The 56,161-nt window shown below is 70.2% G+C and carries 49 protein-coding genes and 1 pseudogene (2 of these 50 running past the window's edge); 30 read left to right on the top strand and 20 right to left on the bottom strand.

The genetic code is table 11. The annotated features are described in order from the left end of the window. Both KGD87_RS25190 and KGD87_RS25185 read right to left on the bottom strand, forming a co-directional pair. Positions 1-775, bottom strand: the 5' portion of a protein-coding gene (locus KGD87_RS25190) for a PEGA domain-containing protein (RefSeq protein ID WP_284663177.1). Its footprint begins 716 nt before the window's first position; only the first 775 of its 1,491 coding nucleotides appear in the window; it begins with the start codon at positions 773-775; its stop codon lies off the left edge, out of view. Between the two features lie 66 nt (positions 776-841). Further along, complete coding sequence (locus KGD87_RS25185; protein ID WP_284663176.1) at positions 842-2,656, bottom strand: Ig-like domain-containing protein; 1,815 nt, start codon at positions 2,654-2,656, stop codon at positions 842-844. Positions 2,657-3,022: 366 nt separating this feature from the next. On the opposite strand from KGD87_RS25185, the gene KGD87_RS25180 reads away from it, so the two are divergent. The 8 genes from KGD87_RS25180 to KGD87_RS25145 all read left to right on the top strand — a co-directional run bounded on the left by KGD87_RS25180 (position 3,023) and on the right by KGD87_RS25145 (position 11,962). After that, positions 3,023-4,027 carry an SDR family NAD(P)-dependent oxidoreductase gene (locus tag KGD87_RS25180; RefSeq protein WP_284663175.1) on the top strand — a complete coding sequence of 335 codons (1,005 nt, stop codon included), beginning with the start codon at positions 3,023-3,025 and terminating at the stop codon, positions 4,025-4,027. Between the two features lie 83 nt (positions 4,028-4,110). Beyond that, a complete protein-coding gene (locus tag KGD87_RS25175) occupies positions 4,111-5,118 on the top strand; it encodes a diacylglycerol/lipid kinase family protein (protein WP_284663174.1) in 1,008 nt (335 codons plus the stop codon). Between the two features lie 71 nt (positions 5,119-5,189). Next, positions 5,190-5,879, top strand: a complete 690-nt coding sequence (locus KGD87_RS25170) for an NUDIX hydrolase (protein ID WP_284663173.1) — start codon at positions 5,190-5,192, stop codon at positions 5,877-5,879. Positions 5,880-6,001: 122 nt separating this feature from the next. Then, positions 6,002-6,805 (top strand): protein phosphatase 2C domain-containing protein, encoded by an 804-nt coding sequence (locus KGD87_RS25165; RefSeq protein WP_284663172.1) that lies wholly within the window; start codon positions 6,002-6,004, stop codon positions 6,803-6,805. Between the two features lie 4 nt (positions 6,806-6,809). Continuing rightward, a complete protein-coding gene (locus tag KGD87_RS25160; RefSeq protein ID WP_284663170.1) occupies positions 6,810-8,687 on the top strand; it encodes a hypothetical protein in 1,878 nt (625 codons plus the stop codon). 58 nt (positions 8,688-8,745) lie between these two features. Further along, positions 8,746-9,810: a cysteine hydrolase family protein gene (locus KGD87_RS25155; RefSeq protein WP_284663169.1), complete on the top strand. Its 1,065-nt coding sequence runs from the start codon at positions 8,746-8,748 to the stop codon at positions 9,808-9,810. A 107-nt stretch (positions 9,811-9,917) separates the two neighbouring features. Next, positions 9,918-10,715 carry a hypothetical protein gene (locus KGD87_RS25150; RefSeq protein ID WP_284663168.1) on the top strand — a complete coding sequence of 266 codons (798 nt, stop codon included), beginning with the start codon at positions 9,918-9,920 and terminating at the stop codon, positions 10,713-10,715. A 53-nt stretch (positions 10,716-10,768) separates the two neighbouring features. Then, on the top strand, positions 10,769-11,962 hold the full coding sequence (locus tag KGD87_RS25145) for a glycosyltransferase (protein WP_284663166.1): 1,194 nt from the start codon (positions 10,769-10,771) through the stop codon (positions 11,960-11,962). Here the strand turns inward: KGD87_RS25145 and KGD87_RS25140 are convergent. Beyond that, complete coding sequence (locus KGD87_RS25140) at positions 11,899-13,134, bottom strand: glycosyltransferase family 4 protein (RefSeq protein ID WP_284663164.1); 1,236 nt, start codon at positions 13,132-13,134, stop codon at positions 11,899-11,901. The genes KGD87_RS25145 and KGD87_RS25140 overlap by 64 nt on opposite strands. 92 nt (positions 13,135-13,226) lie before the next feature. Between KGD87_RS25140 and KGD87_RS25135 the strand changes: the two genes are divergently transcribed. From KGD87_RS25135 to KGD87_RS25120, 4 genes are read left to right on the top strand one after another with little or no spacing between them, the layout of a single operon-like run. Continuing rightward, positions 13,227-14,141 (top strand): hypothetical protein, encoded by a 915-nt coding sequence (locus tag KGD87_RS25135; RefSeq protein WP_284663163.1) that lies wholly within the window; start codon positions 13,227-13,229, stop codon positions 14,139-14,141. Next, complete coding sequence (locus tag KGD87_RS25130) at positions 14,138-14,827, top strand: hypothetical protein (protein ID WP_502887960.1); 690 nt, start codon at positions 14,138-14,140, stop codon at positions 14,825-14,827. Before KGD87_RS25135 ends, KGD87_RS25130 begins: the two co-directional genes overlap by 4 nt. Next, on the top strand, positions 14,824-15,183 hold the full coding sequence (locus KGD87_RS25125) for a hypothetical protein (RefSeq protein ID WP_284663159.1): 360 nt from the start codon (positions 14,824-14,826) through the stop codon (positions 15,181-15,183). Before KGD87_RS25130 ends, KGD87_RS25125 begins: the two co-directional genes overlap by 4 nt. Then, positions 15,183-16,247 (top strand): hypothetical protein, encoded by a 1,065-nt coding sequence (locus tag KGD87_RS25120; protein WP_284663157.1) that lies wholly within the window; start codon positions 15,183-15,185, stop codon positions 16,245-16,247. The genes KGD87_RS25125 and KGD87_RS25120 overlap by 1 nt, the downstream gene beginning before the upstream one ends. Here KGD87_RS25120 and KGD87_RS25115 read toward each other — a convergent pair. Beyond that, complete coding sequence (locus tag KGD87_RS25115) at positions 16,237-16,620, bottom strand: serine/threonine protein kinase (RefSeq protein ID WP_163783216.1); 384 nt, start codon at positions 16,618-16,620, stop codon at positions 16,237-16,239. The genes KGD87_RS25120 and KGD87_RS25115 overlap by 11 nt on opposite strands. Positions 16,621-16,894: 274 nt before the next feature. Here KGD87_RS25115 and KGD87_RS25110 point away from each other — a divergent pair, with 274 nt between their 5' ends. Then, on the top strand, positions 16,895-18,355 hold the full coding sequence (locus KGD87_RS25110) for a HAMP domain-containing sensor histidine kinase (RefSeq protein ID WP_284663152.1): 1,461 nt from the start codon (positions 16,895-16,897) through the stop codon (positions 18,353-18,355). 120 nt (positions 18,356-18,475) lie between these two features. Beyond that, a complete protein-coding gene (locus KGD87_RS25105) occupies positions 18,476-19,081 on the top strand; it encodes a tudor domain-containing protein (protein ID WP_284663151.1) in 606 nt (201 codons plus the stop codon). Between the two features lie 13 nt (positions 19,082-19,094). Here the strand turns inward: KGD87_RS25105 and KGD87_RS25100 are convergent, their stop codons facing one another. The 5 genes from KGD87_RS25100 to KGD87_RS25080 all read right to left on the bottom strand — a co-directional run bounded on the left by KGD87_RS25100 (position 19,095) and on the right by KGD87_RS25080 (position 22,508). Continuing rightward, a complete protein-coding gene (locus KGD87_RS25100; RefSeq protein WP_176424966.1) occupies positions 19,095-19,460 on the bottom strand; it encodes a response regulator in 366 nt (121 codons plus the stop codon). Continuing rightward, complete coding sequence (locus KGD87_RS25095; RefSeq protein ID WP_284663149.1) at positions 19,457-20,137, bottom strand: PEGA domain-containing protein; 681 nt, start codon at positions 20,135-20,137, stop codon at positions 19,457-19,459. Before KGD87_RS25095 ends, KGD87_RS25100 begins: the two co-directional genes overlap by 4 nt. Before the next feature lie 26 nt (positions 20,138-20,163). Next, positions 20,164-21,687, bottom strand: coding sequence for a GspE/PulE family protein (locus KGD87_RS25090; protein ID WP_284663148.1), 1,524 nt, complete (start codon positions 21,685-21,687; stop codon positions 20,164-20,166). A 132-nt stretch (positions 21,688-21,819) separates the two neighbouring features. Beyond that, positions 21,820-22,116, bottom strand: a complete 297-nt coding sequence (locus KGD87_RS25085; RefSeq protein WP_176421379.1) for a hypothetical protein — start codon at positions 22,114-22,116, stop codon at positions 21,820-21,822. A gap of 101 nt (positions 22,117-22,217) precedes the next feature. Then, the gene (locus tag KGD87_RS25080; RefSeq protein WP_368671062.1) at positions 22,218-22,508 is read right to left on the bottom strand and encodes a helix-turn-helix domain-containing protein; all 291 of its coding nucleotides are present in this window, start codon (positions 22,506-22,508) and stop codon (positions 22,218-22,220) included. 344 nt (positions 22,509-22,852) lie between these two features. Here KGD87_RS25080 and KGD87_RS25075 point away from each other — a divergent pair, with 344 nt between their 5' ends. Then, positions 22,853-24,199, top strand: coding sequence for a GDSL-type esterase/lipase family protein (locus tag KGD87_RS25075; protein WP_284663144.1), 1,347 nt, complete (start codon positions 22,853-22,855; stop codon positions 24,197-24,199). After that, positions 24,196-26,421 carry a serine hydrolase domain-containing protein gene (locus tag KGD87_RS25070; protein ID WP_284663142.1) on the top strand — a complete coding sequence of 742 codons (2,226 nt, stop codon included), beginning with the start codon at positions 24,196-24,198 and terminating at the stop codon, positions 26,419-26,421. Before KGD87_RS25075 ends, KGD87_RS25070 begins: the two co-directional genes overlap by 4 nt. A gap of 38 nt (positions 26,422-26,459) precedes the next feature. On the opposite strand, the gene KGD87_RS25065 is transcribed toward KGD87_RS25070, so the two are convergent. Next, positions 26,460-26,903, bottom strand: coding sequence for an energy transducer TonB (locus tag KGD87_RS25065; RefSeq protein ID WP_284663141.1), 444 nt, complete (start codon positions 26,901-26,903; stop codon positions 26,460-26,462). Positions 26,904-27,110: 207 nt separating this feature from the next. On the opposite strand from KGD87_RS25065, the gene KGD87_RS25060 reads away from it, so the two are divergent. After that, positions 27,111-27,881 (top strand): YIP1 family protein, encoded by a 771-nt coding sequence (locus KGD87_RS25060; protein ID WP_284663140.1) that lies wholly within the window; start codon positions 27,111-27,113, stop codon positions 27,879-27,881. Between the two features lie 16 nt (positions 27,882-27,897). On the opposite strand, the gene KGD87_RS25055 is transcribed toward KGD87_RS25060, so the two are convergent. Together KGD87_RS25055 and KGD87_RS25050 are read right to left on the bottom strand one after the other, a co-directional pair. Continuing rightward, on the bottom strand, positions 27,898-28,986 hold the full coding sequence (locus tag KGD87_RS25055; protein ID WP_284663137.1) for a hypothetical protein: 1,089 nt from the start codon (positions 28,984-28,986) through the stop codon (positions 27,898-27,900). A 163-nt stretch (positions 28,987-29,149) separates the two neighbouring features. Continuing rightward, a complete protein-coding gene (locus tag KGD87_RS25050; protein WP_284663136.1) occupies positions 29,150-29,530 on the bottom strand; it encodes a DUSAM domain-containing protein in 381 nt (126 codons plus the stop codon). Positions 29,531-29,919: 389 nt separating this feature from the next. Between KGD87_RS25050 and KGD87_RS25045 the strand changes: the two genes are divergently transcribed. The 3 genes from KGD87_RS25045 (at position 29,920) to KGD87_RS25035 (ending at position 34,188) form a co-directional block, all read left to right on the top strand. Further along, positions 29,920-30,840: a DUF2381 family protein gene (locus tag KGD87_RS25045; protein ID WP_284663134.1), complete on the top strand. Its 921-nt coding sequence runs from the start codon at positions 29,920-29,922 to the stop codon at positions 30,838-30,840. 8 nt (positions 30,841-30,848) lie between these two features. Then, on the top strand, positions 30,849-32,849 hold the full coding sequence (locus KGD87_RS25040) for a serine/threonine protein kinase (RefSeq protein WP_284663133.1): 2,001 nt from the start codon (positions 30,849-30,851) through the stop codon (positions 32,847-32,849). Positions 32,850-33,033: 184 nt separating this feature from the next. Further along, positions 33,034-34,188 (top strand): serine/threonine-protein kinase, encoded by a 1,155-nt coding sequence (locus KGD87_RS25035; RefSeq protein ID WP_284663132.1) that lies wholly within the window; start codon positions 33,034-33,036, stop codon positions 34,186-34,188. Positions 34,189-34,311: 123 nt separating this feature from the next. Here the strand turns inward: KGD87_RS25035 and KGD87_RS25030 are convergent, their stop codons facing one another. The 3 genes from KGD87_RS25030 to KGD87_RS25020 all read right to left on the bottom strand — a co-directional run bounded on the left by KGD87_RS25030 (position 34,312) and on the right by KGD87_RS25020 (position 37,221). Then, complete coding sequence (locus tag KGD87_RS25030; RefSeq protein ID WP_284663131.1) at positions 34,312-34,581, bottom strand: GlsB/YeaQ/YmgE family stress response membrane protein; 270 nt, start codon at positions 34,579-34,581, stop codon at positions 34,312-34,314. 118 nt (positions 34,582-34,699) lie between these two features. Continuing rightward, the gene (locus KGD87_RS25025; RefSeq protein ID WP_284663130.1) at positions 34,700-36,109 is read right to left on the bottom strand and encodes an ice-binding family protein; all 1,410 of its coding nucleotides are present in this window, start codon (positions 36,107-36,109) and stop codon (positions 34,700-34,702) included. Then, positions 36,106-37,221: an OmpA family protein gene (locus tag KGD87_RS25020; RefSeq protein ID WP_284663129.1), complete on the bottom strand. Its 1,116-nt coding sequence runs from the start codon at positions 37,219-37,221 to the stop codon at positions 36,106-36,108. Before KGD87_RS25020 ends, KGD87_RS25025 begins: the two co-directional genes overlap by 4 nt. Positions 37,222-37,414: 193 nt before the next feature. Between KGD87_RS25020 and KGD87_RS25015 the strand changes: the two genes are divergently transcribed. Beyond that, positions 37,415-39,109 (top strand): sigma-54-dependent Fis family transcriptional regulator, encoded by a 1,695-nt coding sequence (locus KGD87_RS25015; RefSeq protein ID WP_284663128.1) that lies wholly within the window; start codon positions 37,415-37,417, stop codon positions 39,107-39,109. 194 nt (positions 39,110-39,303) lie between these two features. On the opposite strand, the gene KGD87_RS25010 is transcribed toward KGD87_RS25015, so the two are convergent. After that, positions 39,304-40,650 carry a nicotinate phosphoribosyltransferase gene (locus KGD87_RS25010; RefSeq protein WP_284663126.1) on the bottom strand — a complete coding sequence of 449 codons (1,347 nt, stop codon included), beginning with the start codon at positions 40,648-40,650 and terminating at the stop codon, positions 39,304-39,306. A 254-nt stretch (positions 40,651-40,904) separates the two neighbouring features. On the opposite strand from KGD87_RS25010, the gene KGD87_RS25005 reads away from it, so the two are divergent. After that, a complete protein-coding gene (locus KGD87_RS25005) occupies positions 40,905-41,921 on the top strand; it encodes a 2-hydroxyacid dehydrogenase (protein WP_284663125.1) in 1,017 nt (338 codons plus the stop codon). Between the two features lie 36 nt (positions 41,922-41,957). After that, a complete protein-coding gene (locus KGD87_RS25000; protein ID WP_284663123.1) occupies positions 41,958-43,250 on the top strand; it encodes a universal stress protein in 1,293 nt (430 codons plus the stop codon). Positions 43,251-43,277: 27 nt separating this feature from the next. Here the strand turns inward: KGD87_RS25000 and KGD87_RS24995 are convergent, their stop codons facing one another. Continuing rightward, entirely contained in the window at positions 43,278-43,943 is a 666-nt protein-coding gene (locus tag KGD87_RS24995) for a metallophosphoesterase (RefSeq protein WP_284663122.1), read from the bottom strand. A 149-nt stretch (positions 43,944-44,092) separates the two neighbouring features. Here KGD87_RS24995 and alr point away from each other — a divergent pair, with 149 nt between their 5' ends. Continuing rightward, a complete protein-coding gene (gene alr / locus KGD87_RS24990) occupies positions 44,093-45,325 on the top strand; it encodes an alanine racemase (protein WP_284663120.1) in 1,233 nt (410 codons plus the stop codon). Here the strand turns inward: alr and KGD87_RS24985 are convergent. Continuing rightward, a complete protein-coding gene (locus tag KGD87_RS24985; protein ID WP_284663119.1) occupies positions 45,282-46,325 on the bottom strand; it encodes a lysophospholipid acyltransferase family protein in 1,044 nt (347 codons plus the stop codon). The genes alr and KGD87_RS24985 overlap by 44 nt on opposite strands. Positions 46,326-46,421: 96 nt before the next feature. Between KGD87_RS24985 and KGD87_RS24980 the strand changes: the two genes are divergently transcribed. Continuing rightward, complete coding sequence (locus KGD87_RS24980; RefSeq protein ID WP_284663118.1) at positions 46,422-49,175, top strand: M1 family metallopeptidase; 2,754 nt, start codon at positions 46,422-46,424, stop codon at positions 49,173-49,175. Between the two features lie 67 nt (positions 49,176-49,242). Here the strand turns inward: KGD87_RS24980 and KGD87_RS24975 are convergent, their stop codons facing one another. Next, positions 49,243-49,995: an enoyl-CoA hydratase gene (locus KGD87_RS24975; protein WP_284663117.1), complete on the bottom strand. Its 753-nt coding sequence runs from the start codon at positions 49,993-49,995 to the stop codon at positions 49,243-49,245. A gap of 337 nt (positions 49,996-50,332) precedes the next feature. Here KGD87_RS24975 and KGD87_RS24970 point away from each other — a divergent pair, with 337 nt between their 5' ends. The 3 genes and pseudogenes from KGD87_RS24970 to KGD87_RS24965 all read left to right on the top strand — a co-directional run bounded on the left by KGD87_RS24970 (position 50,333) and on the right by KGD87_RS24965 (position 54,030). Then, positions 50,333-50,800, top strand: coding sequence for a hypothetical protein (locus tag KGD87_RS24970; protein WP_284663116.1), 468 nt, complete (start codon positions 50,333-50,335; stop codon positions 50,798-50,800). Positions 50,801-51,175: 375 nt separating this feature from the next. Next, a pseudogene (locus tag KGD87_RS37085) lies at positions 51,176-51,855 on the top strand (IS30 family transposase); the annotation flags it as partial. 282 nt (positions 51,856-52,137) lie between these two features. Then, positions 52,138-54,030, top strand: a complete 1,893-nt coding sequence (locus tag KGD87_RS24965) for a M12 family metallopeptidase (RefSeq protein WP_284663115.1) — start codon at positions 52,138-52,140, stop codon at positions 54,028-54,030. Positions 54,031-54,295: 265 nt separating this feature from the next. Here the strand turns inward: KGD87_RS24965 and KGD87_RS24960 are convergent, their stop codons facing one another. Beyond that, positions 54,296-55,201, bottom strand: a complete 906-nt coding sequence (locus KGD87_RS24960; RefSeq protein ID WP_284663113.1) for a ribose-phosphate diphosphokinase — start codon at positions 55,199-55,201, stop codon at positions 54,296-54,298. 135 nt (positions 55,202-55,336) lie between these two features. On the opposite strand from KGD87_RS24960, the gene KGD87_RS24955 reads away from it, so the two are divergent. Next, the gene (locus KGD87_RS24955; RefSeq protein WP_284663111.1) at positions 55,337-56,020 is read left to right on the top strand and encodes a phosphoribosyltransferase; all 684 of its coding nucleotides are present in this window, start codon (positions 55,337-55,339) and stop codon (positions 56,018-56,020) included. A gap of 26 nt (positions 56,021-56,046) precedes the next feature. After that, positions 56,047-56,161, top strand: the start of a protein-coding gene (locus tag KGD87_RS24950) for a dienelactone hydrolase family protein (protein ID WP_284668691.1). It continues 578 nt past the right edge of the window; only the first 115 of its 693 coding nucleotides appear in the window; the start codon lies at positions 56,047-56,049; its stop codon lies beyond the right edge, outside the window.

Genomic DNA, 56,161 nt, shown 5'->3' with positions numbered 1-56,161 from the left:
GCTCGTCGTTGCCGTCCGAGGCGGCAAGGCAAGGGAACGGGCTCGCGGAGACAGAGCCCTCATAGGCCACGTCGATGAGTAACGGCGTCTCAGTGCCCTGGACCTGGATGTGTCGTGGGAAGCTCGTGGTGTCGCCCTTGACGAGGGTGAGGTGGTAGGTGCCCGGGACTGCATCGAGCGACAGCGGCGTCTGGCCCAGCTTGAGCCCGTCCAGGTGCACGTCCGCGGCGGGCAACGTGGACTTCACGGATAGCTTCACCTTGCGTGTCTGGGCGAGTTCCTTCCGGAGCTTGTCGAAGTTCTGTCGAACGGACGGGGCGAAGAAGTCCGGGTTGAGCTGGTACTCGGGCTGGAGTCGCAGCACGTTGCGGAACGCTGTGTCGCTCTCCTTTTGCTTGCCCATGGCGCGGTAGTTGAGCCCGTGGAGGAGCTGGGCTTCGACGTAGAGCTTCCAGCGGGCGTCTCCCACGGGGAGCCGGGTGATCTGCTGCAGGGCTTCGTCGACGGCCTGGAGCGTCCTGGCGTTGCGGCCTTCGTAGAACTGGTCCTGGGCGGCTTCGAGCTGCCGCTGGAGGTCCTCGTAGCTCTTGGTGGACTGAGGGAAGAGCCGGTCGCTGAATTGGCTGGCGCTGAGCGTGTCCTGCTCGGGGCGCGAGGCGAGGGCTCCCAGGAAGGCCTTGGCCTGCCCGCTCAACTCCGCGTCCTTACAGTCCCCACTGGCCACCACCGTGCGGCGAGGGGCTGCGTAGGCTTGAGTCGACAGGAGAACAGCCACGATTGCTGGTGTGATCCTCATCTTTGAGTCTCTTTGATGTAGATGGCGGAGAGAGGGAAATCGTGGCTAACGGTTGCGGCGATAGATGATAACGTTTCTGGCTCCGTGGGCTACGGCGTCCACCCATGCCACAACGATATTTCCACGGGAGTCTACAGCCATGCTTGGTTTTCCGGATGGGTACTTGCCTGTATTTCTCTCATAGTGTCTGCTCCAGACTTGGTCCCAACGTCCCTCCATGCAGCGGTCAAGATTTATCAGTACTTTCTCGGAGTTGGACTCGCTCGACAGGACGAAAAGCCCTTCCTGTGGAGTGAACTTGGTCTCATGAATGCCTCTGTCACTCGTTGCAAGTTGTTTTGGGGGCGAGCCCAGCGAAGTCCAGTGGGTTTGAGACCATTCGCTAGAATGGAAATTCGAACGCGATGTGCCAGTTTCGGTGCTGGTCCAGGAGACAATGGGACGGTTGGCTGTTGAGAGCGCTAGTTTGAGGGTGTGGGGATAGTGTGTGTTTGTGTTGGTTGTTGTGGGGTCGCCCAGTTGTTCCCAGGCGTTTCCTGCCCAACGCCATGCGAGAGTACGGTTCTGGCTCCCGCCTGTGACGAATGTCACGAACGGGGTGTCATTTGCATCCAGTACCAAGGCCGGTCCGCTAGCTCCGAACGGAGGATCGTCTTGAAGCGCGGTGCCAAGGCGGTGCCACTGTTCTCCAGTCCACTGGTGGATATGTACAGCTTCTCCCTCAATGTCCTCTGGATCCATCGAGACTGCGATGATTGGATGCCCTTGGGAGGTGAGCTGAAGCGCGATAGCACGGGCATGAGGGCGCTCGGGGAGAATGCCTTGTTCTCCGCCATAGCGGACCCAGGCTGTTCCGTTCCAGCTGGCCACGTGGATGTAGTTGTTGAACTCCGCGCCGAGGTCTTCTATCCATGCGACAATAGGGGTTCCATCTGGGAGGAGTTGAATGCTGGAGCTGCCGATTGTGAATTCGATTGAGCTTGTCTTCAGTCCAGAGCCAAGCTGCTCCCAGCGACTGCCTGTCCAACGATTTACGAATAGATTCAGGTGGAGTCGCTCGTCCACGTGTTCTAAGCGAATAGTCAATACCGTGGGATGCCCATTCGCATCCAGTTGGATGTATGGCGCAATGTCATCATGAGGCCCTGACGGGCCCGATGGGTGAGGCGGATACGGCACGAACTCAGGAACAACCCAGCTCCACGCCTCCCCCAGATTCACGGCGGGATTCCCAGCCAGGTCCGTCACCGTCCCCGAGAAGGCCAGCGCCACGGTGCTCGGCGCGGTGAACGCCGTCACGGGGACCACCGTCACCGTCTTCCCGTCCTCCGACAGTGACACCGTGTGCGCCACGGCCACGTCGCCCACCGTCAGGTGCAGGGACTCCGTCGTCACGGTGCTCTGCTTCACGGGCTCGGAGAACTCGGCGCGGATGGGGCTCTGCACCCAGACCTCCTGGGCGCCCTGCTCTGGCACGCGCGACACCACCTGTGGCGGCGTCCGGTCCACCACCACCTCGCGGCTCGCGCTCACATACGCGACGTCCCCCAGCGCCGCGCGTGCCTCCAGCCGGTATGTCCCCTCCGGCTCACCCGCCGTGTCCCAGGTGTACGTGTACGGCGGAGCCAGCTCCGTCAACACCTCGCCGTCCTTCAGCAGCTCCACGCGGTCCGGCGTGTGGCCTGCCACGGCAAGCCGGACCTCGACCACGCCGTTCGTGTAGGCCGTTCCAGCCGGCGCGGTGATTCGCACCTCGGCCTGGGCGGGCTCAACGGCCGGCACGTTGATGCACGCGGACGCGCACAGGAGGACGACGGCCGCCATCCAAGGCGGCGGAAGGATGCGTTCGGGGATGTTCATGGCTCGCGGGCCGAGTGCAGGTTGTGTTCCGTTTCCTGCCCGACAGTCGCTCGCACATACCAAGCCCGCTCCGCTTCCTCCAACCCACCCGTGCTCCGCGAAAAGCCGAGCCATCTCCACCCCTTACCTTTGTGCAGCCCCGCCTCCACCTCCCGTGCGGACGCGCACCTTCGCGCCCCGTGCCCCGTCCCAGCGATGGACCCCCATCCCCGGCGGCGGTCTGCGACGTGGACCCTGCACCCGCTCTGCCGCCTGTCCTCCAACCAGGTGTGCGATGACCCGGTGCGTCGCTGTGTGCAATCGCCATCTTCGCGAGGGGGACTCAGGCCATGCGCTGGGGCTCGGCCCGGCAAGGAGGACGCGGACATGAAGCGAGCCTGGAAGAACCAAGTCGTCGTCGTCACTGGCGCGTCCAGTGGCATCGGTCGCGCCACCGCCTTGGCCCTGGCGAAGAAGGGGGCCCACGTCGTCCTGGCCGCCCGGCGCGAGGAGCCGCTGGAGGACCTGGCTCGCGAGTGCCAGGCGCTCGGCGTCCGGGCCCACGTCGTGCCCACGGATGTGTCGGACGTGGCCGCCGTGCAGCACCTGGCGGACGAGGCGCGCAAGGCCTTCGGCCACTTCGATGCGTGGATCAACAACGCGGGCGTCTACCTCATGGGCCGCCTCGAAGAGACGCCGGATGACGCCTTCCGACAAGTGATGGAGACGAACTTCTTCGGCACCGTCAGCGGCGCCCGCGCCGCCGTGGCCCAGTTCCGTCAGCAGGGCTACGGCACACTGGTGAACGTCTCCTCCACCTTCGGCACCGTCGCCGCGCCGTATGTCAGCGCCTACGTGGCCTCGAAGCACGCCGTGCGCGGCTTCTCCGCGTCCATCCGCCAGGAGCTGCTCGGCACCGGCATCGACGTGTGCACCGTGCTCCCCTCGGCCATCGACACGCCGCTGTGGCAACACACCGCCAACTACACCGGCTGGCGCATCCGTCCCGTGGAGCCCGTCTACACGCCGGAGCGCGTCGCGCGGGTCATCCTCGGGGTCCTCCGCGGCCCCAAGCACGAGGTCTTCGTCGGCCCCGCGGCGCGGAGCTTCGCCGCCATGCACGGCCTGCTGCCCCGCGCCTTCGAGCGCACCATGAAAGGCGTCACGGAGGCCCAGCACTTCGAGAAGGTGCGCCAGGGCCACACCTCCGGCACCCTCTTCCGTCCGATGGCGGAGGGGACGGGGACCTCGGGGGGCTATCATGCCAAGGGCAAGCAGTGGCTGCGCCGGCTGCTGGTCGCCGGGGGCGTGGCCGCGGCGGCGTTCTCCCTTGGAAAGAAGCGGGAGGCACGGGGGCTGAAGGCCCGTTTCGCCCATGCACTGGGAGTATGAGGGTCCATTTTGCGTCACGACGCGTCACCGGTTGCCGCGCCGTGACCGGGCCATGACAAAGCGTGGAGAAAGTCCCGCTCGCCATGAACAACATCGCCGTCCTCGTCAACCTGCGTGCACGCCGGGGCTCCGAAGGCATGGGGGGGCTGGTCCAGCGCTTCCTGCCCCGGGCTCGCGTGGCCCTCACCCGTTCGCTCGACGAGGCCCGTGCCTGGATTTCGGACACCCTCCGGCCCAATCCGCCCGCCCTCCTCCTGGCGGGCGGTGGTGACGGGACGATTACCGGGCTGCTCAACGAGCTGCGCACCGCGGGGGTGGCCCTGCCGGCCATCGGTGTCCTCCCCATGGGCACCGGCAACGCCTGGGCGCGCGTCACCGGCGCGCCGCGGCCCGCGGAGGCATTGAAGCAGATTGCCGCCGTGGGCGAGCGCCTGCCGCCCCTGCGCCCCTTCGCCCTGGTCCGCGTGGAGGGCAAGGTGGCCCCCTTCGCCGGCACGGGCTGGGACGCGGAGATGATTCAGGACTTCAAGAACCAGCTCGCCGCCTCCGGCCCGCTGCGGGGCACCCAGGCCGGCCTGCGTGGCTACCTGGGCGCCATGTTCACCCGGACGGTGCCTCGCCATGTCTTCGGCGAGGGCAACCCCATGGTGTCCGTCTACAACCTGGGCGACCCCGCCCTCACGGTGGACGCGCGGGGCTCCGTGCTGCCCGTGCCGCATGGGGACAAGGGCGCGCTCCTGTACCGGGGGCCCGCGGGCGTCGCCGGAGCGGCCACCACGCCTGAGTGGGGCTTCGGCTTCAAGGCCTTCCCCTTCGCGGAGGCGGTGCCCCACCGGCTGTCGGTGCGCGTCTATGGCGCCGGCGTGCTCGAGGCCACCCGGAACATGTTCCGCCTCTGGCGCGGCGAGCATCCGCTGCCCCAGATGCACGACTGGTTCGTCCAGCGCCTGCGCATGGACTTCGACCGGGAAGTGCCCTTCCAGATGGGCGGCGACGTCATCGGCATGCGGCGCTCGCTGGAGTTCGACCTGGCCGAGGAGAGCGTCCAGCTCGTCGACTGGCGTCAGCTGTCGCGCATGGTCCGGACCTAGCCGCGCGGGCCCGGCCGCCACCGCCGTCCCTGACTTGACCCGGGTGTGTTCCGGACCCTATTCGGGGAGCCGTGAGCTACACCTATGAGTACCCGAGGCCGGCGCTGACGGTGGACTGTGTCGTCTTCGGTCTGGATGACGAGGACCTGAAGGTGCTGCTCATCCGCCGAGGGGTGGAGCCCTTCTCCGGGCGGTGGGCGCTGCCGGGGGGCTTCGTGCGGATGGAGGAGTCGCTCGACGACGCCGCGCGCCGGGAGCTGGGGGAGGAGGCGGGCGTCCGGCCGAACCACCTGGAGCAGCTCTACACGTTTGGCACTCCGGGGAGAGACCCACGCGGGCGCGTCGTCACGGTGGCGTACTTCGCGCTGGTGAAGCTCAGTGACCACGTGCCGCATGCGGCGACGGATGCGCGGGACGCGGCGTGGTTCTCCGTCTGGGATACGCCGAAGCTGGCCTTCGACCACGCGGACGTGCTCGGAACGGCGCTGCAGCGGCTCAAGGGCAAGGTCCGCTATCAGCCCATCGGCTTCGAGCTGCTGCCTCCCAAGTTCACGCTGACGCAGCTCCAGCGGCTGTACGAGGTCATCCTGGAGCGGGAGCTCGACAAGCGGAACTTCCGCAAGAAAATCCTCGCCATGGACCTGCTCGAGGAGCTGGACGAGGTGGAGCAGGACGTCTCCCACCGCGCCGCGCGCCTCTACCGGTTCGACCACAAGAAGTACAAGCAACTGGAGAAGGCGGGCTTCAACTTCGAGCTCTGACCCTTCGCGGGCTTGAGGGACGCCCGGGCACCTCGTTGCATTTACATCGTGTCGTTCGGACACTATGTTTGTGTCACTTAGACACGAACATCGGTTCAACCCGGGTTCGCGACGGGAGAGCCATGTCCACGCTGCCCTTCGATATCGCCGCTGCCTCGGTGCCAGGCCGGGAGCACGCCCGAGCGGGTCGCAACAACCAGGATGCGCTGTGCATCCGCGCCAGCGAGCATGGCCTGGTGGCCGTGGTGACGGACGGCTGTGGCAGCCAGCCCTGCAGTGAGCTGGGCGCACAGCTGGGCGCGCGCAGGTTGGCGCAGGCCGCGCTGGTGCGGCTCGCGGACGGTGGGCGCGTGGATGGGCCCACCTTCCTCCCAGGCCTTCGTGAGGACGTGTTGTGCCTGCTCAGTGAGCTCCGGGCGGACCTGGGGCGGGAGGTGATGGGGGACCTCCTCTTCACCGTGGTGGGCGCGGTGGTGACGCCCACGCTGACGCTCGTCTTCTCCGCGGGAGACGGCCTGTGGGCGCTCAATGGCGAGGTGCATCCGCTGGGGCCGTTTCCGGGGAACGCGCCGCCCTATCTCGCCTATGCGTTGACGCACGGTGAGGACGTCGCGCTGACCGCGCGGGCCCTGGTGCCCACGGAGGAGGTCCACGCGCTGCTGCTGGGCACCGACGGTGTGGCGGACCTGGAGCGGCTGGCCACCACGCGCATGCCGGCGGGGGACGAGCTCGTCGGCCCGCTGTCGCGGCTCTGGACGGAGGACCGGTACTTCGCCAACCCGGATGCCCTGCGCCGCCGGCTGGCCTTGCTCAACCGAGAAGCCGTGCGCGCGGACTTCGCCTCCCAGCAACTGGCGCGCACGCCGGGCTTGCTGCCGGACGACACCACGCTGGTGGTGCTGCGCCGCCGCATGGGGAGGGCGTGAGGCCATGGACGTCTGGCTCGAAGGCAAGAAGGTTCGGTTGAACCCCGCGCGAGCGCTGGGCAAGGGCGGCGAGGCGGACGTGTTCGACCTGGGGGATGGCCGCGCCCTCAAGGTGTTCAAGCCACCCGAGCACCCCGACTACACCGGCCTGCCCGCGGAGCAGGCCGCGGCGCGCGTCCGGCTGGACGAGCACCAGCGCAAGCTGCGCGTCTTCCCGACAGGACTGCCCGGCCGCGTGGTGGCGCCCCTGGCCCTGGCGACGGACAAGCAGGCGCGCGAAGTTCTCGGCTACGCCATGCGCAAGCTGGACGGCGTGGAGCCCTTGCGACGCTTTGGAGAGCCATCGTTCCGCAGGGCGGGCGCGGCGTCCGGGCGGGTGGTGGAGGTGCTGCTCGAGCTGCACCGGACGCTCGGCGCGGTGCATGCGTCGGGCGTGGTGGTGGGGGACTTCAACGACCTCAACGTCCTCGTGGCGGGGGCGTCGGAGGCGTACCTCATCGACGCGGACAGCTTCCAGTTCGGCGGGTTCCTCTGTCCGGTGTTCACGGAGCGCTTCCTCGACCCGCTGCGGCTCGGGAGCTCGGGCACGCAAGGGCTGACTCCCAACCGGCCCGCGTCCATTGAGAGTGATGGGTATGCCTATGCCGTCGCGGTGATGCAGTCGCTGCTGTGCGTGGGACCGCACGGCGGCGTCTACAAGCCCAGGAGCGCGGCGGCGCGGACGACCTCCGCGGGCCGGGTGCTCCAGCGCATCACCGTGTTCCATCCGGAAGTGCAGTACCCAAAGCCCGCGCTGCCGCTGGCGACCTTGCCGGACGACGTGCTGCACCACCTGCACCGCGTCTTCGTGGAGGACCTTCGCGGCGTGTTTCCGCAGCCGCTGCTGGAGGGGCTGCGCTTCACCTCCTGCGCGTCGTGCGGCGTGGAGCATGCGCGCGCGGCCTGTCCGACGTGTCAACCCCACGCCACCGCGGCCGCCACGCCAGTGACGTCGGTCCGAGGCCAGGTGACGGCGACGCGCTTGTTCTCCACGCGAGGCGTGCTGGTGCATGCGAGCAACGAGGCGGGCGTCCTCCGCTGGCTCTACCACGCGGAGGGCGCGTACCGGCGCGAGGACGGACGCGTCGTGTTGCGCGGGGCGCTGGACCCATCGCTGCGCTGGGCCTTGCAAGGGGACGTGACGCTGGTGGGCCGGGGCGGTGAGGTGGCGGTGCTGGCGCCCGGCCGGCCCCCGGACCGCATGGGCGTGGATGCGCCGGAGGGTCAGCCCGCCTTCGCCACCAACGCTCGGCATCGGTACTGGGCCGTGGGCGGCGGGCTGTGGCGGGACGGCGCGTATGGGCCGGAGCAGGTGGGCGCGGTGCTCGAAGGACAGACGCGGCTCTTCGTGGGGCCACGCTTCGGGTTGGGCTTCCATCGCGCGGGCGGCCTGCGCGGCGCCTTCGTCTTCGACGCGGAGCGCCTGGGCTTGAAGGATGGCCTGTCGCTGCCCTGGCCCACGGGAAAGCTCGTGGACGTGGACTGTGTCTTCGATGGGCCCTCCGCGTGGCTGTTCCTGGTGGAGGAAGCCGGTGGGCGCACGCTGCATCACTGCGTGGTGGTGGGCCACGACGGCGCTGTGCGTGCGAGCGCGGTGGCGGAGGCCGGTGACGGCTCGTGGCTGGGCAACGCGCCGCGTGGACGGTGCGCTGCGGGCGATGCGCTGTTCTGCGCCACCGATACGGGGCTCACCCGTGTGGAGCTTCGTCAGGGCCGCCTGGAGGCGGTGCGCGAGTTCCCGGATGCCGAGCCCTTCGTGGACGCGGGTTGCGCGCTCTTGCTCGTGCGGCAGGGGCTGGCGGTGGTGGGGCGGCAGGACATCACCGTGCTGCGAATGAACTGAAGGGACTTCTCACAACCGCGTGGAGCGGGTGCCTCCACGCCTCACAGGAGGTAGGACGATGAAGACGCAAGTGAAGGCGCTTCCGCTCCCGAGGTTCTACGACGCGGCCCATGCCGGGCAATTCGGATACAGCCCTGACGCGGGGAAGCTCCAGGTGGAGGCCCAGCGCTGGCGCGCGGCGAACGACGTCTCCATGGCGGCGACGGACGCGTTCAACCTGCACCTGCTGCTCATCGACGTGCAGAAGGACTTCTGCTTCCCGGAGGGCTCGCTCTACGTGGCGGGACGCAGCGGGCGCGGCGCGGTGGAGGACAGCCGCCGCATCGCGGAGTTTATCTACCGCAACCTCGGCGCGCTGACGAACGTGACGGCGACGCTCGACACCCACTTCGCGTACCAGATTTTCTTCCCGTCCTTCTGGGTGGACCAGGACGACCAGCCGCTGACGCCGTACCGCGAGGTGACGCGCGAGCAGCTCGAGCGGGGGCAGGCGCGGCCCAACCCCGCCATGGCGAAGTGGCTGTGCGGCGGCAACTACCCCTGGCTGCTCAAGCAGGTGAAGTACTACTGCGAGGAGTTGGAGCGGGCGGGCAAGTACACGCTGTACCTGTGGCCGCCGCACTGCCTGCTGGGAAGCGACGGACACGCGCTGGCGGGGGTGGTGCAGGAGGCGCGGCTGTTCCACTCCTTCGCGCGTGGCATGCAGTCGTGGGCGGAGGTGAAGGGGGGCAATCCGCTGACGGAGAACTACTCGGTGCTGCGCCCGGAGGTGCTGGGGCGGCATGACGGCCAGCCGCTGGCGCAGCGCAACACCCAGTTCCTCAAGACGCTGCTCACCGCGGACGCGGTGGTGATTGCAGGGCAGGCGGCGAGCCACTGCGTGAAGAGCTCCATCGATGACCTGCTCGGGGAGATTGTCGCGCAGGACGCGGCGCTGGCGCGCAAGGTGTACCTGCTGACGGACTGCATGTCGGCGGTGACGGTGCCAGACGGCAAGGGCGGCTTCGCTGCGGACTTCACCCCGCAGGCGGAGGCGTCGCTGAAGCGCTTCGCGGACGCGGGCATGCACCTGGTGAAGTCCACGGACCCGCTGGCGAGCTGGCCGGACCTGCGCATCGCCTGAGCCTCGCGGCGCGGGGCGTGACGACACACAACAATCGCTTCGCCTGTGCTCGCCAGCGCGGGACGGGCGGAGCCCTGCCCTCGGGAGAGGGAGAAGGAGCACGGGACATGAGCAGCAAGGCGAATGGCAGTGGCATCCGGCAGCTCTTCGATGACGCCCACGCGGAGGGTGTGCTGAGCCCGGCGGGGCTGCAGGCGCTGACGGTGGTGGACCTGGGCGCGCAGATTCAGGCGGGGCTCGGCGTCTGCGTGGAGGACGTCCAGTCCAGCGAGGTGGTGCTGGTGACGGTGATGCCGGATGACTCGGGGAGCATCGACTTCTCCGGGCATACGAAGACGGTGTGTGATGGGCACAACCTGGTGCTGGACGCGCTGCTGGCGAGCAAGCAGAAGGACGGCGTCCTCTTCCACACGCGCTACCTCAACGGGTTCGTGCTGAACCCGTACCGGCCGGTGGAGGACGTGGTGCGGATGCACGCCAAGAACTACCGGGCGGACCAGGGCACGCCGCTGTATGACCAGTCGGTGGTGCTGCTGGGCACGGTGCTGGCGAAGGCGCAGGAGTTCAGCGCCAACGGCGTGCCGGTGCGGACGGTGACGCTGTTGATTACGGATGGCTCGGACCAGCACTCGACGTCGGCGAAGGCCAAGGACGTGGCGGCGCTGGTGAATGACTTGAAGCGCGCGGAGAATCACATCGTCGCGGCGATGGGCATCAGCGACGGGAGCACGGACTTCCGGCGCGTGTTCCGGGAGATGGGCATCGACGACAAGTGGATTCTCACGCCGGGGCAGAGCGCCCAGGAGATTCGCGCGGCGTTCCAGGTGTTCAGCCAGTCCGCCGCGCGAGTGAGTCAGGGTGCCGCGAGCTTCAGCCGGACCGCGCTGGGCGGCTTTGGGCAGTGAGGAGGAACGGGGGGCGTCGCTGGGTGCCCAAACAGAGGTAGCGTTGCGCGGCCATGTCCGCCAGCCCGCGCATCCTCCTCATCGCTGAACGCTTCCCTCCCGACATCGGCGGCCTGGCCCGCAGTGGCGCGCGCACCGCGGGCGCGCTGGTGAAGCTGGGCGCCCGGGTGGACGTGCTGGCCTGGACGCGCACGGCGGCGCCAGGCGCGCTCCAGACGGTGGAGGACGCCGGGGACGTCTCACCCTTCGCGCGCGGCGTGACGCTCCACCGGCTGGGGCTGTTCGGCAGCACGGACCTGTCCATGCAGCACACGCTCGACGTGCTCGGCTACCTGCACGCGAAGCATCGCTATGACCTGGTGTGGGGGCACTACCTGTCTCCGCCCGGGTTCCTCGCCGTCGCCTTCGCCGAGTCCGTGGGCATCGCCTCCACCGTCAGCGCCCGGGGCAACGACGTGGACCAGCTCACGTTCCCCCCGGGCGACTTCGCGCGCCTGCTGTGGACGCTGCAACGGGCCCGCGTCCTCACCGCGGCCTCCGCGGACCTGGGCCGGAAGATGCGCATGCTGCTGGGGCGGGACGAAACCGTGGAGGTCATCCCCAACGCCGTCGACACCGGCATCTTCTCACCCGGCCCCGCGGACCCGGCGCTCCGGACGCGGCTGGGCATCGCGCCCGACGAGGCCGTCCTCGGCTTCTCCGGCGAGCTTCGGCACAAGAAGGGCCTGCCCTTCCTGCTCTCCGCGCTCACCTCGGTGCGCCGCGCCCGGCCCGCGTGCCTGCTCGTCATCGGCGAGGTGCGGCCGCGCGACGCCGAGCACCTGGTCGCCTTCCGCGCCGAGCACCCCGAGGACGCCGCGCGCATCCTCATCTCCGGGCCGCTGGACACACCGGAGGCCATCGCCGCGCACCTGCGCCTGTGTGACGTCTACCTCCAGCCGTCGCTGTGGGAGGGCATGCCCAACGCCTTGCTGGAGGCCATGGCCTGCGCCCGGCCCGTCATCGCCAGCGACGCCGGCGGCATCCCCGAGGCCGTGGATGACGGACGCAATGGCTTCATCGTCTCCAAGGCCCTGCTCAATCACCTGGGGCAGGCGTGCCTGGACGTGCTCTCCCTGCCGCTCGAAGAGCGCGCCGCGATAGGCGCCGCCGCCCGCCAGCGCATCGAGGAGCGCTTTCAGGCTCACGCGGAGGCGGAGGTGCTCCGTCGCGTGCTGGCTCGCGCCATCCCGAGCCGCTCTTCGTAAGCGCTCACCAGGGCCTCGCCCGCGCGGCTCCACGGGAAGTCGCGCGCCACTCGCGCCCGTGCCTTCGCGCTCATCGCGAGGCCCAGGGTGGGGTCCGCCCGCAGGGCCTTCACCGCCTCGGAGATCGCCTTCGCCGAGCCCGGCCGTATCAACATCACCTCGTCCGGCGCGGCCAGCGTGCTCACCACGGGGAGGTTGCTGGCCACCACGGGCGTCCCGGTGGCCATGGCCTCCAGCAGCTTCAGCGGGCAGCAGCCCTGCACGCAGTTGCGGTCGTTGAAGGGCAGGGGCACCAGCACCACGTCGCAGGCCTGGTGCAGCGCCGCCAGCTCCGCCTGGGGCAGGGGCTCCAACAGCTCCACGGCGCCCTCCAGCAGCAGGTCACCGCACCGGTCCATCAGCGCCCGCCGCGTGTGCCGGCGCAGCGGCCCCACCAGCGTCAACACCGTGGGCAGCTCCCGCCGCAGCAGGCGGCAGGCGTCGATGGCATGGTGCACGCCCTGCCAGGACGTCATCGTCCCGCTGTACAGCAGCCGCATGGGGCGCCCGGGCTCCAGTGGCCGCGGCGGCGCGTACCGGAACACCTCCAGGTCGGCGCCATTCGGAATCACCCGCACGCGCGAGGACTCCACGCCTCGTGCCGTCACCAGGTACTCCGCCGTCACCGCGCTCGGTGTCACCACCAGGTCCGCGCGCGAGAGACAGACGTCCTCCTGCGCCACCAGCTTGCGCAAGAGCTCCGCGTCATCCGCCACGTCCGGGTAGTGATACTTCAGCTCGATGGAGGGCAGGCCGTTCACCTCGAAGACGAGCGCGTCCGTCAGCGCTTCCTTCTGGCAGGCGACGGGGTAGCCCTCGAAGATGGAGCGCACGTGCACGACGGAGGCGCGCGGCCGTCCGCGCCACCAGGCCGCCAGGTGCGAGCGGAACGACAGCGCCTGGGCTACCAGGTCCTTCCCGCGTGACTCCAGCGGGTGGTACGTCACGCCCTCCGCCAGCGCGAGCGGCCCGGTGGGCGCGCTGGGGTTGTCCCGGAGCGCGACCAGGTCGACCTGGCCAAAGGCCGCGCCCAGTGCCTCCACGAAGGCCCGGATGTGCACCGCGGCGCCCTTGGGCGAAGGGAAGCGGTCGAACGACGCGTAGACGATGCCGGTGCCGGGAGGGGGAGACACACTCGCGTTGCTATCACAGGAGGGTTTGACCCCTACGGCACGGGCCCTTACGCTTCCCTTTCTTGCGTACCGCCGAGGGGGCGCGACTCACCGTGGCTTTCAACATCGACCGCTTCCGCGAGGAACGCGTCTACAGGTGCAGCGGCCCCGTCGGGGAGCTGAGGGAAGACCTGGAGCGGCTGCGCCTCCTGGACGTGGAGGTGGAGCAAGCGCGGCGGAGCTGGGGACAGTCGGCCCTGTTATGCCTGGCCGCCGCCGTCATCATCTTCATCTTTCGAACGACGCTGGAGGAGGGGCCCGAGGGCGCGCTCGCGCCGCAGCTCACGCTGTGGGCGGGACTCGCGCTGCTCGCGGGGACCGTGGGGTGCTTCGTCGTGTACCTGCGCTTCCGGCGCCTCGACCTGGAGAACCGGCGATACACGCTGGCCTCCCTGGTCCTCCATCGGTTGCGCCGTGACATCGGCCCTGACGCGCCCGTGAAGCTGGTGCTCGACTTCACGCCCGTGGACAGCTTGGCGAAGCTGCTCGGCAAGCACACCACGCCCAGCGGCTGGAACGCGGAGAACTTCGCCGACCCGTGGTTCACCCTCCAGACGCGGCTGCTGGACGGCACGCACCTGCGCATCGCCATGGTGCAGCGGCTCGAGAAGCGGTCGCGCACCCGGCGCAGCAGCAGCGGCAAGTACAAGACGAAGCACCGGAGACAGAGCTGGGCGCTGCTCCAGGCCCAGCTGCGCGTGAAGGCGGAGCGTCATCCGGACCTGGTGTTGCTGGAGCCGGAGGCCCGCCAGGCCATGCGCCTGCCGGACGGCGTCGCCGTCGACAAGCTCCAGTTGGGCGAGGACCGGATGTTCCTGCGCACCCTCGTGGAAAATGACTGGGACGCCGGCCCCGCCATCCCGTCGAACGCGGTGGATGCGCCGAAGACGGTGGTGATGATGTTGCTGAGCCTCTACCAGGTCCTCAACTACTCCAGACACCTGCGTCGGCAGGCGAAGGCTTCGTGATGATGGGTATGGGCCGGTTCCTTCTCTGTTGTTCCCTGGTCGCGCTCACGGGCGCCGCCGGGTGCTCCAAGTCCGGTGACGCCGAGGCGCCGCAAGCCGTTCGCGCTCAGGCGGCCCCCGTCGTCGCCGCGGACGTCAAGGGCCTCGAGAGCAAGCTCAAGTTCAAGGATGACGCCGGCCGCGAGCGCTTCTCCCTCAAGCCGAAGGATGACGGCGCCAAGCTGGTGGATGGCGAGGAGCGCGAGCTGGCGCGCTACAAGTGGAAGGGCGCGGCGCTGAAGGTCTCCGGCCCGGATGACGTGGCGCGGGGGTATGTCGTCGGCTCCGCGGGCGGGGCGCTCACCGTGCGGGATGGCGAGCAGCGGCAGGTGCTGTTCACGCTCGCGCGGCAGGGGGCGGGCTGGCGCCTCAACGACATGAAGGGCACGCTCCTGTACTCCGTGTGGCCGGAGGACGACGGCGCCCGCATCCAGGACGGCGCTGGCGCGGACGTGGCCCGCGTGAAGGTGCGTGAAGGCAAGGTGTCCCTGCGTGATTCGCAGGGGCGCACGTTGCTCGCCACCAGGTCGCTGCTGGCGGCGGAGGCCGCCGCGTGTCTCGCCTTCGAGGCGCTGGAGCTGCCGCTGCGCATGGCGCTGCTCTTCCACCTCCAGGCGCCGCCGTCCCCAGGGCCTGTCCAGCCATGAGTGGGTTGCTCTGCCAGGCGAACGTGGGCTTCCTGTTCTCCCATGGCTGTGGGAGCGCCGCGGCCATGACGTGCATGCGGTGCGCGATGCCCCTGTGTGAGCAGCACGTGATGCCGGTGGGCGCGGAGCTGCTCTGCGCGACGTGCGCGCGGCAACACGAGGACCCCGCCGGCGACGAGGACGGCGTGGACGAGGACCACCCGAGCTACTACTACGACGACTACGGGTACTACGGCGCCGCCGCCACGTCGGGGCGCGGCAGGGCCCACGACGCCAACGACTTCACCGAGGCTGACGGCGAGAGCCTCCGCCACGAGGACGACGCCTCCTTCGAGGAGGACATGGGCGGGAGCTGATGGCTGGCCGCTGGCTCGTCTATGCGCTGGGAGGCGGCATGGGGCACCTCACCCGTGCCTCCGCGCTGGCGCGCGCGGCCTCTCGCCGAGGGCACACCGTCGTCCTGCTCACCAACAGCCCGTTCGCGAGCGGGCTCCCGCTGGAGGACGTGCTGGGCACGGGTGTCGAGGTGTTCCGGCTCAACCCCGCGCTGGGGCGCGAGGCCGTGGGCGAAGTGGTGGCGCAGTGCCTGGAGGACGTGCGCCCGGACCTGTTCGTCGTGGACACCTTCCCCCGGGGGCTCGGGGGCGAGCTGGCGCCGCTGCTGCCATCCGTGCGCGCGCGCAAGGTGCTGATTCACCGCGACGTGAACCCCACGTACGTGAAGCAGTACGGCCTGGCGCGGGCGGTGGACGCGTTCGACCTGCTGCTCGTCCCCGGTGAGGCCGCGCCCTTCGCCAACCATCCTCGCGCCGTGAGGACCGCGCCCTGGCTGCTCCTGCGCGCCAGCGAGCTGCTGCCCCGTGACAAGGCCCGCGCGCGGCTGGGCGTGCCCGCGGAGGACACGCGCGCCCTGGTGGCGGTGATGGGCTGTGGCACTCCCGAGGAAGTGGGCGAGGCGGGGCACATCGCCGCTCGGCTGGAAGCGACGCTGGGCCCCGACGCCGTGGTCCGGTGGCTGGTGCCGCCCGGAGCGGCGATGGATGCCCCAGCGTCCGCGCCGCGCGCGAAGCAGGGGAGGCGGGCGGAGGCCTCCCTGGAGGAGGGCCTGGCCCTGCGCAGGTCCACGTGGCCCGCGCTGGCGGTGCTCCCTGGCGTGGACGTGCTCGTCGGCGCGGGCGGGTACAACACCGTGCAGGAGGCCCGCGCCACCGGAACGCCCTTCGTGGCGCTCGCGCGGCCCCGGCTCTACGACAGGCAGGCCCTGCGGCTGCGCCCCGAGGAGCGGGCGGGCTCCGTGGAGGCGCTGGTGGCGCGTGCCGCCGGACTCGCCCGTGCCTGCCCGGCTCGGAGCGAGCGGCCCTACGTCAGCGGGACGGACGACGCGGTGACGCTCATCGAGCGCACCGTCCTCAGTGCTTGAGGTCCTTGTGCCCCGGCGCCGGGTCGATGCCGTGCGCCATGATGAAGTGGTAGAGCGCCTGCGGGTCTTCCTTCGGCCCGCCCATGAGCTCGACCAGGAAGTGGCCCTGGGCACCCGTGTCCGGGTCGGGGGCGACATTCACCTCCGTCACCTCGCGGCCGGGGATGACCAGCTCGCCCACCAGCACCTTGCCCTTGAGGACCTGCACGATGTGCTGGCGCTCCTCTTCCAGGAGGGCCCAGTGGAAGTCGTCGTGGTCATACAGCATGGCGTCCACGGAGCCGCACCGCAGGATGCAGTGCGTGTGCTCCTGGAGCCAGCGCCAGAAGCCATCGAATTTCAGGGTGCGTACGGGCTGGGAGATGATGTCCATGGAGGCCTCTCGCTCGTCGGCCAGGGGGCTCGCCGACCGCGTCTCGCTCCTCCCTAGCACGGCTGGCGCCCTCCGGTGACGTCCGCTTTCGGGGAACTGGCGCGGCGTGCCCGCTTGCCATCCGGTCCGCGAATCCCGTGGGCCCTGGCCGTGTTGCTTCTCTCAGGAATGGGGGCGGCCTTCGTGCCTGAGAACCCCGTGAGGAGCGCAAGTGAAGGTCCCTTCGGGTCTGCCCGGTGTCCCAGCTGTTCCTCGTCCCGCCTGGGGTGGCGCCATGAGCCTGCGCTCCTGGCTCGCCGCCACCATGGGCGTGCTGACGTTGATGACGTTGGCGGTCGCCACCCTGCTCATCGTCTTGACGAGCGTGCTCGACCGCTCGGCCGCGACGTTGGGGGTCGCCGTGGAGGGCATCCGGGTGTCCGAGGAGTTGGAGGTGGGCCTGCTGGCGCACGACCGGATGGTCCGGGAAGGTCCCGCCCGGGTGCCGCGCGGCCCGGACGGGCTGCCGCGGTTCGAGCTGGAGGCCTCGCTGTACCGGCAGATGGGGGAGCTGCGGCGCATCGCCTCGACGGCGGCGGAGCGCGAGCGGCTCGACGAGGTCCGCGAGGACGTGGATGCCTACTTCTCCGCCCAGCGGGACCTGGTGCGCGCGGAGCGGGAGGCGGGCCCGGCGCTGGACGCCGCGTTGAATGGCCTGGAGCAGGTCATCGCCCTCAACGTGGAGCGCGCGCGCATGGCCCGCTCGGAGTCGGAGCGGTGGAACACCCTCGCGGACTTCGTGGGCGTGGTGCTCTGCGGCTCGCTGCTGCTCGGCGTGCTCGTCGTGAGCGTGCTGCTGCGGCGCGTGGCGCTCCAGCCGCTACGGGACATCAGCCAGGCCATGCGCCGCTTCGGCGCGGGCAGCAAGCGCACCCGGGCGCCGGAGGCCGGGCCCACCGAGCTGCGGGACATGGCTCGCACCTTCAACGAGATGGCCAACAGCCTGACCCATCAGCAGGAGCAGCAGCTCGCGTTCCTCGCGGGCGTGGCGCACGAGCTGCGCAATCCGCTGTCCGCCCTCAAGTTGTCCACGGCCCTGTCGGACCGCGGCCGCGCCCAGCTCACGCCCGAGCGCATGGACCGCACCCTGGCCCTGGTGGGGCGGCAGGTGGAGCGGCTGGACCGCATGGTGGGCGACCTGCTCGACGCCACCCGCATCGAAGCCGGCAGGCTGGAGCTGCGCCCGGAGCTGCGGGACGCGCGGGAGCTGGCCCGCGAGGTGGTGGAGCTCTACCGCTCCGGCGACACCGGCCATGGCCTCCGGCTCAGCCTGCCGGACGTGCCCGTGCCGGTTCGGGCAGACCCGGCCCGGCTGGAGCAGGTGCTCCACAACCTCATCAGCAACGCGCTGAAGTACTCGCCGGCGGGCAGCACCGTGGAGGTGGCCGTGCGGCGCGAGCAGGACACGGCTGTCCTGTGCGTGACGGACCAGGGCATCGGCATCTCCGAGGAGGAGCGGCGCCTGCTCTTCGCGCCCTTCCAGCGCGCCGGCAACGCCCGTCAGCGCGCCCCGGGCGTGGGCCTGGGCCTGTCGGTGGCCCGGCGCATCGTCGAGGGGCACGGGGGCAGCATCGACGTGGTGAGCCAGCCCGGCCAGGGCTCCGTCTTCTGTGTGCGGCTGGCCGTGGCCGCCGAGGCCGCCCGGCATTCCGAAGAGGGCGCGGGGCCGACGTCCTCCCAGGACACCCTGCACTGAGGGCCGCCCCCAGGTGGGCGTGAAGCGTCGCATGGCGCGCGTCCGCGTGGAGACGGCGGATGCGTTCACGCGAGGCCCGACGTACCTTCGGGGTCCAACCTTCAGGAGTCGCCTGACCTTATGAAGATTTCGCGCCGCGCCGCGCCGCTCGCCGCCCTCCTGGCCCTGGGAGGGCTGGGGGCGTGTGCCTCCCGCCAGCAGGCGCCGACCGCCGCCGCGAAGCCCGAAGCTCCGCGGGCCGCCGAGCCTGTCGTCCAGTCCACGGAAGGGGGCTTCTCCGTCGCGATTCCCGGGCCGGTGAGCGAGGAGCGCCGTTCTCAGGAGACGGATGTCGGCGCGGTGACACTCCACACCTTCATCGCCGTGCGGCCGGAGGTGGATACCGCCTACTACGTCTCCTACACGGACTTCCCCGAGGCCGCGGTGTCCCAGGCGGATCCGCGTGACGTGGTGGCCCGGGCCAGCCACGGGGCGCTGGAGGCGCTGGGCGCCACCGGGTTGTCCGCGCGTCCGCTGGTGCTGAGTGGCTTCCCGGGCTGGGAGGTGGAGGGCGTGTCCGGCCCGCGCCACCTGCGCGGGCGCTTCTTCCTGGTGGGGCCCCGGCTCTACCAGCAGCTGCTGCTGCACCCGGAGGGCAAGCCGCCCCAGGACGCGGACCGCTTCTTCGAGTCCTTCCAGTTGGACCCGCAGGTGGCCGCGATGTTGACGGGCGCGCGGCGCTCCTGAAGAGGGACGTCTGTCAGTGGCGGTGCTCGCCCACCGCGCTCAGCAGCACGTCCATGTCGAAGGGCTTCTTGAGGATGGCGCGGACCCCGGGGAGCTGGGCGCGGCCGCTCGCCGTGACGAGGATGATGGGCAGCTCCGCCAGGCGCTGCTCCTGCTGAAGCCGGCCGACGAACTCCTCGCCGTCCATGACGGGCATCATCAAGTCCAACAGGATGAGGCACGGCCGCAGCGCGTGGGGCCCGGACAGCAGCGCCAGGGCCTCCTGGCCGTTGGCAGCCTGGGCCACGGCGTAGCCTTCGAAGGACAGGATGTCCTGGACGGCTTCCCGGATGTCGGCGTCGTCGTCCACGACGAGCACGGTGTTGGACGCGGTGCTCACGGCTTCGAGCCGCTCTTCCCCTTGCGCAGCCTTCCGAAGAGCTGGGTCATGGTGTCTTGACGGCATGAGAGCGTGTGTTCCAGGGAGCTGAAGCCTCGGCGCGTGAGCTTCACCGTAACCGGCGCGTCTGTCACGCACTCCAGCGTCACCGACAGCGGCGTGGTGCCTTCCGTTCGACCGTTCACAGACACAGTCGCGCCCGCCGGAGCGGAGTCGACCATGAGCAGGCTGGCGCCTTCCATGAACGCGCGCTGCTCGCGGACCTCTCCCTCGGGGACCTCCGAGGGCGGGTCGAAGCTCGGGGCCAGCGTCGTCTCGGGGCGGGGGGTGGCCACCTCCTCCGGGGTGACGGGGGGCTCGCCGGCTTGCCGGAGCGCGGGGAGCACGAGGAGGCTCGCGGCCAGCAGGCCCGCGGCGGCGCCGCAGAGCTTGAGGACGGCGGCCAGCGGGCTGGGAGGCGGCGGAGGAGGCGGAGGCTGGAAGGTCCGCTTCCGGGGCGCCTCGACGACACCGAGCCCGGGCTGGGCCGTGGGCGGCTCGGCGGGCTCGGCTTCCGGGGACGTCTGCGCCTGGAGGTGGGCCAGCTCCTCGGTGCGTCCCATCAACGACTGGGACCAGGCCTCGTTGTCGGATGACGCATCCGTGACGGGGCCGCGGGGAAAGGGAGGGGTGTTCACGTGAGGTCGCTTCCTGGGGAGAGGGCTCAGCCGCCAACGACGCGGAACACTTCGCGCAGCGACGTGTCGCCCGTGCGTGCGCGTTCGACGCCCGCGGCCAGCAGGGGCACCATGCCCTCCTGGACCGCGAGCTCCTGGATGCGGGAGCTGGGCACCTTGGCGTTGATGGCGTCGCGGATGCCCTGGGAGACCACGAGCATCTCGTAGAGGGCGGTGCGGCCCAGGTAGCCGCTGCCCTCGCAGCGCTCACACCCCACGGGGCCGAAGAAGTTCCCGCGCCGGATTCCGGCGGCATCCAGCCGCACCGCCTCCTCGGGTGTCAGGGGCAGGGGGGCGCGGCAGTGGGGGCAGAGGCTGCGCACCAGGCGCTGCGAGAGGGTGGCCACTGTCGCCGAGGCGAGCAGGAAGGGCTCCACGCCCATGTCGATGAAGCGGTTGAACCCGCCCGCGGCGGAGTTGGCGTGGATGGTGCTGAGCAGCAGGTGGCCGCTGAGGCCCGCCTGGATGGCCGTGCGCGCCGTCTCCGAGTCGCGAATCTCACCCACCATGATGACGTTGGGGTCCTGCCGCAGCACCGCGCGCAGGCCCTGGGCGAAGGTGAAGCCCTGCGCGGCGTTGACCTGCGTCTGCGCGAAGAGGGGGACGTCGAACTCGATGGGGTCTTCGATGGTGGCGATGCGCGTGAGCTCGCCGCGCGACTGCTGGATGTGGCCCAGCGAGGCATACAGCGACGTCGTCTTGCCACTGCCGGTGGCGCCCGCCACCAGGATGAGGCCCTGCGGCAGCGCGAGCAGCTCCTGGTACTTCGCGAGCAACGCGTCGGGGAAGCCGAGCGCGGGCAGTTGGGGCAGCCGCACGCCAGTGCGGGCGATGCGCAGCGCCACCGCGGGGCCGTGGTTGGTGGGGAGGATGGACACGCGGATGTCCGCGGGCCCGTCGTCCGTGGTCCACGGGAAGTGCCCGTCCTGGGGCTTGTCCAGGTCGTACAGCGCCAGCTTCGCGAGCACCTTGACGCGGTTGATGAGCCGCGAGTGGTGCTCGCGCGGGAAGGAGAGCACCTCCTCCAGCACGCCGTGCAGGCGGAACGCGATGCGCGTGCCCGACTCCAGCGGATGGATGTGGATGTCGCTGGCGCCCAGGCGGATGGCGCCGTCCATCAACTGGCCCATGAAGGCGATGATGTCCGGGTCCGGCTTCGCGGCGATGCGGCGCAGCCGCTGCCCCAGCTCCTTGAGCAGGGTCCTGACGGCGGTGGCCGTGTCGTGGGTGAGCACCTCGAGCGGGGAGATGCTGGGGCCCTTGGGCAGGGGCTTCGGCCGGGGCGCGCGGTGCCGGGCGCGGCGCGCCACCACGCCGGAGGTGTAGCTCAGCCCGAACGCCAGGGCCACGCTGCCCGCGAGCAGCGGCGACAGCACGCCCTGGAGGTAGCCGCCGCCTTCCTGGAGGAGCAGGGCGGCGCCCAGCGACGCGTGCCGGTAGGCCCACAGGCCGACGCCGCCCACCACCACGAGGACCGCCAGGGTCCACAGCAGGCTCGCGATTCGATTCATCAGCGCGGTCATCAGGCGCCGCACGCTACCACCGGGGTCGGCGTGCTCTCAAAAGGACTCGGCGAGTGGGTGGCGGCCCCGGAGGCCAGGACGGGTGGGCGTGTCCTGACCCCCTGGGAACCCCTGTGCGGCTCAGCTCTCGGCTTCTTCCGAGGCCTTGTCGTCCTGCTGCTGGTCACATGCCGGAGCGGCGCCGTCGGACGCCTTCTTGTGGCCCGCGGAGGCCCGAGGGTCGCTCTTCGCGCAGTTGCCGACGCACGAGAGGCCCGCGGTCCCGCACCTGGAGCGCTCGTCGCCATCCATGCAGAGCGTGTTGCACGGCTTCGAGCAGTCGCAGACCTCGTAGCATTGCTGCGCCTGCGCGCCAGGGGCAAAGGTGAGCGCGAACAGGAAGGAGGCACCCGCGAGGAACTTCGTCAGCGTGTTCATGATTGCTCCTGTGAAAGACAGCCAGGTCACGGCCCTTCATGGGCCGCGAATCCAGGTGTACTTGCGCAGGGTGATGAGAGCGTGACGGGGCGGGAGCGGGCTCAGCGCTCCTCGAACATGGCCTGGATGACGCGCCAGGCCAGCTCGACCTCGCGGCCCGAGCGCACGGACAGGAAGTCGCAGATCTCCGCCACGGCGTTGGAGCGCTCGCGTTCGAAGCCCTGGAAGAGCGTCTTCAAGGAGACGTCGAGCCCCTTGGTGAGCTTGCCCAGGGTGTCCAGGGACGGAGAAAACGAACCGCGCTCAATCCGGCGGATGGCGTCCACGGACAGGTCGCTGCGTTCCGCGAGCGCTTCCTGCGTGAGCTCCCGGGACGTCCGGAGCTTGCGCACGTGGTCGCCAAACCGGCGGTGCAACCGCGTCCAGTTCGCGACCCTGTTGTTCCGTTTCTCCATAAGAGGGAGCGGATAATTTGGGGTATCTCGGGCGCATGTGAAGGGACGATGTTCGGGGCTGCTCCTCCAGCAGGCGGGGAGCCGCCGGCGGGGAATATGCGCACGCAGGAGCTTTCGTCTACGCTGCCTCCTACATGACGCATTCGGAAGTCGGGCGGAGCGGCCGGCGGACCTGGTTCCCGGTCCTGCTCGGTGGCCTGTTGACCGCCTGTGACATCGGGTCCTCGCCTCGCGCCGCCGCACCCCCTGCTTCCGCGCCAGAGGCACCGGTCGCACGCCCCGTGGAGCCGCCGCGGTCGCCCGCCGCGCCAGCGCTTCGCCGGCGGGTGCCTGTCCGCCCCGAGCGGACCGCCGAGGTCCAGGCCCTGGCCGAGAAGCTGGGCGCGCCGGGGGCGAGCATGGAAGACCCCTGCGTGGCACCCCTGGGGAATGGCTGCGCGCGCACGGCGCTGGCGCCCTTCTTCACCGCGCTGGATGCGCTGGCCTCGGGGTCCGAGACCCGCCCCGTGGTCATCGAGGCGTTCGGCAACTCGCTGATTGCCGGGGACCGCATCGTGGACGTCCTGCGCGACGACCTGGTCACGGCGTTCGGAAGCGGGGGCCGGGGCGTGTTGCTCGTGGACCGCATGGCCCCCTACGGCGGGCGAGGCCGCACCAGCGCCAGCAGCAGTGGCTGGCAGGCGCGCACCCTGGGCGAGCTGCGCGCGCCCCCGCACGCCTTCGGCATCACCGGCGTGTATCACGTGGCCACGCGCGCCAAGGCCCGCAGCCGTTTCAACTTGGACGGCGAACCCCGCGGCACGCTGTGGTGGCTGGACGTGCCAGACGCGGGCGCGCTCAGCATCTCCAGCGGCGGCGAGCTGCTCGCGCGGACCGAGCCCACGGGGAGCGGCGCGTCGCGCGCCACCCACTTCGAGCTGCCCGAGGACGCACAGACGCTGGACGTGGTGGCCGAGCGGCAGGGCGCGGTGGTGCAGGGCGTGGTGTTGCAGCACGCGCGGCCCGGCATCGTCCTGGACACGCTGGGCGTGCCTTCGTCGGATGCGAGCCTCTATGCGCGCGTGGACGGCGCCACGCTCACGTCCCAGCTCGCGGAGCGCTCGCCCCGGCTGCTCGTCTTCTTCCTGGGGGGCAACGAGTCCAAGCGCATCGAATGGAAGCGCCTGGACATGGAGAAGCTGCGCACGGACCTGCGGACGCTGCTCCGCCGCGCAAGGGCGGCGGCGCCCGGCAGCGCGTGCCTGCTGGTGGGGCCCATGGACGCGGTGAAGGGGCCCGGCGCGAAGGCCCAGGCGCTGTCGCAGCGTCCCTCACTGGAGGCGGTCAACGCCGCCGAGCGGGAGGTCGCGCTCGCCGAAGGGTGCGCCTTCTTCGACTTCTACGCCGCCATGGGCGGAGCGGGCGCGCTCGCGCGCTTCCATGCGTCCGGCTACATGCATGACGACCTGGTACACCCGCGCGGCGAGGGCCTGGACGTGCTGGGGCACCTGGTCACCGACGCGCTCCTGCGCGCCTATGTGGAGACGCCGCCGCCCGCGCGCGGTGTCGCGGCGTTGATGCCCATGCCGCCGGGGGCGGGCGCCGCGCCCTCCGGGGCGTCCGAGCCCAGCGCGGAGGCCACGCCATGAGACTCGCGTTCGTACGGTATGGAGCCGCGGTGCTCCTGGGGCTCGCGGGGTCCGTGTCACTGGCGGCGCCTCGGGCCGCGCTGGAGCCCGTGTGCGAGGCCGTCAGCGCCGACGCCGAGCAGTCCCCTCGGGCCTTCTCCGAGGAAGTGCGCGGCGCCCTGGACGCGGTCGTCCGGGCCGAGCTGTCTCGGGGGCCTGTCGCGGGGCTGTCGGTGGGCGTGATTCGCGGCGCGGAGCGCTGGGTGTGCGCCTATGGCTACCGTGACGTGGGCCGCAAGCTGCCCGCGACGCCGCGCACCACGTACCGCATGGCGTCCGTCACCAAGTCCTTCACGGCGGTGGCGGTGCTGCAACTGGTGGAGCAGGGGAAGCTGAGCCTGGACGCGGACATCTCCACCCTGGTGCCGAACTATCCGGCCAGGCAGTGGCCCGTCACGGTGAGGGACCTGCTGGGCCACGTGAGCGGCGTGCCGACCTATGACGGGGTGGCGTCCACCCGCAACACGAAGGCGGTGAGCACCGAGGCGGCCATCGCCGTCTTCGCGGGCAAGCCGCTCGCCTTCGAGCCGCGCACCCGCTACCTGTACACGACGTGGGGCTACAACCTGCTGGGCGCGGCGGTGGAGACGGCCTCCGGCCAGTCCTACCGCGACTACCTGCGCGAGCACATCTTCAAGCCCGCGGGCATGCCGAACGCGGACCTGGACATCACCGCCACGCGGGACGCGCACCAGGCCAAGGGCTACCGCGTCCAGGGCACGGCGCTGAAGCCGTCGCGCTTCCTCGACGTGTCCAGCCGCTTCGCCGGTGGTGGCACCCGCGCCACCGTGGGGGACATGCTGGGCTTCGGCCGCGCCGTGCTGGCGCACACCCTGGTGTCGCGCGAGACGATGGGCCGCATGCAGACGTCCATGGCCACCACCGACGGGCGCCTCACCGACTACGGCATGGGCTTCGCCACGTATCCGCTGCGCGGCCGCTACGTGGTGGCCCACGCGGGCGGCCAGAACGAGACGACCACGCTGCTGATGATGCTCCCCGCCGAGGACACGGTGATTGCCCTGGCCTCCAACGTGGAGGGCGAGGCGCGGCGCATGCGCCGGCTGTCCATCCGGTTGATGGAGCAGGTGCTGGAAGAGGGCAACACCCGCCGCGATGCCTACGTCGCGGACCCGGTGGACGCCGTGGTGCATGAAGGGCTCAGCCGCGTCGCCAGCTATGGGCTGGCCTATCACCAGTGGGCCACGCGCGGCCCGGGCGTGCTGCCAGAGGAGACGGACCTGCCCGGCGCCTTCGCCCAGGTGTCCGCGATGCTGAACCGGAAGGAGGTTGGCCGGGACACCCGGGCGGCGCTGGAGCGCGTCCGAAGCGGGCATGACCCGCGCCTGCGCGCCCTCTTCATCCGCGTGGGCGCGCACATGGCCCGCACGCTGGAGAAGGTCCACGGCGCGGACCGGCTGATGGCCTACACACTCGAAGGCCCGCTGGCGTTCTTCGAGGACTATCTGGCCGCGGGTGACGCGAAGCAGGTGCCCGAAGCGGCGCGCATCGGCGAGCCGCTGCGCGCGGACGTGCTCCGCCTGGCCGCGAACTGGAAGCGCGCGCATTTGCCCGCGCTTCAACGCCTGCGGCTGGACGAGGAGAAGAACCCGGAGGCGCACTGGGCCGCGCTGCGCGAGTCCGTGGCCGCGTCGCCGGGGTTCCACCCGGATTACTCGGACGAGCTGCTGCGCATCGCGGAGGGCTTCGCCTGGCGCAGGCAGCCCGCGGCGCGGCGGCGCTGGCTGGAGCGGGCGGTGGAGCTGCAGCCCCGGGGCCTGGATGCGCGCTGGGCCCTGGTCGAGGCGCTGCTCGCGGCGAACCCGGAGGAGGCGGTGCTGCCGCACCTGCGCGAGGCCGTGGCCACGCCGCAGGGCGCACTGGCGCTCGCGCCCCGGAACTTCCTGAGGCGCCTCTTCACCGCGGAGTCCGCCGCGGTGGCGGCGGGCCTGCTGCGCGCGGGCGTGGCGCTGCACCCGGAGGCGCCGGAGCTCTGGGAAGCGTTGGCGAAGCGGGAGCAGCGCCTGGGCCGGAAGGCGGCGGCCAGCAGGGCCCTGCGTGAGGCGAAGCGGACGCGCGAGGCGCCGAAGCCCGAGGTGGCCCCGGCACCCGACGTCCCCGTGGCCCCGGGCGCCAGCGGCCCCGTGCCGGATGACCACGGGCTGGTGCCCGCGGGGAAGTGAGCGTTACCGCCGGAGCGCCTGTCGCTGGCGGAGCGGGCTCAGTTCGCCGACCGTGGTGTCAGCTTGCCGGACACGGTGCAGGTCGTCGCGATGGGCTTGCCCTTGTAGTGGGCGGGCTTGAAGCGCCAGGCCTTGATGGTTTTGCGCTGGCTGGCGTCCAGGCCCATCCCCGGCCGTATCATCCGGCAGCCCGTCACCTTCCCGTCGAGCTTGAAGGTGCACGTCATCTGGTAGGTGGACTCCTCGTCGTCGAGGTGGGTGATCCGCGCAGGGTCGAACTGGAGGTCCTCCCCGCTGATTCGCTCGGGGCGCATCGGCGGGTGGCCGCAGGGGATGGGCGTGCCGCGGTCCATGTTCTTCTCGAAGGCTTCCATGTCGCGCTGGATTTCGGCTTCGAGCGCCTTCGGGTCCTGCGCCGGAGGCTCGGCGGCCAGGACAGGCGCGGACAGCAGGAGGAGGGAGACGAGGCCGGGCAGGTGCATGCGCTCTCCCTTAAATCGGGAGTGGTGTGGAGCGAAAGCGAGAGGTGCCGACGCTCGCGCTCCCCGGCGCGCACCCATGCGAGGATGGGAGCACGTATGCGCATCCCATGTCCCCGTTGTCAGTCCTTTGTCGTCCCAGGCGCGCAGAGCTGCGCGTGGTGCGGCGCGTCTCTTCTGCAGGAGGCCACGCCAGGCTCCGCCGACCCCGTGTGTGCCGTCCACCCGGAGCTGCGCAGCCTGCATGCGTGTGGCCGGTGCGGCAGCTTCGCGTGCGCGCGGTGTCTTCGGAAGGGGGCGCGCGACGAGCCCCTGTGCGCCGCGTGTCATGACCGCGTGCCCGCGGATGCCCTGCCGTGGGACCGGCGCGCTGAGCTGGGGACGCCGCGGGCGTACTGGCAGACGTGTGTGGCGGTGATGCTGCGCCCCACGGCCACCTTCGAGCGTGCGCGGCCGGAGGGTTCGGTGGGCAGCTCCCTGGGCTTCGCGGCGCTGTCCAACCTGGCCGCCTCCTTCACCACGGCGCTGGTCTACCTGGCCATCCTCCTCGCCATCCCGTCGGCGATGACAGAGGGCGACAACGTCTCCGTTCATAAGCTCCGGCTGGTCGGGCTTGGGGTGTTCGGGGCGATGATGGTGATGGCGCCCGTCATGGGCATGCTCGTCGCGCTCATCAACTCCGCGCTGGACCACGTCGTGTTCCGGATGGACGGCACCGGTCAGCCCTTCGAGGTCACCCTGCGCGCCAATGCCCTGTCGATGTCGCCCTACCTGATGGGCTTGATTCCCTTCTGTGGCATGTATGGCGCGCCCCTGTGGGCCCTGGGGCTGCGCATCTTCGCGTATCGGAGCATGCACCGCACGACCTGGGGCACCGCGGCACTGGGCGCCCTGGCGGTGCCGCTGCTCTCCTGTGGCCTGCTCTTCGCCGCCTACGCGGTGGTGGCGCTGGTGGGCGCGATCACTGGCTTCGGCAGGTAGCGCGCCGCGCGGGGCGCTACGGCGCCGTCACCGCGCCGGTGGGCGCCGCCGCGGTGACGGTCCGCTGCTGGGGCCAGAAGCGCGCGCCGTGGACGTTCTCCAGCGCGGCGATGCGCTTCTTCGTCTTCGCGTCGTAGAGGCGGGCGGCCTGCTCGGCGGAGACCAGCAGCAGGCGTCCGCGCATCCGCAGCGCCACGGCCGACGTGGGCGCGAGCGCCAGTTGCTCAGGCGCCACCAGCCGGTCGTTCACCTCCCAGCGCAGCGGGAGCATGAGCGTGGGCAGCTCGCCCGCGGCTTCCCAGGCGTAGAGCGGCCCCTGGTGCGTCTCCATGGAGACCCACCTTCCGTAGGCCGTGTGGCCCCGGTCCTTCACCACCGCGTCCAGCCGCGCCGCGTCCTTGTTGCCTTCTTCCAGCGCCGACTCGGCGAGCCGGTCCGCGTCCTGACTGAAGGTGGAGGACGTCAGCCGGCTGGCGGTGGTCAGGGCCTCCGTGCCCAGGGCGCCGTCCATCTCGTACAGCGTGGCCACGGTCTCCAGGTGCTTCCACTGGCCGGCCTCGTGGCGGTACGCGTGCGCCAGGCCCGGGCTGCCATCCGCCTCGGGGAGGAAGAAGCGCTTGCCGTCGAAGAAGAAGTACTCACGGCCGCTGTCCATCTTCCGCGGCAGGTCCTCCAGGTGTGACACCAGCGCGACGATGTGACCTGCTTCGTCGAAGCCCAGCGTGTCGGTGTGGCCGAGCTCGGGCAGCAGCAGCCGGGTGCTCTGGCCGGACTCGAAGTCCACCTGCCAGGCGCGCGGGGGCAGCTCGCCGTTGCCCCGGTCCACCACCAGGCCCTGCCGGCCACGCGGCCCCCAGGCAAGCTTGAGCCGCTCACACCCCGCGTCCACGGTGGCGAGCGGCTTGCGTGTGCCCGACGACTCGTGGCGAACCCACGTACAGCCCGAGGGCGACGCGGCTTCGAGGAAGGACAGCGTGTAGCCCGGGGTGGGCTCGGTGCGCGGCGTGGCGGAGGGCGCGGGGGCGGGGTCCTCTGCCTTCTTGCAGGCGCTGCCCAGAAGCAGCGCCGAGCCAAGGATGACGGCGGGGCCGAGACGGCGACTCATGGTGCGCTCCAGCGGAAAAAACGGCCCTCCACCATGGCAGAAGGTTGGGCCTCGGAGGAAGCCACCCCAGGAGTACCGGAGCGGCGCACCGGGGTCATCGGGACCTCGTCGCTTGCCTTCCGGGTGAGCGGGGGCGCGGCGTCCGTCGCGGCCCCGTTGTCGCTCAGGGCTCGTCGTCGAGGTCTTCGAGTTGGCCTTGTGCCGTCTCGCGGTAGTGCGGCACCACTTCGACGGCGAGCACATCGCGCATTTCCTGGCGGGCGCTGTCGAAGTCACCGGCCAACCGGTAGCGCTTCGCCCGATAAAGCGCATCCATGAGCCGGTCCGAGCCCTCGCCAATGCGCCGCGAGGACTCGCGCAAGAGGTCCAGTGCGCCCGCCTCCGTCGTGAGTGCGCGCATGGCATCGGCATCGCTGATGCCCACTTCGGAAGCGGTACGCCTCAAGAGGTCACGCACATCATCCGTGACGGCGAACGGCTCCCCGTGGTGGAGCACGCGCCGCGCGAGCGCGCGAATGGGGTTCCAGTCGAGTTCATGGCTCATGCGTTACTTCCCCGTCGGATAGCACTTGTCCGCTGGCCATTTCTGCTGGCCTTCGCATTAGCGAAGGCAGTCGTGACAGGAGCCCATCCATCTTCCGCGCAGTCACCATAGTCCCGAATGCAACGGTGTTTCCATTCGGGAAGTGCCGCGTTGTGGGCGTCGTCCCATTCGGCGGGCGCTTCTGCCGCCGCACAGCGATGCAATGGCAAGCAGGCACGACAGACCCGTCGAGATGTGCTGTTTGCGTCACGCGTCCATCATCCTGGATGGGGCGGCGTCATGGAAGACCTGCCCACGGTTTCCACGTCGCGCACGGCTGGCACGCAGCAGCCCGCAACACATTGGACGACGGCAGCAGGGCCGAAGCGGAGGTCTGTTAGCGTCGCCGCATGTGGGTTCGCTTCCCGTCACGACATCTCTCTTTGCTGGCGCTCCTGGTCCTTCCCTCGGTGGCGGCGGCGGAAGGTGCCCTGTCGCCCAGGCTCCAGATGCGAAACGTGGCGCTCGCCGCGAAGGCCGAGGCCGTCCGTGTCTCCACCACGGTCCCCACGACGCTCACCTTCGACATGCCCATCAACGCGGGCGCCGCTGTCCTGAGCGACGGGACGCGTGTGGAAATCCTAGACAGGGGCGAGCGTTCGCTGACGCTCCGGGCGCTGGAGGAACTGCGCGAGCCGGTGACGCTGCGCGTGCCACTGCCCGACGCGTCCGCGCAAGCCGCGCCGCTCTTCCAGCTCAGCACGCCGGGCGACGTGGTGGACGCGCAGGTGCGGGTGTTCCGGGAGGCCAGCGCACCGGAGTTGCTGCGCGTCCGGCTGGCGGAGCTGGAGGCGCGCTGCGCCGTCTGTGAGGCGGCCCTGGCCGCCCAGCGCGAACGCGGCGCCACGAAGGGCCCCGCGGACTGGGTGCTGTCCCGGCAGGTAGAGGATGGCGGCGTCGCGGTGGCCCGGCTCCATTCCTCCCGTCAGGACCATGCCGCGAACGTCCGGGTGAAATTCGCCACCCGTTTCCTGGCGGCGGAATGGGTGGTCTTCCAAGCGCGAGTCGCGAATGCCACCGGCAAGCCCTGGCGTCCGGGCAGGGCCTGGCTGGAGGACGCCGTCACCGGCCAGCGCGTGGCGGCGCGCGCCGTGCGGTTCGCGCCGGCAGCCCCTCTCCACGGCGACGCTGGCCGTGTCGTGGTGGAGTTCGGTTGGACGGCTGGGAATTCCTCGGGCACGTACCGGCTGGTGGTAGAAGCGGCCAGCGGGGGCGCTTCGCTGGTCATTCCAGACGTGGCGCTCCAGGACGGAACCCCCGTGGGAGAATAGGGCAGCCCATGTCGACGCTGAACCTCTTTGGCTTCCTCAAGCCCGGCTCGCGCCTGGACGGCTGCCGGATTCGTGAGTGGAAGGGCGGCGGCGCCTACGGCGACGTATACCGGGGCGTGCGGGCGGGCCTGCCCGTGGCCGTCAAGGTGTCCAAGCACCGCCAGTTCAGCCTGGACAACAGCCGCTCGGATGAGAGGCTTTTGCGGGAGCTGGTGTGTCTGGTGCGCCTGGAGCACCCGTACATCGCCAAGGTGAAGGGGTGGTCGCGCACGCAGGATGGGCGCGGGTACCTGGTGCTGGAGTACGTGGAGGGCTGGACGCTGGGGGAGTGGATTGAGCGCCAGCGCCCCACCTTCCAGCAGGTGGCGCGCCTCTTCGCGAAGCTGACGCACGCGCTGGAGTACATGCACGAGCGGGGCGTGCGCCACCGCGACATCTCCCTCTCCAACATCATGGTGCGCAAGGTGGACGGCGAGCCCGTCCTCATTGACTTGGGGGCGGGCGAGTACTCCGGGGCATATGGGCTGACGGACGCGCCGCTGCCGCCGGGCACCACGCGCTACCGCTCACCGGAGGCGGTGAGCTTCTACAAGGAGAACCAGAACAACCCCGAGGCGCGCTACGCCTTCCCGGCGGAGGACGACCTCTACTCGCTGGCGGTGTGCCTCTATGACGCGCTGACGGACGCGGAGCCGGCCACTCCGGCGGAGGCGCGCAAGGCGCCGCGCATCGCCGTCAACAGCGCTTCAATGCCGCCGCCGGACGCGCGCGTGGCCAACCCGCGCGTGCCAGAGGACTTCAGCGCGTGGGTGGCGAGGTGGACGACGCGCGACGTGGAGGCGCGGCGCCCCGCGCTGGCGGCCATGCGTGAGACGCTGGAGGAGCTGGGCGAGCGGCGTGGCGAGGCGTGGGAGGCCACCGTGCAGCCGCCCAGGACGGTGGGCAGGGGCGCCCTGGCCCAGGCAGCGGCGGCGCTGTCCGGGAGGAGGTGGCTCGGGCTGGCGCTGGCCCTCACGGTGCTCTCGGTCGCGGGCACCTTCGCCTACCCGTGGCTGGCGTCCACCGCTGCGGGGGGGCCGCCCGCGTCCGAGGATGCCGGAGTTGCTTCCGCTGCGCCTCCTACAAAAGGAGCCGCCGTGCCCACGCCGGTACAGGCAAGTCCAGCGCTTGCCCATGACGGGGCGCTCACCGAGGCGGAATCCATGGCTCCTCCCGCGCCAGTTCCCAGCGGCGTGAGGACTGCTCCCGCGGCGTCTGCCTTCAAGGCTGAGCCCAGGCGCGCGAGCACGTCCCCCGCCGCTGGAGCGCGGCCCGCGCCACGGCCACTCGCGCCGCCCCCTTCCCCACCCGAGCCCCTTGCCAGTGCGGTAGCGTCTTCGTCCCAGTCGTCTTCTGACGTGAAGGAAAATCCCTCCGTGAGTGCCTCCAACCGCCCGTTGCCTTCGTCACCCGCCTCCGAGAAGTCGCCAAGGGGTTCCCACAGCCGCGCCTTCCTCGCGAAGTGCGCAGGGGCGACGGCCCTGTCCGCCGCCCTCATGGGGTGCCCCGCGCAGCAGGTACGGCCCTCCTCCCAGAGCTGCCCCGAGGAGGCCGTCCGGAGCATGAAGGCCCGTGGCATCCGGGAAACCCAGCACCTGGGGCTCCATGTGGACGTGACGCAGCCCTCGATAGAGGATCTGGCTGCCTGCGCGGCCGCTGGTGGCGGGCGTGAGTACATCCGTGGCTGGGGCTGTCTCATCGTGCTGGGGGACGGGGAGATTGTTTCCGAGATTGTCGACCCGGCGGGCTGGTTCAAGGAGGGCACGCGGCTCCATGGCCGGGTGTGGACGGCGGGCGACACCGTGGTGGGGCGCTACACCCGGGCGGTGCGGCCGGACGGGGAAGAGGCCATGGTCTGCGTGTCGCTGTCGCTCAATGGTGGCGCGCAAAAGGCAGTGGGCTCCCGGCCCGGCGCGGCGCGCATGGCGGACTCGGAGAACGCGCGCGTCATCTTTGGGAAGTGGCCCTGAGCGTGGAATGTAAAGCCACTTGACGCCGATTGGCTGACGTGGCCCGTCAATGTGGTTTTTGTTTCCGAGTTGCGAAAGCAAGCATCCTCAACCCTGTACGTCCTTCCTCTCCTTGCCTACCTGAAAGTAGTTTCCCGCCTGGTTCCGCGCGGTCTCCACCCCCGCGCCAGGAAGGAGACTGCCCATGCTGTTCTCGCGTTCCCACGTCTTCCCCAAGGGGACGGTGCTCTTCACCCGCAAGGGGGCCCTCTACGAGCTGCTGGAAGACCTGGGCGCGGGGCCTCATGGCGAGCGCCTCCTGCTTGCCCACAAGCGCGTGCAGGACAGACGGGCCAGCCGTGTCCTCCTCAAGGCGCTGCCCCTGTCGACCGCTTCGGCGTCCATGAAGGAGGCGCGCAAGCGGTTGGAGGAGGAGGTCCGGCTGGCGGCCTTCCTGAAGCACCCGAACATCGCCCGCGTCCATGGCACGCACAAAGCCAGACGTATCCTGTTTGTCATCACCGAGGCTGTCCCGGGGTACTCGCTGAACACGCTGCTCGAAGTGGCGTTCGCGCGCGGGCGCCACTTCTCCGAGCCCTTCCTGTTGTACGTGGGCGCCCAGGTGGCGGGGGCGCTGGCGCATGCGCATACCTGTCGGAGTGCCACAGGCGCGCCGCTGGGAATCGTCCACCGCGCGATTGACCCGGGCCGCATCCGCGTGGGGCTGGATGGGCAGGTGAAGCTGATGGACTTCGGCCTCGCGTCCGCGCGGCTGCCGGGGACGCGCACCACGCGCCGGCCCGGCGCCCGGGGCGAAGTCTACTGGGCCGCTCCCGAAGCGCTGCTGGGCCAGCCCGAGGATGGGCGCTCGGACTTGTTCGTGCTGGGCATGGTGCTGCTGGAGTTCGCTACCGGGACGCACCTGCTCAGCGCCTACCAGATGCTGCTCCAGGATTTGTGGGCGCTGGTGCCCGAAGGGGAGGCGGCGGCGCTGAGTGCGCTCATCGACCAGACACGAAGCGCCTGGGCGGGGGTGGACCCGGAGGAGACGATACTGCGAGCGGCCACCTTCTCTCCGGCGGATGTGGCGGCGGCGACGCGGCCGCTGTCCGAGCCCCTCCGCGCCATCTTCCACAAGCTGCTGCGGCGCGCGCCGTCGGAGCGGTACGCCTCCGCGCTGACGCTCCATGACGACCTGACCCAGGCGCTGCGGACGCACGGGACCTACAACGCCCGGGCGGCGACGCAGGAAATCCAGGCGGCGCTGCGGGAGGCCGGCCAGGCGCTGGCCGGGGAGGAGGAAGGCGCTCGGTGCGTGCCGCACGAGGACGCCATCACCACGGAGCCAGCTCCGGCGTGAGGCGGAGCGCCGCTTTTCGACGGATGAGGGTGCCTTTGCAGGCCAGGACGTACCGCGTTGCAGGCGGCCAGCCCTGGCCCGCGGTTCGCGCACGCGCCGCGCCCAGCGCCTACGGCTCGCCGATCATGCGTGCCGCCGGCGACCCAGTCCGAGCGTCCTGACAAGGACGAGGATGAGCACCGCGCCGAGGGTGGAGGAGAGAATTCCGGTCGGGTGCAGCTCCGCGACGCTTCCGCGCGAGAAGATGAACGACCCGACCCACCCGCCCACGAACGAGCCGACGACCCCGAGGACGATTGTTCCGAGAAGTCCCAGCCCACTGCGGCCGGGGACGATGAGTCTTGCGAGTAGTCCGGCCACGAGGCCGATGACGATGAGGGTAATCCAGCCCATGGTGAAGCCTCGGGAGTCTGTGATGTGTTGAAGAGACGTGGATGAAAATGAAGCAGCGACCGGAGCCGTGGAGGTTCCCGGTCGCTGCTCCCGAGCCGACTTTGAAGACCGTGGCGCTCTACGGCGACGGCTTGACGACGGTGTTGCCGTCCAGGATCACCGCGTCGATGCGCGTGAGCGCGCGGCCATTGAGGGTGGCGCCGGTGTTCAGCGTGATCGCCTGGTCCGCCATGATTGTCCCCTGGAAGGAGGTGGTCGTCCCCAGCGTCGCGGAGCTCCCCACCTGCCAGAACACGTTGGCCGCCTTCGCGCCGCCCGCGAGGATCACCTGTCGTCCGCTGGTCGTCGTCAGGGTGGAGGCGACCTGGAAGATCCACACTGCATCGGCATCGCCCTGCGCGTCGAGGGTGAGGTCACCCGAGGAGATGGCCAGCGTGGACGTCGACTTGTAGAGCCCGGGCGGCAGGGTCTGGCCGCCGATGTTGTCCGCGACGGTCACCGGACACAGCGTGCGCCCGGCCGCGTCGTTGTACGCGATGGTGAGGTCGGCCTGCGCCTGCGCCGAGGTCGGGTTGTTGACGTGCTGGGAGCCCACGACCGCGCCCGGCCCGAAGCCGGTGACCTCGGTGCCGGGGCTCACGCCCAGGTCGCCGGTGAGCGACGTCTGCCCCGTGCTGGTCACGGTGGAGCCGCCGAGCACGACGAAGCCGGCCGCAGAAGCGAGGTCGACGGGGGCCTGGCTGCAGGCCGCGGTGGTGAAGGTCCACAGGTGGTCGGCGGTCAGGGCGTTGCCCGCGGTGTCCCTCACGCCGGTGGTCACTGTCGCGGTGTACACGACGTTCACGTCCAGGGGCGCGTCCGGGGTGAAGGTGGCCGTGTTCGTCACCATGTTGAGAGAGACCGTGCCAGGCACCTCCACCGCGCCGTTGCGCAGGGTGAAGCTCTGAGCGTTGAGCGTCGCCGGATTCATGGCCTTGTCGAAGGTCGCGCTCGGACGGTTGTTGATTGAGACGGACATCGCCTGGTTCAGCGGCGTGTTCGAGGTCACCTCCGGCGGCAGGGCGTTGGTGGCGGTCCTGAAGGACCAGGAGACGTCAGCGGCCAGCGGCAGCCCGCCCAGGTCCTTCGCGCCAGTGGTCACCCTCGCGGTGAAGAGCAGGTCGGCGGCGAGCGGCGAGGAGGGCGCGAAGGTCGCGGTTCGGGTGCCCGCGACGTAGCTCACGGCCCCGCCCACGCCGTTTCCGCCCTGCGTGAGGGTGAAGGTCGTCTCATTGAGCGTCGCCGGGTCCATGTCTTCACTGAAGGTCGCGAAGATGGCGGTGTTCAGCGACACCCCCACGCCCTGATGCACCGGCAGGGTCGTGGTCACGGTCGGCGCGAGGTCTACGCCTGCGTCCGTGCCCCCGTCCTGGCCGGCGTCTGCGCCCGGCGGAAGGCCGCCGTCGGCCTCGAATTCGACGACCTGACGCCCGCAGCCCACGAGGAGCGACACGGTCAGGCACAGCACCGCGGATTTGAGCGCGTTCACTTGGAGCTCTCTTTGTCCAGAATGATGAAGTTCACGACGAACTCGACGCGGCGGTTGTTCTCGCGGCCCGCGGAGGTCTTGTTGGAGTCGGCGGGCACCGAAGAGCTGAAGCCCTTCGACACCAGCCGGTCCTGCGTGACGCCGCGCGAGACCAGGTAGTTGAGCACCGCCTGCGCGCGCCGCTCGGAGAGGGCCTGGTTGTGATCGTCCGCGCCCGAGGAGTCGGTGTGCCCTTCGACCTGGACCTTGAAGCCCGGGTTGTCCTTGAGCGCCTGGGCGACCTCATCGAGGAGGGGGAAGGACGCGTCCAGGAGCTGGGCATCGTCCCAGGCGAAGTAGAGCTTCTCCTTCAGCTCCAGCTTGTCGCGCTGGATGACGACCTTCTCGTACTGAGGGCAGCCCCAGTTATCGAGCGGGCCCGCGCGGTCGGGGCAGCGATCGATGTTGTCAGGGACGGTGTCGCCGTCGCGGTCCGGGCAGGACACGACGTCGACGGTGCGGACCTCGCCGGGCTCGCGTGCCCGCTCCCGGCCGGTGCCGAACTCGAAGCTCACGCCCAGGGTGAGCAGCTTCGCGTCGCGGTTGTCGGCCGTGCCGCGCTCCGGCTGGATGACCTGCAGGTAGCGGACGAACGGCCCGACCCAGAAGTTGCGCGCCTCGCCTATCGGCAGTGACACGCCCGCCGCGACGTCGAAGCCAGGGCGGTTCATATGCCCGGTGCGGACGTACAGCGCGTTGGCGTCCAGCCAGGGAGAGAGGCCGGCGAAGCGCTCCTCGTCGTGAGGCCGGTGCAGCCGAAGCCCGCCGCCGAAGCCCCAGACCACGCCTGACCTGGCGGCGTCGGTGCGGTTCGGCAACATCATGAACTGGGCGCTCGGTCCGACGTCCAGCCAGTCGGTGAGACCGATCAGCGCCTTGAGCGACTGGCCGCCGCCGACACCGTAGACCTCGGACTGGGGCGCGGTGAGCGGGATGGACACACCGGGCTCCAGCTTGAAGCTGAGGTCCGCGGCGCTCGCCAGGAGGGGGGAGAAGCACAGGGAAGGGACGACAACTCGGGCGAGCGCGCGCAGCTCGCGCGCGTGGGGCACTGCGGGGATATGGAGAGGCATTCGTTCCTGTCGAAGGGGACGGCCGGCCTGGTGTCCCCTGGGATGCACCGGGGGCTAGGCACTTTGCGGGCCAAGCCGAAGACGGCGTCATTTCCGGGCCATGGCGGGCGGCGCTGCACGGCGCGTTCTCGCCCGCTACATCAAAACGATGTAAGTCGCCGTTCAAATTGAAGTTCACGGAGGACTGTGGGCGATGCGCGCGGATGATTTGGACCACAAGGAACTGCTCGAGCTCGACCCCGAAGGAGGGGTCATCCGCTTCGCCGGTCAGCGGGCACTGGTGCTCGACGCGGTCGCGATGGGCCTGCTGCGAAAGCTCCTGGCCGACAACCTCGGTCAGACGGCCGCGCGCACGGTGCTCACCCAGTTCGGCTTCGCGCACGGCAGCCACATGGCTGAGTCAATGGAGTCGCAGTTCAAGTGGGACAGCGAGGACGACTGGCGCAACGCCGGCACCCGCCTGCACGCGCTGGAGGGCCTGTTCCGGGTGGAGCCCGGCAGCAGCGGCCCGCTCGCGAAGGCGGGCGTCACCCTGGCGTCCTCCTACGAAGCGGAGCAGCACCTGCGGCACTTCGGCCGGTCGGACGCCGCCGTGTGCTGGACGATCTCCGGGATGAGCAGCGGCTACCTCAGCCGCAGCGCGGACAAGGAGATCTACGTCCTGGAGGACCGCTGTGTGGGCAAGGGGGACGCTGCCTGTCACCTCGTCGGCCGCACGCGCGAGGAGTGGGGCGAGGACCGTGCGGAAGACCTGCACTACTTCGAACCCAACCACCTCCAGGCCGCCCTGGAAGGGTCGTTGTCGCGGATGACCCAGACGATGAAGGCCGCCGAGCGCAAGCTCCGCGAACACCGCCGGGCGCTGAGCCGTGTCGTCCCCGAGCTGGAGGAGCCGGACCATATCGTGGCCAAGAGCCCTTCGATGCGGACGTTGGTGGACCTGGTCACGCGCATCGCCAAGGTAGACTCCACCGTGTTGATCACCGGCGAGAGCGGGTCGGGCAAGGAGCGGATCGCGCGGTTGGTGCACGACGAGTCCTCGCGCGCGCATGGGCCGTTCATCGCGGTCAACTGCGGGGCGATTGCCGAGGGGCTGCTCGAGAGCGAGCTGTTCGGGCACGTCCGGGGCGCGTTCACCGGCGCGACCCAGGACCGGATGGGGCTCTTCGAGGCGGCGAACAGCGGAACCCTGCTGCTCGACGAGGTCGGTGAGCTCTCACCCGGGATGCAGGTGAAGTTGTTGCGGGCCCTTCAGGAGCGAGAGATCCGCCGGGTCGGTGAGAACAAGAGCCGGCGGGTCGACGTCCGCGTCGTCGCGGCCACCAACAGGAACCTCGCGGATGAGCTCGAAGCCGGCGGGATGCGAAAGGACCTCTACTACCGGCTGAAGGTCGTCGAGCTGTATGTGCCGCCGCTCCGGGAGCGGACGCAGGACATCCTCCCGCTCGCGCGGGTGATGCTGGCGCGTGCCGCGCTGCGGATGAAGCGGAAGATCCCCGGTCTGTCACCCGGAGCGTCCGACCAGTTGCTGGCCTATCCGTGGCCCGGCAACACGCGCGAGCTCGAGAACACGATGGAGCGCGCCGTTGCGCTCGCCCGCGGCAACTACGTGGAGGAACAGGACCTTCCCGAGGACGTGCGCGGGGCGCCGAGGACCGTCACCTCCCAGGGCTCGGTGCTCTCACTCGAGGCGGTGGAGAAGCAGCACATCCTCAAGGTGCTCGAGCGCAACGGCGGGAACCAGACGCGAACCGCCGAGCAGCTGCAGATCGGGCTGGCGACGCTGTACCGCAAGCTCAAGCGCTACGGGAAGATCGAGTCGAAGGTGCGCGGCCCGGACCGCGAGAAGCGCGGCGGGCAACCTCCGAAGCGCCGCCGGTCGAAGTGAAGCCGGCCACCGGGCGGGAAGGGGCAGCTCCGTCCGGCGGTTGGTGGAGGAGGTTGAGCCTGCCCCGATTCCGTTGGACACCCGAGCCGTGGTGGAGAGGGTGTCCCATGTCGGCACGTAACGCGAAGCAAATGAAGGACCGGGCGGAGCTGCTGAAGCCGCTCCAGCCCCAGCCGTAGAGGCGGGGGTTGTCTTCACGTCGCCGCGGACCACAGCTCCACTTCGTGCTCGCGAGCCCGCCGCAGCGCCTGCCCCAGCTCCACCGGGTAGGGCTGGCGCGCGGGTGACAGGGCGCGAAGCTCGGGCGGGAGCCGTGAGACTTCGCGTCGCGCGGAGTCGCGGATGTCCTCCAGCGTGGGTGAGGCCTCCGGCAGCCGCTGTCCTCCGCGCATCACCGGTTGGAGCAAGGGCCTTCCGGGCGCGGCGTCCTGCCTGCGCGTGAGCACGTCGCCGCGCGCCACGCCGTCCACCTCTTGCCGGTAGATTTGCTTCGCGCCCGGGAGCAGCAGCTTCCCCGACGACAGCTTCACCCGGGGCCGCCCCGCGTACGCCACCAGCTTGTAGGCCATGTCCAGCGCGGGCGCGTCCGACGAGACGCCCATCGCCGTGCCCACGCCGAAGCTGTCGATGGGTGCCCCGCTCGCCACCAGCCTCGCCACCGCGTCTTCGTCCAGCCCGCCGCTCGCGTACACGCGCACCTGCTCCAGCCCGGCTTCGTCGAGCAGCTCCCGCGACGCCTTCGACAGCGCGAGCAAATCGCCCGAGTCCAACCGGATGGAGCGCACCTGGAAGTCCTCGCCCAGCTCGCGCGCCAGCCGGATGACGTGCTGCACGCCGCGCAGCGTGTCGTAGGTGTCCACCAGCAGCGTGGCGTTCGGGTGGACGCGCACGAAGGCGCGGAACGCCTCCAGCTCGTCGTCGTGCGCCTGCACGTAGCTGTGCGCCATGGTGCCCGCGAGAGGAATCCCATAGGCCTTCCCCGCCAGCACATTGGAGGTGGAGTCCACGCCCGCCAGATACGCCGCGCGCGCCACCTTCAGCCCGGCGTCCGTGCCGTGGTAGCGCCGCAGGCCAAACTCCATGACGTGGCGTCCCGCGGCGGCCGTCACCACGCGCGCGGCCTTCGAGGCCACGGTCGTCTGGAAGTGCACCTGGTTGAGGAGGTACGTCTCCACCAACTGCGCCTCCGGCAGGGGCGCGCGGACCTCCAGCAGGGGCTCCTCGGCGAACACCGGCGTGCCCTCCGGGACGGCGTCCACGTCACCGCTGAAGCGGAAGCGTTCGAGCCACCCGAGCAGCCGGTCCGAGAAGCGGCCTTGAGACGCCAGCCAGTCCAGCGCCTCAGCGCCGAAGCGCAGCTGCTCCAGGTACCTCAGCGCATCGTCGAGCCCCGCCGCCAGCAGGTAGTTGCGCCGGTGCGGGAGCCTGCGCGCGAAGAGGCTGAACACGGCCTCGTCCCACATTCCCTCTTCGAGGTAGGCCTCCGTCATCGTCAGTTGGTAGAGGTCCGTCAGCAGCGCGGCGTCTTCCAGCCGGTTCATGTCGGGGGCTCCGCTCGAAGGGGCACTGGCGCCTCGAACTCAAGCTAGGCCCTGGCCTCGCCGCGCGCTCCCGCCTGTCCGCTGCCCGGCGGGCAGGCGTTCGCCTCGCACGCAGCTTTTGCCGCTCGGCCCCCGGCTGCGCATCTTTTGCGCGGCTGTCGAAGGCTGACAGCATGGGGGGCCGCATGGAGCAGGCCTTGCATTGACGCTGGCCGCACGCGGCGAGAACGGACTCGCCGAGCAGGGGAGCAGGCATGCGAGTGGCTGTCTTCGACACACACCGATACGACCGGGACGCGCTGGAGGCCGCGAACGCGCGTTTCGGACATGCGCTCACCTACTTCGAGCCGCGACTGACGCTCCAGACGGCGCCACTGGCGGAGGGCTTTCCCGCCGTGTGCTCCTTCGTCAACGACAAGGTGGACGCGGCCACGCTGGCGGTGTTGCACACGGGCGGGGTGCGGCTCGTGGCGGCGCGCTCCGCGGGCTACAACCACGTGGACCTCGAAGCGGCGCGGCGGCTGGACCTGCGCGTCACGCGCGTGCCGGAGTACTCCCCCCACGCGGTGGCCGAGCACGCGGTGGCCTTGGTGATGTCCCTCAACCGCCACATCCCGCGCGCCTTCTCGCGCGTGCGTGACTGGAACTTCTCGCTCGACGGGCTGGTAGGCTTCGACCTCGCTGGCAAGACGGTGGGCGTGGTGGGAACGGGCCGCATCGGGCGCGTGGCGGCGCGCATCTTCAAGGGCTTTGGTTGCAACGTGCTCTGCTACGACGTGGCGCCGGACGCGGCCTTCGAGCGCGAGTTGGGCGTGCGCTACGCCCCGCTCGAAACGCTCTTCGCCGAGTCGGACATCCTCTCGCTGCATGTCCCGCTGACGCCGGCCACACGGCACCTGGTGGACGCGGCTGCGCTGGCACGGATGAAGCGGGGCGTGCTGCTCATCAACACGGGCCGCGGCGCGCTCATCGACAGCAAGGCGCTGGTCGCCGCGCTCAAGTCTGGCCACATCGGCGGGGCCGGACTGGATGTGTATGAAGAAGAGGAGGGCGTCTTCTTCCAGGACCTCTCCGGGCAGGTGCTGCAGGACGACGTGCTGGCGCGGCTCCTGACCTTCCCGAACGTGCTCGTCACGTCGCATCAGGCCTTCCTCACCCACGAGGCGCTCGCCAACATCGCCGAGACGACGCTGGCGAGCATCCAGGCCTTCGAGCGTGGCGAGCCCCTGGTGAACGAGGTGCGCGCCGAGCAGGTGCTCCGCGCGCGTTGATTTCCACTCCACGCCTCACTCGAACCTGGAGCTGCCATGTCCATTGTCTGCGCCACCAACTTCTCCGACGCCGCGCGGCGGGCCTCCACGCTGGCCGCGGAGCTGGCTCGCAAGGCCGGCACGTCCCTGTGGCTGGTCCATGTCCTCAACCCCGACTCCGTGCGTGCCTTCGGTCAGGCCCTGCTGGGCTCCGCGGAGGCGGTGCTGAGCGACGAGACGAAGCGCCTGGAGAAGCTGGGGGCGAAGGTGGAGCCCGTGCTCCTCACCGGCGAGCCGGCGGTGATGCTGGAGGAGTTCTGCCGGGAGCAGCGCGCCTCGATGGTGGTGGCGTCGCGGGCCGTGGACGAATCCCCCTTCGGGGGCGAGGGCGGCACGGTGGACCGGATGGCGCAGTCGCTGACGGTGCCGCTGCTCGTCATGCGGGACCCGGCGCCGCTGGAGGCGTGGGCCCGGGGAGCGCGTCCCCTGAAGGTGTTGCTGGGCGTGGACCGCTCCCTGCCCTTCGAGGCCGCGCGTGACTGGGTGCTGACGCTGCGCAAGGGCGGCCGGGTGGACGTGGTGGGCGGACGCGTCTACTGGCCGGAGGAGGAGGCCCGCCGCCTGGGGCTGCGGCAGGCCATGGCCTACGGCGAGGCGCCGCCCGAGCTGCAGCAGGTGCTGGAGCGGGAGAGCGCGGAGCTGCTGGCCCCGCTGGCGGAGGCTGGTGCGCCCGTGCGCGTCCGCGTGGAGGCGGGTGTGGGGCGCATCGCCGACCACCTGGTGGAGCTGGCCGAACAGGAGCAGGTGGACCTGATGGTGGTGGGCACGCACCACCGGCGCGCGCTGGGGCGGCTGTGGAGCGTGTCGCGCCACGTGCTGCGGCTGGCGCGGATGTCCGTGGTGTGCGTGCCCTCGCAGGCGATGACGGTGGGGGTGGACACGCCGCTGCCGGAGTACCGCGAGGTGATGGTGGCCACGGACTTCTCGGAGACGGGCAACCGCGCGGTGGCGCATGCCTGCGCGCTGACGTCGCCGGGCGGCACGGTGCACCTGGTGCACGCCACCGAATCGAAGCCGTCGCTCGAAGAGGAGGCCCAGTTGCGCGAGCAGCTCTCGACGCTCGTCCCCAAGGGCGCGCGGGACAGGAACGTGCGGCTGGAGGTCATCCCCGGCGGCAAGGACGTGGTGGCCACGCTGGCGCAGACGGCCGAGCGGCTGGGCGTGAGCGCCATCGTCATGGGCACGCATGGGCGGTCGGGCTGGAAGCGCGCCGTGCTGGGCTCGGTGACGCAGTCCCTGCTGCTGCGCACGGACCGGCCCGTGCTGGTGGTGCGGCCTCCGGCGACGTGATGATGCGCGTGGACGCTTCCTGCTTCGCTAGGAGGCGTCCACGTCCACGTAGGCGCGCTTCGCCAGGACGGACACGAGGCGGCCCTCCGGCAGCACATAGGCGGAGAGCTTGCCGCCATACACGCAGCCGGAGTCCAGCCCCACCGCATAGGGGTGCCGCTGGACGCCCCGCATGGCGTCGTGGCCGAAGATGACCAGCTCCGGCCCCTGCCACAGGCTGGCCCACGGCGCGCCCGCGTCCACGCGCTTCGACGGCGTCCCATCCGCCAGGATGCTGCGCAGGTTGAGCAGCTCGTCTTCCTTCTGCGCCTCCAGCGGCACGCCTGGCACCAGCCCGCCATGCACGGCGACGACGTTCAGCTCGGGGAAGAGGCGGTACAGCGGCTGGGCCTCCAGCCACGCCCAGTCCTCGGGCGTCAGGGTGTCCAGCACCTGCTGATGCTCGGGCTTCAGCTTCTTGCCGCGCGGCCCCCGGCCCGCGTGCCAGCGCAGCACGTGGGCGTCATGGTTGCCCCGCACCGCCAGGAAGCCCTGCTCCCGCGCGCGGCGCACCACGCCGGCGGAGTCCGGGCCCTTCGCCACCAGGTCCCCCACCAGCACCACGCGGTCGCCTGGCTGCCAGGCGCACTGCGCCAGCAGCGCGTCCAGCTCCTCCGCGCACCCGTGCACGTCTCCAATGAAGAGCGTTCGCATCCGCCCTTCCTTTAATGCGCTTTGCATCCATCCGGAAACCCTCTGTGGGGCGTCAGGCCTTCAGGGCGCTCGCGAGGCGGGAATATGTGGGGGCCCGGGCAGGTGTGGTGTACCGGCCACGCCTGGCGCATGGCCCGCGCATTGCTGGTATGGCTGGGCGCGTGGTGGAGGTGAATGTGGAGTCAATCGGCAGTGGCCCCGGGGACGCGGTCCATTCCTCGTGGCTGGAGTTGAGTGCGTCCGCCCTGCGGCACAACGTCGCCGTGTTCCGGGGCCTGGAGGGGCAGGGGGCGGCGCCGCGCGCGCTGGGGGTGGTGCTCAAGGGCAACGCGTATGGGCACGGGCTCGCGCAGGTGCTGCCCGTGGTCCACGGCGAGGTGGACGTCCTCTATGTCATTGCCCCGCAGGACGCGCTGAAGGTGCGGGAGTACGAGCGGGCACGGGGGCTGGCGCCGCGGCAGGTGCTCGTCCTGGGCGCGGTGGCGCCGGACGAAGCGGTGGTGCTGGCGCGCGCGGGCGTGGACGCGGTGGTGGCGGACCGTGGCTGGGCGGACGCGGCGGCGGTGTTGCGCGCGGCGACGCTGGAGCGCCCCCTGCGGGTCCACGTCCACATCGACACCGGCCTGGGGCGCGAGGGCTTCACCCTGGAGGGGCTGCCCACGGAGGCTCGCTTCCTCTCGGCGTCACGCGACGTGTTGGAGGTGGTGGGCGCGCTCAGCCACTTCGCGAACACGGAGGACGTGACGGAGCAGGGCTACGCGCTGGCGCAGGTGGAGGCCTTCGAGAAGGGCCTGGCGTTCCTGTCGGAGCAGCTGGCGCCGGCGCAGCCGCTGCAGCGGCACATCGCCGCGAGCGCCGCGACGCTGGTGCTGCCCCGCGCCCGCTATGAAGCGCTGCGCGTGGGGATTTCGCTCTACGGCCTGTGGCCGTCGCCGGAGACGCGGCTGTCGGCGCGGCTGGTGCTGGGCGAGGTGCCGGTGCTCAAGCCGGTGCTGTCGTGGCGGTGCCGCAGCCAGGTGGTGAAGTGGCTGCCCGCGGGCAGCTACGTGGGTTACGGCTGCACGTACCGGTGCCCGGAGCCCACGCGCATCGCGGTGCTGCCGGTGGGGTACTACGACGGCTACCCGCGCCTCGCGTCGGGCAAGGCGCACGTGCTGGTGAAGGGCCGCCGGTGTCCGGTGCTGGGACGGGTGATGATGAATCACCTCATCGTGGACGTGACGCGCGCCACGTCCGACGAGCGCCCGGTGACGGCCACGCTGCTGGGCCGCGACGGAGAGGAGTCCGTGCCCGCCGAGTCACTGGCCGGCTGGGCCCAGACGATTCACTACGAGGTCGTCACCCAGCTGGGGGCGCATCTGAAGCGGGTGGTGGTGGCGTAGTCCCGGCGGGCAGGGCGGCCTCTGGCGGAGGCTGCACCTTCCAGCGGCGGTGCAGCCACATCCACTGGTCCGGGTACTTGCGGATGCAGCGCTCCAGCGCGGCCGTGACGCGCGCGGTGTGCTCCGTCATCGGGTCGGCGCACTCACCCGGCGCGGGCGGGAGGATGGGGCCTTCTACCGCCAGGCGGAGGCGCGCGCCGCCCCGGCCGTTGCGCACACCCATCACCACGAACACGGGGGCCTTCGTGCGCGCGGCCGCCACCGCCATGGCCGGCGTGGTGGAGGCCAGCTTGCCGAAGAAGGGCACGAAGGCGGCCGCCTTCGCTGGCAGGGCCTGGTCCAGCAGCATGAAGGGTGACTCGCCGCGCTTCACGGCCTTGATGACTTCCTGGATGGCGCCCCGCGGGTAGATGAGGCCGGCGCCCATGCGCACGCGGTTCTCCGCGATGCGCGTGTTGAGCGCGCCCTTCAGCGGGCGCACCAGGCCGACAATCGGGATGCCGTGGCGGGTGACCATGTCCCCCAGCAGCTCCCAGTTGCCGAAGTGCGCCGTCACCAGCAGCGCGCCCTGGCCCGTGGCCACATGCGCCTTCAGCGCCTGCCAGGCCGCTTCGCCTTCCACGCCCTGCTCGGCCCAGTCCCGCGGCAGCCGGTCGCCGGACGGCAGCGACTCCAGCACCACGCGCGACATGTTGATGTACGCGCCGCGCGCAATCTCGCGCCGCTCCGCGTCACTCTTCTCCGGCAGCGCCATGGCCAGGTTTTCCAGCGCCACGCGACGACGGATACCCAGCCTGTACGCGAGGTTGCCCACGAAGCGAGCGAGCGCGTCACGCGACTCCGGAGACAGCCACGTCACGAAGGCCCAGACGAAGCGCGTCAGGAACCCCACCACGCGTCCGGGGGGCGTGCCGACGACGCGGAGCAGGTGCTCCGCCGGTCGCTTCGGCGTCAGGGTGGGTGCGTCAGGGGGCGGGGAGGCAGGCACAATCTCGGACACGGTGACGCACTCCACCGCGAAGTGGAGATGACAGCAAGGCCACACCTGCCTGTTGCGCGCTACCTTGCCCGCCCGGCATGGGACACACTGCGCGCCATGCCCAACCTGCTCCGTCCAGCGGCCGTGGCCGCTGTGGCCCTCCTCAGTGCGTGCGGTGCCCGGCAGAACCCTCCCGCCGCCGCCCAACCCCCTCCGGCCCAGGCGCCACGACAGGCCGTCCCCGCGGCGCCTCAGTCACCGAAGCTGCGCCTGCCCACGGAGGTGCGCCCCACCGGCTACACGGTGGAGCTCACGCTGGACCCGAAGGTGTCCGTGTTCCAGGGCGTGGCGGACATCGCGCTCGAGGTGACGAAGCCCACGTCCGTGGTGTGGCTGCACGCGAAGAATCTCAACGTGACAGGGGCGGTGGTCGTCCAGAACGGCTCGGCCTTCCTTGCGGCGCCGGTGAAGGGCGAGGAGGACTTCCTCGGCTTCTCCTTGAAGCAGCCGCTGGCCCTCGGCAAAGCGCGGCTGATCATTAATTATGAAGGCGTCGCATCCGACAAGGAGACGGACGGTGCCTTCCGCGTCAACGAGGGCGGGGACTGGTACCTCTACACCCAGTTCGAGCCGGTGGACGCGCGCCGCGTGTTCCCCTCCTTCGACGAGCCCGGCTTCAAGGTGCCGTGGCAGCTCACCTTCCACGTGCCCGCGGGCGTCGTGGCCGTCACCAACACGCCGCAGGAGTCGGAGGAGGCCCGCCCGGACGGTGGCCGCACCTACCGCTTCGCGCGCACGCAGCCGCTGCCCAGCTACCTCATCGCCTTCGGCGTGGGGCCCTTCGACTTCCTCCCCGCCGCGGACGCGGGCCAGAAGAAGGTGAAGACGCGCATCATCACCCCGCGCGGCCGCACGGTGGAGGGCACCTATGCCGCGCAGGTGACGCCGGAAATCCTGGCCGCGCTGGAGGACTACTTCGGCACCCCGTACCCGTACGAGAAGCTGGACGTGCTGGCGGTGCCGCTGCTGGGCGGCGCCATGGAGCACCCAGGCCTGGTGACGTTCAACTCGCGCCTCATCCTCGCGAAGCCGGAGGAGGACTCGCTGGGCCGTCAGCGCGGCTTCGCCGACACGCAGGTGCACGAGCTGGCGCACCAGTGGTTTGGCAACCTGGTCACGATGCAGTGGTGGGATGACCTGTGGCTCAACGAGGCCTTCGCCTCGTGGATGACCCCGCGCCTCGTCGAGTCGTGGCGCCCCGCCTGGGACGCGCCCGTCGAGCGCGTACACGACCGCGCCCGAGCCCTGGACGCGGACAGCCTCCTGTCGGCGCGTCGCATCCGCCAGCCCATTGAGAGCGCCAACGACATCCACAACGCCTTTGACGGCATCACCTACGGCAAGGGCTCCGCGGTGCTCAGCATGACGGAGGAGTGGCTGGGCCGGGACGTCTTCCAGCGCGGCATCCAGCGCTACTTCCGCAAGCACGCGGGCGGCAACGCCACCGCGAAGGACTTCCTGGACGCCGTGTCCGCCGAATCCGGCAAGGACGTGACGGGCATGCTGGGGACCTTCCTGGACCAGAGCGGGGCGCCGCTCGTCACCGCGTCGCTGGTGTGCGGCGCGGACGGCGCGAAGGTGGTGCTCACGCAGCGGCGCTACCTGCGGCTGGGGGCCACGTCACCGGGCCCGCAGACGTGGAAGGTGCCGGTGTGCGTGGAGTACGCGGCGGGCGGCAAGGAGGCCCGGACCTGCACGCTGCTGGAGGGCGAGCGCGCGGAGGTGGCCCTGAGCGAGGCGAAGACGTGCCCGGACTGGGTGTTCCCCAACGCGGAGGGCGCCGGCTACTTCCGGGTGCAGCTTGATGGGGACGCGGCGGCGAAGCTGGCGAAGTCCGGGATGAAGCGGCTGTCGCGCACCGAGCAGGTGACGTTCCTGACGGACGTGCGCGCGCTGGCCCTGGCCGGGACGATTCCCGCCGCCGAGGCCCTGGCCCTGACGAGCCGCCTGGCGAATGAGCCGGACCGCGTCGTCACCCTGGCCTCGTTGGATTTGCTGGAGCTGGCCAGCTCGCGGCTGCTTCCGGACGAGAAGCTGGAGGACCGGGCCCGCTTCCTGCGGGAGACGTATGGGCCCCGGGCGCGGCAGCTCGGCTTCACCCCGCGCAAGGGCGAGAGCGAGGACACGCGCCTGCTCCGTCCCCGGCTGGTGCGGCTGGCGGGCCGGGAAGGCAGGGACCCGAAGCTGCTCGCGGAGGCGCGCGCCCTGGCGAACACGTGGCTGAAGGACAAGCGCGCGGTGGCGCCGGAGATGGTGGACGTGGTGCTCGCCATCGCCGCCACCGAGAACGACGCGGCCTTCCGGGAGCAGCTCGTCGCGGCGGTGCGCTCGGAGAAGGAGCGGCGCACGCGCCAGCACCTCATTGGCGCGCTGAGCAGCTTCACGGACCCGGCGCTGGTGAAGCAGAACCTGGGCCTGGTGTTCGAGAAGGGCCTGGACCCGCGTGAGACGGTGTGGATGGCGTTCGCCGCCTCGCATGGCCTGCGCACCCAGGACGTGGCCTTCGACTTCGTGAAGGAGCACTACGACCGCCTGGTGGGGGACTCACCCGAGGCGCTGCTGCCCGTCGAGGCCGCCGGACGCATGGCCTACGTCGGCAGCCACTTCTGCGATGCGGGCAAGCGTCAGCAGATGGAGGACTTCTTCACCGAGCGCAACGCGAAGGCGCCGGGTGGCCCCCGGATGCTGGCGCAGGTGCTGGAAATCGTGGACCAGTGCATCGCGCTGAAGGAGGCGCAGGCGGCCAGCGTCGAGTCCTTCCTCGCCAAGGGCGCCACGCCGCGTCCGCCGCGGGCGCCCACGTCGCGGTAGTCCGCGCGGGCGGCCGGGCCCGGCATCCCTCGCGGGGGTGGCCGGGCCCGGAGGCTCAAGCCGGGCCCTACTTCCGGCCGCGGGACATGAAGGACATGAAGGCCTCCTGCGCCTCGGCGGACTGGAGGCGCTGGATGAACTCGCCGCCCTCGCGGGCCAGCGTCTCGCGAAGCTGGGCGCGCAGGGGCTCGCGAACCAGCCGCTTCGTCACGCGCACCGCTTCGGCCGGGCGGGAGGCCAGCGTGGTGGCGCGCTCGGTGGCCACCTGCTGGAGGCTGGCGTCCGGCACCACCTTGTTGATGATGCCCGCGCGCAGCGCCGTGGCCGCGTCGAAGGGCTCGCCGAAGAGCAGCAGCTCGCTGGCCAGCGCGAAGCCCGCCGTCCTGGGGATGAGCAGGCTGCTGGCGCCCTCCGCGCAAAGCCCCAGTTGGACGAAGGGCATGTGGAAGCGCGCGCGCTCGCTGGCCACCACGTAGTCACAGTGCAGCAGCATCGTCGTGCCGATGCCCACCGCCGGGCCGTCCACCGCCGCCAGCACCGGCTTGTCCGCGTCCACCAGCGCGCGCAGGAAGCGGAACACGGCGCTGTCCTCGCCCGCGGGCGGGTGCTCCATGAAGTCGCCAATGTCGTTGCCGGCGGTGAAGACGTTGCCCGCGCCGGTGAGCAGCACCGCGCGCACGTCGACGTTGCCCTCCGCGTCCTTCAGCGCGCGGGTGGCCGCCTCGTACATGGCATGCGTGAAGGCGTTCTTCTTCTCGGGCCGGTTGAAGGTGAGGGTGAGGACCCCCGAGTCGAGCTTCGTCAGCAGCGTTTCGGACATGGTGCCGGGGAGCCTAACCGACTCCGTGCACTGTTGCCGCGCAAGCGCGTCGGTGTTCCATGGCGGACCATGGTCCGCCATGTTCATGGGGTCTTGCTGAGAAATAATGGAATGCGTTCAATCTTTCACGGGTATGCGCGGCGGGCGGCACCGCCGCTGATGGGGGCATCGTGAAATGATTCCCCTCGGGAGTCACCGGGGTCGCGGCCTGCGCCGGAGCACGAGGCGGCTCAATGCTGCTTGGAGGGTGCCGAACTCAAGCGGAGCAGGGGGCTCTCGCGCCTTCATGTCAGTCCTTGCGGCTATTCTCCCTGGAATAGAGGGGGAATCAGACACCATGTTTTTGGTGGACGTGCTGGAGGAGCACCTCAACGAGGTCGAATTTCGGTGGCTGCAGTGGGAGAGTTCGCTGGAGGCGGCTGACGTCACCCTCGAAGAGGCGGCAACGCGTGGGGAGCGACTGCTGGCGCACCTGGAGGGGCTGGAGGATACGTCCGCACTCGACGCCGTGCTGCGCCCGGCTTTCGACCCGGAAGAGGCAACGCGCGTTTTGGCCGCTACCCGTGCGCCGCTGGAGCTGTGCCATGTGGACGAGGTACTGATGCTGCTGCGAGGCGCGGACGCGCCAACTCGCGCCGCCATTCTCCGGGCGCTGGAGGTGAGGGGCGGTCCAGGTCTGGCTCCCGACCTCCTCGAGCTGCTGAAGCTGGAGGACGCGGCGCTCCAGACGGGCGTGCTGGAGGCGCTGGTGCGCTTCTTCACCCATGACGAAGCGATTTGCCCTGGCCGGACGTGGCCGGCGTGAAGGACTTTTGGTGAGAAATCCACGATTAGTGAGGAACGCGCGCTATCTGCGGGGGCATCCCTTCACCGGCCTGGTGCTGGTGGAGGCGCTGGAGTCCAGTCCCATGCGTCGGAGCCACGTGCTGGCCATCCGCACGCGTGGGTGGCACGTCACCCCCACCCGTTTCTTCACAGACAGAGTGAAGCCCTCCTCGCGGCGCGCGCGCCGCCGCGAAGCTCATTGTGCCGCTCACCCTGAATGCTTCCCTCGCGGTGCACCCATGCCGAAGGCCCCGTCAGCCGCTGTTTGGAAAACGACCCCACATTGCGCTTCGCCTCACGGGAAGCCGCGCAGTAATCTCTCGAACTCACTGTCTTGCTTGCGTTGACAGGTTCCGAGTTCCCACAAGCGCAGTCGAAGCGGATTTCCCACGAGGCGATCTTAAAAAAGCCTCTCCGGCCAGAGCCGTGGAACGCTCAAGAAGGAACTGCTCAAGCATCTGCGTTCCCGTCGGAAGATGACGCCTTCGAAAGCTGGCGACGACGGCTGGCCAGCAACGCGGCCCAATCCGTGAAGCGGTGTCGATTTGCGATTGGTCACCAGAGGTGGAGGACGGGGCGGTGTCGGGGCACTGGGAAGGGGATTTGCTGACTGGCGCGAACAACAGCCACATCGCCACGCTTGTCGAGCGACACGCTGGCTTCATGATGCTCATGAAGGTACTCGCCCAGGACAGCACCCGCGGCGTCCGTGCTCTGTCGCGATCAGTCCGCAAGTTGCCCCGAGAGCTGTGGCGCTTTCTGAAGTGGGACTGCGGAGTGGAGCTGGCAAAGTACCGAGAACTCGCGATGGCGACCGACTTCTCCATCTACTTCTGTGAGCCCCGGAAGCCTTGGTAGCGTGGAACGAACGAGAACACCAACCGGCTTCTTCGACAGTGCTTCCCGGATGGAACGGACGTTTCGACCTTCATTCAGAGGCAGTCGGACGCGGTGGCCCTCAGGGTGAATCGGCACCCCCGGAAGACCCTGGAGTTCGAGACCCCGTCCGCCAAGCTGCAGCAGGTGTTGCTTTGACCGATTGGGTGCACCATTAGGACGCAATTTCCTGCTCGCATCAAACACGAGGGAGGGGCTTGTCGCTCGTCACGTACACCGCGCGCTCGTCATGATGTGAGGTTTGACGCACCCATGATGCAGTGATTGAGTTGTTGATGGGAAAGCCCGGTTCTGCCTATAAGCAGTCGCTCGCCGTCGTTCCGCGTTGGCGATGCTTGGGGTTTCGTCTGCTATGGGTGGCTCGCATTTGCGAGCGCCCTTGTTTGATTTCTATTTACGGCAAATCAGAGTTTCTTCGACATGACTGACATTTCAACCTGCGCGCGCAGACGGACTTTGCTCCGTCTGCTCCTTTCCACCACTGCCCTGTTGACGGGTTGCGGCGCCTCCGAGCCTGCCGTCTCCACGATTGTCGACTCCGAAGCCGAGGCGGAGAGTCGTTGGGTCCCCGCTGATGCTCCCGAGGGAGTCACCTACCTGCGCATCGGAACAAACTCCGCTCCAAGTGAACTGAAGTACGCAGTGGTTGATGGTCTCGCCGTCTTCCAGGGAGACATCATCCTGGGCGCGGTCTCTGAACTCCCGAAAGGCCCGACGGAGGTGACCGCCCAGGGCGTGGCCATTACCGGTGCCGGATACCGCTGGCCCAGCGCGCTGGTGCCATTCACCATCGACGCGGGCCTGACGAATCAGGCCCGGGTGACCACCGCCATCCGACACTGGCAGGAACGGACCAACGTCCGGTTCATTCTGCGAGATGCCAGCAATGCGGCGCTCTTCCCGGATTTCGTCACGTTCCAGCCTGGCACCGGATGCAGCGCCCACGTTGGCAAGCAGGGAGGACAGCAGTTCATCACCCTGGCGACGGGTTGCAGCACTGGGAATACGATTCACGAGATTGGCCATGCCCTCGGCTTCTGGCACGAGCAAAGCCGTGAGGACCGCAACAGCTTCGTGACCATCAATCTGAGCAACGTCGAAGTGGGGCTGGAGCACAACTTCGGTCAGCACATCTCTGATGGCGATGACGTGGGGAGCTACGACTACAGCTCCATCATGCATTACGGCACCCACGCTTTCTCCCGCAATGGCCAGCCGACCATCGCGGTGCTGACCCCCGGAGCTACCATCGGGCAACGTAGTGGCCTGAGCGACGGGGACATCGCCGCTGCCCAGCAGCTATACCCGGTTCCTACCTATTCCGTGGGCAATCGCTTCTTCACGATGGACTACGACGGGGACGGCGACGACGACCTCGTCATCCGGGGCCCGGGCGGCGAGTTCTTCGCTTACCGCGCCAACGCGGGGACCTTTACCCTCGCGTTCGGAGATCTCATGACGACGGAACTGTCAGACCGTCATGGCTGGAACGAAGAGCACCGCTTCTTCGTCGCGGACTACGATGGGGACGGCGACGACGACCTCATCATCCGCAACGCGGGTGGAGAGTTCTCTGCCCTGCGCTCCGAGGGCACCCACTTCGTCAGCGCGGGTCCCCTCTTGATGGGCACGACCTACTCGGACGCAAACGGCTGGGGTACGGGCAACCGATTCTGGGTCATGGATTACGACGGGGACGGCGACGACGACCTCGTGGCGCGCCACCCGAGTGGGGAGTTCGTGGGACTTCGCTCGAACGGCACCACGCTCACGAGCGTTCCCGCCCTCGCAATCACCATGCTTTCTGATGCCAACAACTGGAACAGCGGACTGCGCTTCTTCGTGGCCGATTACGACGGCGACGGCGACGACGACCTCATCACCCGGAACGCTGACGGTGACTTCAACGCGCTGCGCTCGAACGGCACGCAGTTGGTCTGGACGTCTTTGCTTTACGGGAACACCGTGTTCTCAGACGCAAATGGATGGGTGCCCGGCAACCGCATCTATGCCGCCGACTACGACGGGGATGGCGACGACGACCTCGTATTGAGGCTCGCCGGTGGTGGGCTTCTCGCGCTGAACGCCAACGCGGGTGCTTTGTCCCTGGTGACCCTGCTCTCCAGCAGCTACATGACGGACGCGGACAACTGGAACGACGCCAACCGCTTCTTCGTTGCGGACGTGGACGGCGATGGCGACGATGACCTCATCGCTCGTGACTCCGACGGCGACTTCCATCTCGTGCGCTCCTCGGCCTCGGGATTGACGCTCCCAGGCATCGTCGCGAACACGACGTTCCGCGACCCCTGATGTCACATGCGCCGGCCCGGCGCACCTCCGGGCCGGCGCGGTCTCATGCTCCCTTTCCCAAAACAAAGGGACGCGGTCGGCCGCGCGCGGGAGCCCGTCATCTTGGAGCTTCCAGGTGCGCGATGCGCGCGTCCCTTGCGAGAAGGCCCGGTGCGCGGGGGCTCCGAGAGGAGCGTGTTCCAGAGGCGGCCGCCCGTCCTGTCGCGGTGTCCGTAGCGCCTTTCACCCTCCGGGCCAGGAGGGGCTCGAAAGTGTTCGGTGAAGGTCAGGGCCGCAGCGCCCGGGCCACCAGGGGCGCGAGCGTCACCACCTGGTGCTGGAACGGCAGTCCCTGGACGGGCTCCACGCTGTCGGTGCTCACCAGCCGGGTGAGCGGCAGGTTGCGCAGGCGCTCTGCGGCGGGGCCCACCAGCAGGGCGTGGGTCGTCACCACGGTGAAGTCCTCCGTGCAGCCCGCGTCGCGCAGCGTGCCCGCCGCGGCGACCAGGGTGCCGCCGGTGGACACCATGTCATCCACCAGAATCGGGCGGCGTCCTCGCACCTCGCCCATCAGCCCGCTGGCGTGGACCTCGTCCCCGCTCAGCCGCACCTTGTGAATCACCGCCCACGGCCGGTCCAGCAGCCGCGCCAGGGCCTCCGCGCGCTTCACCGCGCCCAGGTCCGGCGCCACCACCACGGAGGTGTCGGTGACGTGCTCGCGCAGCGCGTCCGCCAGCAGCGGCAGCGCGGTGAGGTGCTCCAGCGGCGCGCCGAAGCAGCCCTCCAGCGCGGGGCTGTGCAGGTCCACCACCAGCACGCGCGCGAAGCGGCCCTGTGACAGCAGGTCCGCCACCAGCCGGCCGCCCAGGGCCTCCCCGGGTCTGGCGCGCCGGTCCTGTCGCGCATAGCCCAGGTAGGGCACCACGGCTTCCAGGCGGGCGGCGCCCATGCGCCAGCACGCGTCCGCCATCAGCAGCAGCTCCAGCAGGTGCTCGCCCGCGGGCGGCGTCGTGGACTGCACCAGGATGACGGTGCGGCCTCGCACCCGCTCGGGGACCTCGACGTGCATCTCCCCATCGGGGAAGCGCTCGAAGTGGCAGTCAGCGGGCGCGACGCCCAGGGCTTGCCCGAGCGCGCGTCCCAGGTGGGGGCTCGCCGTGCCAACAAGGAGGACAGGGTCCATGGGCCGCACCCTAGCGCGCCTGCCCGTCGAACGGAGCGTCCCCGGCGGTCCCCCCGCGAGCATCCCTCCGGGACGGCCCCCGCCTGGCCCTCCGCCGCCAGCCGCGGGCCCCGTGACTTCCTTGTGGGGAGGAGGAAGGACGCAATGCGCTTTCGGGACCGAGCAGATGCGGGCCGCCGGCTGGCGGCGCGGCTGTTGCCCTACCGGGGCGGCGAGGTGCGCGTGCTGGGCCTGGCGCGAGGCGGGCTCCGCGTGGCGTACGAGGTGGCCCACGCGCTGGATGCGCCGCTGGACGTCTGGGTGTCGCGCCGCATGGACGTGCCGGGCCGGATGCCGGTGCTGGGCGCGGTGTCGGAAGGGGGCGGCATCTACCTGGACCCGGACGCGCTGAGGGACCTGGGCCTGTCGGAGGTGGAGGCCCGGAGCCGGGCGCGGGCGGAGGCTTCGGAAGTGGACACTCAGGTCCAGCGGCTGCGGGGCACCTCGGAGCCCTCGCTGAGCGGCGCCACGGTGCTGCTGGTGGATGACGGGCTGGTGTCGGGCGCCACGGCGGTGGCCGCGCTCCAGGTGCTGCGGCGGCGGCACCCGGCCCGGCTGGTGCTGGGCGTCCCCGTGGGCACCCCGCACGGGCTGGCCCGGGCGCGCCCGGAAGCGGACGCGGTGCACTGCCTGGAGGTGCTCCCCGCGATGCGCGACGCGTCGGAGGCCTACGACGACTTCCGGCCGCTGCCGGACGTGGAGCTGCGGCAGTTGCTCGTGCGCGCCCGGGAGCCCGCGCAGCCGCGCGAGCTCCTCGAGTCCACGGACCTGGGCGGCTTCTGGATGTGACGCGAGCGCAAGGAGGCATGGACGACATGTGGCAGGGAGGAAAGACGGACCCGGACCTCCGGGAGGTGCAGGTCCAGGTGGGCGACGTGGTGCTGGGGGGCAGCCTGGGCATCCCGGACGGGGCGGAAGGCCTGGTCCTCT

The sequence above is a fragment of the Myxococcus sp. SDU36 genome (assembly GCF_030168875.1).
Classification (GTDB): domain Bacteria; phylum Myxococcota; class Myxococcia; order Myxococcales; family Myxococcaceae; genus Myxococcus; species Myxococcus vastator.
Note: the sequence above shows the minus strand (reverse complement) of the source record. Positions and strands in the feature narration are given on the sequence as shown.

Coding starts and splice junctions, on each gene's coding strand:
- KGD87_RS25185 (WP_284663176.1), bottom strand. CDS start 2,656: ATGAACATCCCCGAACGCATCCTTCCGCCGCCTTGGATGGCGGCCGTC.
- KGD87_RS25180 (WP_284663175.1), top strand. CDS start 3,023: ATGAAGCGAGCCTGGAAGAACCAAGTCGTCGTCGTCACTGGCGCGTCC.
- KGD87_RS25175 (WP_284663174.1), top strand. CDS start 4,111: ATGAACAACATCGCCGTCCTCGTCAACCTGCGTGCACGCCGGGGCTCC.
- KGD87_RS25165 (WP_284663172.1), top strand. CDS start 6,002: ATGTCCACGCTGCCCTTCGATATCGCCGCTGCCTCGGTGCCAGGCCGG.
- KGD87_RS25160 (WP_284663170.1), top strand. CDS start 6,810: ATGGACGTCTGGCTCGAAGGCAAGAAGGTTCGGTTGAACCCCGCGCGA.
- KGD87_RS25155 (WP_284663169.1), top strand. CDS start 8,746: ATGAAGACGCAAGTGAAGGCGCTTCCGCTCCCGAGGTTCTACGACGCG.
- KGD87_RS25150 (WP_284663168.1), top strand. CDS start 9,918: ATGAGCAGCAAGGCGAATGGCAGTGGCATCCGGCAGCTCTTCGATGAC.
- KGD87_RS25145 (WP_284663166.1), top strand. CDS start 10,769: ATGTCCGCCAGCCCGCGCATCCTCCTCATCGCTGAACGCTTCCCTCCC.
- KGD87_RS25125 (WP_284663159.1), top strand. CDS start 14,824: ATGAGTGGGTTGCTCTGCCAGGCGAACGTGGGCTTCCTGTTCTCCCAT.
- KGD87_RS25120 (WP_284663157.1), top strand. CDS start 15,183: ATGGCTGGCCGCTGGCTCGTCTATGCGCTGGGAGGCGGCATGGGGCAC.
- KGD87_RS25115 (WP_163783216.1), bottom strand. CDS start 16,620: ATGGACATCATCTCCCAGCCCGTACGCACCCTGAAATTCGATGGCTTC.
- KGD87_RS25110 (WP_284663152.1), top strand. CDS start 16,895: ATGAGCCTGCGCTCCTGGCTCGCCGCCACCATGGGCGTGCTGACGTTG.
- KGD87_RS25105 (WP_284663151.1), top strand. CDS start 18,476: ATGAAGATTTCGCGCCGCGCCGCGCCGCTCGCCGCCCTCCTGGCCCTG.
- KGD87_RS25090 (WP_284663148.1), bottom strand. CDS start 21,687: ATGAATCGAATCGCGAGCCTGCTGTGGACCCTGGCGGTCCTCGTGGTG.
- KGD87_RS25085 (WP_176421379.1), bottom strand. CDS start 22,116: ATGAACACGCTGACGAAGTTCCTCGCGGGTGCCTCCTTCCTGTTCGCG.
- KGD87_RS25070 (WP_284663142.1), top strand. CDS start 24,196: ATGAGACTCGCGTTCGTACGGTATGGAGCCGCGGTGCTCCTGGGGCTC.
- KGD87_RS25065 (WP_284663141.1), bottom strand. CDS start 26,903: ATGCACCTGCCCGGCCTCGTCTCCCTCCTCCTGCTGTCCGCGCCTGTC.
- KGD87_RS25055 (WP_284663137.1), bottom strand. CDS start 28,986: ATGAGTCGCCGTCTCGGCCCCGCCGTCATCCTTGGCTCGGCGCTGCTT.
- KGD87_RS25050 (WP_284663136.1), bottom strand. CDS start 29,530: ATGAGCCATGAACTCGACTGGAACCCCATTCGCGCGCTCGCGCGGCGC.
- KGD87_RS25045 (WP_284663134.1), top strand. CDS start 29,920: ATGTGGGTTCGCTTCCCGTCACGACATCTCTCTTTGCTGGCGCTCCTG.
- KGD87_RS25040 (WP_284663133.1), top strand. CDS start 30,849: ATGTCGACGCTGAACCTCTTTGGCTTCCTCAAGCCCGGCTCGCGCCTG.
- KGD87_RS25035 (WP_284663132.1), top strand. CDS start 33,034: ATGCTGTTCTCGCGTTCCCACGTCTTCCCCAAGGGGACGGTGCTCTTC.
- KGD87_RS25030 (WP_284663131.1), bottom strand. CDS start 34,581: ATGGGCTGGATTACCCTCATCGTCATCGGCCTCGTGGCCGGACTACTC.
- KGD87_RS25020 (WP_284663129.1), bottom strand. CDS start 37,221: ATGCCTCTCCATATCCCCGCAGTGCCCCACGCGCGCGAGCTGCGCGCG.
- KGD87_RS25015 (WP_284663128.1), top strand. CDS start 37,415: ATGCGCGCGGATGATTTGGACCACAAGGAACTGCTCGAGCTCGACCCC.
- KGD87_RS25010 (WP_284663126.1), bottom strand. CDS start 40,650: ATGAACCGGCTGGAAGACGCCGCGCTGCTGACGGACCTCTACCAACTG.
- KGD87_RS25005 (WP_284663125.1), top strand. CDS start 40,905: ATGCGAGTGGCTGTCTTCGACACACACCGATACGACCGGGACGCGCTG.
- KGD87_RS25000 (WP_284663123.1), top strand. CDS start 41,958: ATGTCCATTGTCTGCGCCACCAACTTCTCCGACGCCGCGCGGCGGGCC.
- KGD87_RS24995 (WP_284663122.1), bottom strand. CDS start 43,943: ATGCGAACGCTCTTCATTGGAGACGTGCACGGGTGCGCGGAGGAGCTG.
- alr (WP_284663120.1), top strand. CDS start 44,093: ATGGCTGGGCGCGTGGTGGAGGTGAATGTGGAGTCAATCGGCAGTGGC.
- KGD87_RS24980 (WP_284663118.1), top strand. CDS start 46,422: ATGCCCAACCTGCTCCGTCCAGCGGCCGTGGCCGCTGTGGCCCTCCTC.
- KGD87_RS24975 (WP_284663117.1), bottom strand. CDS start 49,995: ATGTCCGAAACGCTGCTGACGAAGCTCGACTCGGGGGTCCTCACCCTC.
- KGD87_RS24970 (WP_284663116.1), top strand. CDS start 50,333: ATGTTTTTGGTGGACGTGCTGGAGGAGCACCTCAACGAGGTCGAATTT.
- KGD87_RS24965 (WP_284663115.1), top strand. CDS start 52,138: ATGACTGACATTTCAACCTGCGCGCGCAGACGGACTTTGCTCCGTCTG.
- KGD87_RS24955 (WP_284663111.1), top strand. CDS start 55,337: ATGCGCTTTCGGGACCGAGCAGATGCGGGCCGCCGGCTGGCGGCGCGG.